Annotated in this window: 45 protein-coding genes and 1 pseudogene; 23 read left to right on the top strand and 23 right to left on the bottom strand. The window is 62.2% G+C overall.

Features of this window, described 5'->3' with window-relative positions; genetic code table 11:
* A pseudogene (locus CO675_RS40545) lies at positions 1 to 1,545 on the top strand (hypothetical protein); the annotation flags it as partial.
* Between the two features lie 76 nt (positions 1,546 to 1,621).
* Here the strand turns inward: CO675_RS40545 and CO675_RS14925 are convergent.
* The 6 genes from CO675_RS14925 to CO675_RS14900 all read right to left on the bottom strand — a co-directional run bounded on the left by CO675_RS14925 (position 1,622) and on the right by CO675_RS14900 (position 9,646).
* Entirely contained in the window at positions 1,622 to 2,623 is a 1,002-nt protein-coding gene (locus tag CO675_RS14925; protein WP_097672651.1) for a transglutaminase-like cysteine peptidase, read from the bottom strand.
* 221 nt (positions 2,624 to 2,844) lie between these two features.
* The gene (locus CO675_RS14920; RefSeq protein ID WP_097672650.1) at positions 2,845 to 4,095 is read right to left on the bottom strand and encodes an HlyD family type I secretion periplasmic adaptor subunit; all 1,251 of its coding nucleotides are present in this window, start codon (positions 4,093 to 4,095) and stop codon (positions 2,845 to 2,847) included.
* Between the two features lie 12 nt (positions 4,096 to 4,107).
* Entirely contained in the window at positions 4,108 to 6,234 is a 2,127-nt protein-coding gene (locus CO675_RS14915) for a type I secretion system permease/ATPase (RefSeq protein WP_245452764.1), read from the bottom strand.
* Between the two features lie 293 nt (positions 6,235 to 6,527).
* Positions 6,528 to 8,243, bottom strand: a complete 1,716-nt coding sequence (locus CO675_RS14910; RefSeq protein WP_097672649.1) for a TolC family outer membrane protein — start codon at positions 8,241 to 8,243, stop codon at positions 6,528 to 6,530.
* A gap of 249 nt (positions 8,244 to 8,492) precedes the next feature.
* The gene (locus tag CO675_RS39945) at positions 8,493 to 8,963 is read right to left on the bottom strand and encodes a hypothetical protein (RefSeq protein ID WP_143279015.1); all 471 of its coding nucleotides are present in this window, start codon (positions 8,961 to 8,963) and stop codon (positions 8,493 to 8,495) included.
* A gap of 146 nt (positions 8,964 to 9,109) precedes the next feature.
* Positions 9,110 to 9,646: a LabA-like NYN domain-containing protein gene (locus CO675_RS14900; protein WP_097672684.1), complete on the bottom strand. Its 537-nt coding sequence runs from the start codon at positions 9,644 to 9,646 to the stop codon at positions 9,110 to 9,112.
* Positions 9,647 to 10,206: 560 nt separating this feature from the next.
* Between CO675_RS14900 and CO675_RS14895 the strand changes: the two genes are divergently transcribed.
* From CO675_RS14895 to CO675_RS14815, 17 genes are all read left to right on the top strand, one after another.
* The gene (locus CO675_RS14895; protein WP_097672647.1) at positions 10,207 to 10,809 is read left to right on the top strand and encodes a hypothetical protein; all 603 of its coding nucleotides are present in this window, start codon (positions 10,207 to 10,209) and stop codon (positions 10,807 to 10,809) included.
* 373 nt (positions 10,810 to 11,182) lie between these two features.
* Positions 11,183 to 11,398: a hypothetical protein gene (locus tag CO675_RS14890; protein ID WP_097672646.1), complete on the top strand. Its 216-nt coding sequence runs from the start codon at positions 11,183 to 11,185 to the stop codon at positions 11,396 to 11,398.
* Positions 11,399 to 11,488: 90 nt separating this feature from the next.
* Entirely contained in the window at positions 11,489 to 11,704 is a 216-nt protein-coding gene (locus CO675_RS14885) for a hypothetical protein (RefSeq protein ID WP_097672645.1), read from the top strand.
* A 70-nt stretch (positions 11,705 to 11,774) separates the two neighbouring features.
* Entirely contained in the window at positions 11,775 to 12,281 is a 507-nt protein-coding gene (locus CO675_RS14880) for an A24 family peptidase (protein ID WP_198964609.1), read from the top strand.
* A gap of 1 nt (position 12,282) precedes the next feature.
* Entirely contained in the window at positions 12,283 to 13,251 is a 969-nt protein-coding gene (cpaB, locus tag CO675_RS14875) for a Flp pilus assembly protein CpaB (protein WP_097672643.1), read from the top strand.
* Positions 13,251 to 14,453 carry a CpaE/TadZ family protein gene (locus CO675_RS14870; RefSeq protein WP_245452763.1) on the top strand — a complete coding sequence of 401 codons (1,203 nt, stop codon included), beginning with the start codon at positions 13,251 to 13,253 and terminating at the stop codon, positions 14,451 to 14,453. Before cpaB ends, CO675_RS14870 begins: the two co-directional genes overlap by 1 nt.
* Positions 14,450 to 15,892 carry a TadA family conjugal transfer-associated ATPase gene (locus tag CO675_RS14865; protein ID WP_097672642.1) on the top strand — a complete coding sequence of 481 codons (1,443 nt, stop codon included), beginning with the start codon at positions 14,450 to 14,452 and terminating at the stop codon, positions 15,890 to 15,892. The genes CO675_RS14870 and CO675_RS14865 overlap by 4 nt, the downstream gene beginning before the upstream one ends.
* Positions 15,892 to 16,818: a type II secretion system F family protein gene (locus tag CO675_RS14860; RefSeq protein WP_097672641.1), complete on the top strand. Its 927-nt coding sequence runs from the start codon at positions 15,892 to 15,894 to the stop codon at positions 16,816 to 16,818. The genes CO675_RS14865 and CO675_RS14860 overlap by 1 nt, the downstream gene beginning before the upstream one ends.
* Positions 16,815 to 17,723, top strand: a complete 909-nt coding sequence (locus CO675_RS14855; protein ID WP_097672640.1) for a type II secretion system F family protein — start codon at positions 16,815 to 16,817, stop codon at positions 17,721 to 17,723. Before CO675_RS14860 ends, CO675_RS14855 begins: the two co-directional genes overlap by 4 nt.
* A 3-nt stretch (positions 17,724 to 17,726) precedes the next feature.
* Positions 17,727 to 18,380 carry a methyltransferase family protein gene (locus tag CO675_RS14850; protein ID WP_097672639.1) on the top strand — a complete coding sequence of 218 codons (654 nt, stop codon included), beginning with the start codon at positions 17,727 to 17,729 and terminating at the stop codon, positions 18,378 to 18,380.
* A 27-nt stretch (positions 18,381 to 18,407) separates the two neighbouring features.
* A complete protein-coding gene (locus CO675_RS14845) occupies positions 18,408 to 18,860 on the top strand; it encodes a hypothetical protein (RefSeq protein ID WP_245452762.1) in 453 nt (150 codons plus the stop codon).
* Positions 18,861 to 18,868: 8 nt separating this feature from the next.
* Positions 18,869 to 20,227, top strand: a complete 1,359-nt coding sequence (locus CO675_RS14840) for a pilus assembly protein TadG-related protein (protein WP_158231251.1) — start codon at positions 18,869 to 18,871, stop codon at positions 20,225 to 20,227.
* Positions 20,227 to 20,646, top strand: coding sequence for a TadE/TadG family type IV pilus assembly protein (locus tag CO675_RS14835; protein WP_245452761.1), 420 nt, complete (start codon positions 20,227 to 20,229; stop codon positions 20,644 to 20,646). Before CO675_RS14840 ends, CO675_RS14835 begins: the two co-directional genes overlap by 1 nt.
* A gap of 414 nt (positions 20,647 to 21,060) precedes the next feature.
* Positions 21,061 to 22,719 (top strand): type II and III secretion system protein family protein, encoded by a 1,659-nt coding sequence (locus tag CO675_RS14830; RefSeq protein WP_097672636.1) that lies wholly within the window; start codon positions 21,061 to 21,063, stop codon positions 22,717 to 22,719.
* Between the two features lie 12 nt (positions 22,720 to 22,731).
* Positions 22,732 to 23,121: a hypothetical protein gene (locus tag CO675_RS14825; RefSeq protein WP_097672635.1), complete on the top strand. Its 390-nt coding sequence runs from the start codon at positions 22,732 to 22,734 to the stop codon at positions 23,119 to 23,121.
* A 150-nt stretch (positions 23,122 to 23,271) separates the two neighbouring features.
* On the top strand, positions 23,272 to 23,808 hold the full coding sequence (locus CO675_RS14820) for a tetratricopeptide repeat protein (RefSeq protein ID WP_502693383.1): 537 nt from the start codon (positions 23,272 to 23,274) through the stop codon (positions 23,806 to 23,808).
* A 393-nt stretch (positions 23,809 to 24,201) separates the two neighbouring features.
* Complete coding sequence (locus CO675_RS14815; protein WP_097672633.1) at positions 24,202 to 26,760, top strand: hypothetical protein; 2,559 nt, start codon at positions 24,202 to 24,204, stop codon at positions 26,758 to 26,760.
* 63 nt (positions 26,761 to 26,823) lie between these two features.
* Here the strand turns inward: CO675_RS14815 and CO675_RS14810 are convergent, their stop codons facing one another.
* Positions 26,824 to 28,077 carry a hypothetical protein gene (locus tag CO675_RS14810; protein WP_143279013.1) on the bottom strand — a complete coding sequence of 418 codons (1,254 nt, stop codon included), beginning with the start codon at positions 28,075 to 28,077 and terminating at the stop codon, positions 26,824 to 26,826.
* 140 nt (positions 28,078 to 28,217) lie between these two features.
* On the bottom strand, positions 28,218 to 28,484 hold the full coding sequence (locus tag CO675_RS14805; RefSeq protein WP_097672631.1) for a hypothetical protein: 267 nt from the start codon (positions 28,482 to 28,484) through the stop codon (positions 28,218 to 28,220).
* 347 nt (positions 28,485 to 28,831) lie between these two features.
* Here CO675_RS14805 and dinB point away from each other — a divergent pair, with 347 nt between their 5' ends.
* Positions 28,832 to 30,079, top strand: coding sequence for a DNA polymerase IV (dinB, locus tag CO675_RS14800; protein ID WP_097672630.1), 1,248 nt, complete (start codon positions 28,832 to 28,834; stop codon positions 30,077 to 30,079).
* Between the two features lie 115 nt (positions 30,080 to 30,194).
* A complete protein-coding gene (locus CO675_RS14795; RefSeq protein ID WP_097672629.1) occupies positions 30,195 to 30,404 on the top strand; it encodes a hypothetical protein in 210 nt (69 codons plus the stop codon).
* A 54-nt stretch (positions 30,405 to 30,458) separates the two neighbouring features.
* On the opposite strand, the gene CO675_RS14790 is transcribed toward CO675_RS14795, so the two are convergent.
* Positions 30,459 to 31,220 (bottom strand): SGNH/GDSL hydrolase family protein, encoded by a 762-nt coding sequence (locus CO675_RS14790; protein ID WP_158231250.1) that lies wholly within the window; start codon positions 31,218 to 31,220, stop codon positions 30,459 to 30,461.
* A gap of 31 nt (positions 31,221 to 31,251) precedes the next feature.
* Here CO675_RS14790 and CO675_RS14785 point away from each other — a divergent pair, with 31 nt between their 5' ends.
* Entirely contained in the window at positions 31,252 to 32,316 is a 1,065-nt protein-coding gene (locus CO675_RS14785) for a hypothetical protein (protein ID WP_158231249.1), read from the top strand.
* A 268-nt stretch (positions 32,317 to 32,584) separates the two neighbouring features.
* Here the strand turns inward: CO675_RS14785 and CO675_RS14780 are convergent, their stop codons facing one another.
* From CO675_RS14780 to CO675_RS14745, 8 genes are all read right to left on the bottom strand, one after another.
* Positions 32,585 to 33,910 carry an NAD(P)H-dependent oxidoreductase gene (locus CO675_RS14780; RefSeq protein ID WP_097672626.1) on the bottom strand — a complete coding sequence of 442 codons (1,326 nt, stop codon included), beginning with the start codon at positions 33,908 to 33,910 and terminating at the stop codon, positions 32,585 to 32,587.
* 5 nt (positions 33,911 to 33,915) lie between these two features.
* Complete coding sequence (locus CO675_RS14775) at positions 33,916 to 34,479, bottom strand: dTDP-4-dehydrorhamnose 3,5-epimerase family protein (RefSeq protein ID WP_097672681.1); 564 nt, start codon at positions 34,477 to 34,479, stop codon at positions 33,916 to 33,918.
* A 20-nt stretch (positions 34,480 to 34,499) separates the two neighbouring features.
* A complete protein-coding gene (locus CO675_RS14770; RefSeq protein WP_097672625.1) occupies positions 34,500 to 35,480 on the bottom strand; it encodes a GHMP family kinase ATP-binding protein in 981 nt (326 codons plus the stop codon).
* Positions 35,481 to 35,610: 130 nt separating this feature from the next.
* Entirely contained in the window at positions 35,611 to 36,678 is a 1,068-nt protein-coding gene (locus CO675_RS14765) for an NAD-dependent epimerase/dehydratase family protein (RefSeq protein ID WP_097672624.1), read from the bottom strand.
* On the bottom strand, positions 36,671 to 37,924 hold the full coding sequence (locus CO675_RS14760) for an HAD-IIIA family hydrolase (protein WP_097672623.1): 1,254 nt from the start codon (positions 37,922 to 37,924) through the stop codon (positions 36,671 to 36,673). The genes CO675_RS14765 and CO675_RS14760 overlap by 8 nt, the downstream gene beginning before the upstream one ends.
* Positions 37,924 to 38,559: a D-sedoheptulose-7-phosphate isomerase gene (locus tag CO675_RS14755; RefSeq protein WP_158231248.1), complete on the bottom strand. Its 636-nt coding sequence runs from the start codon at positions 38,557 to 38,559 to the stop codon at positions 37,924 to 37,926. Before CO675_RS14755 ends, CO675_RS14760 begins: the two co-directional genes overlap by 1 nt.
* 180 nt (positions 38,560 to 38,739) lie before the next feature.
* The gene (locus tag CO675_RS14750; protein ID WP_097672621.1) at positions 38,740 to 39,906 is read right to left on the bottom strand and encodes a glycosyltransferase family protein; all 1,167 of its coding nucleotides are present in this window, start codon (positions 39,904 to 39,906) and stop codon (positions 38,740 to 38,742) included.
* A 50-nt stretch (positions 39,907 to 39,956) separates the two neighbouring features.
* A complete protein-coding gene (locus tag CO675_RS14745) occupies positions 39,957 to 41,621 on the bottom strand; it encodes a GMC family oxidoreductase (RefSeq protein ID WP_097672620.1) in 1,665 nt (554 codons plus the stop codon).
* 192 nt (positions 41,622 to 41,813) lie between these two features.
* Here CO675_RS14745 and CO675_RS14740 point away from each other — a divergent pair, with 192 nt between their 5' ends.
* Entirely contained in the window at positions 41,814 to 43,142 is a 1,329-nt protein-coding gene (locus CO675_RS14740) for a lipopolysaccharide biosynthesis protein (RefSeq protein WP_097672619.1), read from the top strand.
* Between the two features lie 177 nt (positions 43,143 to 43,319).
* Here the strand turns inward: CO675_RS14740 and CO675_RS14735 are convergent, their stop codons facing one another.
* Positions 43,320 to 44,621 (bottom strand): O-antigen ligase family protein, encoded by a 1,302-nt coding sequence (locus CO675_RS14735; RefSeq protein ID WP_158231247.1) that lies wholly within the window; start codon positions 44,619 to 44,621, stop codon positions 43,320 to 43,322.
* A 116-nt stretch (positions 44,622 to 44,737) separates the two neighbouring features.
* On the bottom strand, positions 44,738 to 45,478 hold the full coding sequence (locus CO675_RS14730) for a class I SAM-dependent methyltransferase (protein ID WP_158231246.1): 741 nt from the start codon (positions 45,476 to 45,478) through the stop codon (positions 44,738 to 44,740).
* 358 nt (positions 45,479 to 45,836) lie between these two features.
* Here CO675_RS14730 and CO675_RS14725 point away from each other — a divergent pair, with 358 nt between their 5' ends.
* Positions 45,837 to 46,997, top strand: coding sequence for a glycosyltransferase family 4 protein (locus CO675_RS14725; RefSeq protein ID WP_097672616.1), 1,161 nt, complete (start codon positions 45,837 to 45,839; stop codon positions 46,995 to 46,997).
* 96 nt (positions 46,998 to 47,093) lie between these two features.
* Here CO675_RS14725 and CO675_RS14720 read toward each other — a convergent pair whose 3' ends face one another.
* The 4 genes from CO675_RS14720 to CO675_RS14705 form a co-directional block, all read right to left on the bottom strand.
* On the bottom strand, positions 47,094 to 47,498 hold the full coding sequence (locus CO675_RS14720) for a recombinase family protein (RefSeq protein WP_158231245.1): 405 nt from the start codon (positions 47,496 to 47,498) through the stop codon (positions 47,094 to 47,096).
* A gap of 132 nt (positions 47,499 to 47,630) precedes the next feature.
* Positions 47,631 to 48,788, bottom strand: a complete 1,158-nt coding sequence (locus tag CO675_RS14715) for a sugar transferase (protein WP_097672614.1) — start codon at positions 48,786 to 48,788, stop codon at positions 47,631 to 47,633.
* 69 nt (positions 48,789 to 48,857) lie between these two features.
* Positions 48,858 to 49,850, bottom strand: coding sequence for an NAD-dependent epimerase/dehydratase family protein (locus CO675_RS14710; protein WP_097672613.1), 993 nt, complete (start codon positions 49,848 to 49,850; stop codon positions 48,858 to 48,860).
* A gap of 196 nt (positions 49,851 to 50,046) precedes the next feature.
* Positions 50,047 to 51,555 carry a right-handed parallel beta-helix repeat-containing protein gene (locus CO675_RS14705; protein ID WP_245452759.1) on the bottom strand — a complete coding sequence of 503 codons (1,509 nt, stop codon included), beginning with the start codon at positions 51,553 to 51,555 and terminating at the stop codon, positions 50,047 to 50,049.
* Positions 51,556 to 51,784 lie beyond the last annotated feature (229 nt).

Here is a 51,784-nt window from a genome sequence, read left to right as displayed (position 1 = left end):
GGTGCCTACACCTTCACGCTGGATGCGCATCTTGATCATGCGCCGCCGCCGGCGGGTACGGCGGTGGAGAACACGCTGGCGATCGACTTCGGTTCGATGATCCTGGCGACCGACTCCGACGGCGACACGGTCGCGGCTGCGGCGGCGACGTCGCTGGCGATCACCGTGATCGATGACGTGCCGCAATTCGGCACGATCGACCATGGTATCATTGCGGACGTCGGAGGACTTTCCGTCACTGGCAACATGCCAGTGTACTCCGGGGCCGACGGCTTCGGCGCCTATACGGTAACCCTGACCGGGGACACGGCGCCGGCTGGCCTGACGTTCGACGGCCAAGCGGTGCATTACTCCGTCGATGCATCGGGACTGATACTGACTGCCTATGTAGGTGCGGCTCCGTCGCCAGCGAACGACATCTTCACGCTGACGCTCGATCCCGCGACCGATCACTACACGTTCGACTTGCTGCAGCCGTTCACGGCGACAACGATCGAAAATGTCGGCGGTTCAACGTCCTTCGGCGCGGGACCCGCCCAGGAGCAGATTCTCGCGTCTGGAGCCGATCAATTGGCAGTTATTTCGGGTACGGCCACCGGCGGGGGACAAGGCGGTGTGAACGGATCTACCAACGGTTGGGGTGTCGACAACAACAACTTCGATCCCAATGAAAAGCTGCTATTCGATTTCACGACCGGCGCATCGGCCAGCCCAGTCCACAACGCAACGTTCGTTCCTCCGGGACCCGAATCGGTCGCGAACTACACGTTCTCTAACTACAAGGGTGGGGACGACATCCACTACGTCGTTTCCTATTGGGACGGGGTGCACACGGCGTCCATCGTAACGCTGTCTGGTGATTTCGATCCTTCCACGCACACCTCAGTGGCTACCGAATGGTCGACTCCGGCAGCGCCAGGCGGTCTGCAGCTCTACACTGTCCAGTTCACGGACGTGACGGGCAGCGGCAAGGTCGACCTGGTCAGCGTCGGAGTTGAATCGACCCAGAATCTCTCCCAGAATCTGAGCTTCAATGTATCGACGATTGACGGTGACGGTGACGTGGCGTCGGGAACCATCAACATCAACATCAATGGCAACACGACCCTTCAGGGAACGTCAGGCAATGATGCGATCCAGGGCAGCTCCGCCAATGAGACCCTCGTAGGTGGAGGCGGCAACGATACCATGACAGGTGGTGGCGGCAACGACATCTTCGTTCTGCCGGGCTCAGGAGGCGGACACGACACGATCACTGACTTCTCCGCCTTGGCCGACAAGATTTTCGTCGATGTCGCCAGTCAGAATCTAACGATCGGAACATCGACGGCCATCACGGCAGGCCAGTTCACGTCGTCGGCCACCACCGGTGGGACTGAGAGTGCCGCGACCGCTTGGAACGAAAGTGCCAGCGCCAACAAGTTCTTCTTCAACAATACGACGGGAGAGCTCTGGTATTCGGCCAACGGCACGGGCAGCGATAAGGTGGATCTTGCCCACGTGAGCACCGGTGTGCCGGCAGCGGCGAACATCCACACGTTCTAGGCCACATCAGCCACGAAGGCGAAAATCCGCGGAGATCAACTCCGCGGATTTTTTATTTGCCCTTGCCCGCGCGCCGTTACATCAGCACGGGCAGGAAGCCGGGCAGTGGGCTTGCGGCTTCAGGCGCCTCGACGCCGGTCCATTCGGCGTCCGCGGTATTGGCGGCCGCTGGTGCGGCGTCGAGCTCGTCGCCGAGCGGAAGCCGCTTGGCGTAGGGGGCAGCAAACAGCTGGACGCCGCGCTCGTTGATCGCAAACATCGGCGTGAAGTTGTCGAGCTCGCCGTCGTCGATCAGCTCCGAGCGGCGGCTGTCCAGGATCAGCCAATGGCCGTCCAGCCGTGCCGCCAACACGGCATGATCCTGGCGGATGGCGCGATCGCGGCCGAGCACCAGGCGCAGCTCCTCGCGCGGGAAGCCGGCTTCGCTCAGCGCGATGTATTTCGCGATCGCGTAGTCCTCGCAATCGCCCTTGCCGGTCGCGAAGGTAGCGAGCGGAGCCGTCCAGCGGTCGGCCTCGCCGTGCTGGGCGAAGTCGCTGACATAGCGGATCGCCTGGTTGACGGCGTGGTTGGCCTCATCCAGCCGATCGCGTCCGGATTTGGATTTGACCGCGTTGATCAGCCGGAGGAATTGCGCGGCATTGGGCGGGCAGCCGGCGGCGTTCTCCCGGCAATGCGCGAGGACGGCCTGCTCCCTCGCAAGATCGGATTCGAGGCCGCGCCATTTGCGCCACAGGCCGTTCTCCGGTGCGCGGAAGGTGAACAGGCCGAACGGCTCGGTGCCGACAGGCGGCAGCGGCTTCGCGGCGGGAAGTGCGTTCAGTGGCGTCAGCGAGGCGGTGCGAATGGCGTTCGGACCACGGCCGCGCTGCCGGTCGAGCTTGGCCAGCACGTCGGTGATGGTGAAGAAGGTGGCGGGCGGGCGGTTCGCTGCGGCATCCGAGGCCGGCGCGAGCTCGCCGGCGGGATTGCCGAGAGAAAGCTCGTCCGCGGCAAACGCGGATGATGCTGCGCAAAGATTTATTGAAAATGCGGCCACGGCCACGACCGCCGACGAAGCAATCTTCAGCGACTTCATAATGACGTCCCCAATGTCGGGGACCGTCAACGTCTGTGCGTCGATCTGCGTCCCCGCTGTTATCGGGACGCAGACTGGCGCCTTGGCGGCTTAAGCGGAGTTAAGTAGAGGGGGCTGCTGCCTGGATTGTCGGGAAGGCGGTCAATCCAGGGTTTGCCGGTTCGTTCGAAATTGAACGACCGCAGGTCATGATCGGTTAACCACGCACTCCGTGGTTCCGATCAGCGTTCGCGCAGGGCCTCGTCACGCAGCAGGCGAGCGGGCTTGACGATGTAGTCCAGCACGGACTTCTCGCCGGTCAGGACTTCGACCGTGGTCACCATTCCCGGAATGATCGGCAGCGGATGCTGCTCGCTGCCGAGATGGTTCTTATCGGTGCGCACCATGACCCGATAGAAGGTCTCTTGACGTTCGGTCCTTTCCGCCTTGTCGTCGACGATCGTATCGGCGCTGATGCGTTCGACCTTGCCCTTCAGCGATCCATAGACCGAAGAATCATAGGCGCTGATCTTCACCACCGCGTCCTGGTTGGGACGGATAAAGGCGATGTCCTGGGGACGGATCCGGCCTTCGACCAGCAGCGTGTCGTCCAGAGGCACGATATCCATGAGGTTGGCGCCGGGCGCCACCACGGCGCCGATGGTGCTGACGTTCAGTTTGTTGACGATGCCGTGGACCGGCGCCTTCAAGTCCGTGCGGCGCACGCGGTCCTGGGCGGACTTGATGTTCTCGTCGAGGACGGCGAGGTCGCCGCGCGATTTGGCGAGGTCCTCGTCGGCCTGCGAGCGGAAGGACGCGGTGATGTTCGCGATCTTGGATTGCGCCTCGGCCAGCTGTCCCTTCATGTCGGTAGCCTGCCGGTCAAGCCGCAGCATCTCGATCTCGGGCACGACCTTCTGCTCATAGAGCTTGCGGGTCAGGGTCTGCTCGCGTTCCAACAGCTTCAGGGAGCCGGTGAGGCGAGTGACCTGCTGATTGAGGACGTCGATGTCCTGCGCGACCTTCTGGGCCCGCATCTTGAACACGCTGGCCTCGGTCGCGACGGCAGCGGGAACCACCTTGTCGACCTCGTCGGGAAAGGTGATCTCACTTCGTCCGCGCGCCTCGGCCTCGAGGCGGGCTACCCGCGCCGCCGCCGCCGCGCGGCGCTCGCGGATTTCGCCGAACTCGGAGGCGAACTTCGTGTCTTCGATGCGCATCAGGGACTGGCCCTGCTGAACGATATCGCCTTCCCGCACCAGGATGTCGCCGACGATTCCACCTTCGAGCGATTGCACCACCTGCATCTGCCGCGACGGCACGACGCGCCCGCTGCCGCGCTTGACCTCGTCGAGCACGGCAAAATGCGCCCACGTCACGAACGTCGCGAGCAGCGCGCAGGACGTCCACAGCAGCATGCGAGAGGTGCGGGGCGTGCGTAGCAGCGCCGCGGACCGGATATCATTTGCAAACGCAAAATCGGAAGACGCCATAATATTTGCTCGTTATGCAGATTTCGGCTGGATCGTATTCTCGGGCGCCGGAGCCGTGGACGCGGGCTTTCCTTGCAGAAGGGCAAGCACCTTGTCGCGCGGGCCGTCGGCAACCAGGCGGCCGTTGTCGAACAGCAGCAGGCGATCGACCATGTTCAGCAGCGACAGACGATGGGTCGAAATGATGATGGTCATCCGCTCGTCGCGGAATCCCTTGAGCCGCTCGAGGAACTCCTGCTCGCTGCGGATATCGAAGTGCGCGGTCGGCTCATCAAGGAAGAGCACGCGCGGCTTGCGGATCAAGACGCGCGCGAGCCCGATCGCCTGCTTCTGGCCGCCCGACAGGCTACGGCCGCCCTCCGAGATGGGCATGTCATATCCCATCGGGTGGCCGGCGATGAAGCTCTCGACGCCGGAGAGCCGCGCGGCAAGCAGGATTTCCTCGTCGGTCGCCTCTGGCTTGCCGAGCGCGATGTTGTCGCGCAGCTTGCCGTAGAACAGGTCGGTGTCCTGCATCGCAAAGCCGATGCCGGCGCGCAGATCCGAAGGATCGTATTGGCGCGAGTCGACGCCATCGACCAGGATGCGGCCTTCCTTCGGCTCGTAGAACCCGAGCAGCAACCGCCCGACCGTGGTCTTGCCAGATCCCACCCTGCCGATGATGCCGACCCTTTCTCCGCCTTCGATCTTGAAGCTGACCTTTTCGAGCGCGTTGCCCGGCGCGTTGGGGTAGGCGAACGAGACGTTCTCGAAGGCGACCTTGCCATCGTCGATCCGTCTTGCGACGTAGGATCGGGTCGGCGATCGTTCCCGCTCGATCGACATGATGCGGTCGATTGCCTTGAGGGACGTTAGCGTCTGCGTTCCCTTGGTGATCACGGAGGCGATGCCGGCGATCGGCGCCAGAATGCGGCCGGCGAGCATATTTGCGGCGACCAGCGCGCCGACGCTCAGCTTGCCGTCGAGGATCAGGAAAATGCCGACGACGACAAGGAGCAGGCTCGTGATCTGCTGGGCCGTGCTCGCGCTCGTCAGCGACATCGACGACCAGAAGTGAACGTCCTCGCCCGAGCGGGCGGTCGCCGCGACCGAGCGTTCCCACAAGGTCTGCATGCGGGCCTCAGCGCCGGTCGCGCGGACAGTTTCCAGACTGGACAGGGATTCGACCAACACGCCGTGCCGGGCCGCGGATTCGGCCTGCAAGCGCTTCATGGCGCGATCGAGCGGGCGCTGCAGCAGGAAGCCGATCAGCATGACGAGAGGCAGCATGATCAGCGGGATCCAGGCCAGCGGTCCTGCGATCATGAACAGCACGCCGACAAACAGGATGGCAAACAGCAGGTCCGTCGCCGAAACCACGCTTCCGGACGTGAAGAATTCGCGCACCGAGTCGAAGTCCCGGAGCTGATTGGCGATGATGCCGACGGAGGTCGGGCGCTGCGCCAACTTCACTGACATCACATGCTCGAAGATGTTGGCGGCGAGCACGACGTCGATGGTCTTGCCGGTCACGTCGATCATGCGGCTGCGGACCATGCGGAAGACGAAATCGAAGACGATGCCGAGCCCCATGCCGATCGAGAGCGCGATCAGCGAAGGAATCGCTCCGTTTGGGATGACGCGGTCATAGACGCTCATCGTGAACAGCGGCGTTGCCAGCGCGAGGATGTTGGTCAGAAAGGCGGCGATCGCGATGTGGCCGTAACTGCGCCAGTGCGTCTTCACCACCGACCAGAACCAGTGGTTCTTGGGAATGTCTCCTGCGGCGACGGCGCGCGCATCGGCCTGCGCGGCGCTTCTCACCAGGAATGCGTAGCCGGTATAGTCCGCAGCGATCGAAGCAACTTCAGCGACGCGCGGGGCGTTCGGCGTGGCCGGATCAACGAACTTGATGGTCTTGTTCCCTGTGTCCACACCGAGGAGGATGAGCGCGGAGCCGTTCTTCATGATGAGGACGGCCGGCAAGACCATCGCGGGAATGTCCGTAATGTCGCGCTTGACGGCCTCGGTCTCCAGACCCGCGCGTCTGGCAGCACGGTCATAGAGCGAAACGGACAGGCGACCATCCGTGATCGGAAGTCCGCCGAGCAGCGCTTCGCGGCTGACGGCGCGGCCGTGATAAGCCGCGAGATAAGTCAACGTTGCGGTGAGGGGATCGTCGCCGAGTGCGCGCGGCCGACTTGTCGCGGCAGGCTTTGAAGTTGAGTCATCCGACGGGGGGCGGACGGCGTCAGCCGCCGCGCTGGGGGTTCGAAACAACAACTGAAACCTCGACAACCAAAATGGAAATGCAGAAATCGCGTGCGATGATTTGGTGCACGCTACAACAAATGGCGAACAAAATCAGCGAAACTTGCTTTAAGTATTAATACGGGAATGGAAAGGGCCCCTTTTGGGGCCCTTTCTGAAGTCCTGATCTTGGTTGGCGGCTCCTATCGAGCGGAACCACTCGGGAAGGCCGACAGCAGCCAGTGGGGCTTTGTCGACGCATAGGAACTCGCATTCGCCGTGACCGACGGATCCGCGTAGATGACATTCGGGCCGTCCGCAGCGCTCTTTTGCTGCTGCATCCATTCCGCAGAACCGGGCACAGATGCGGTCGTGGTCGCACCGGTGAACCGGTCAGCAAAACCGGTGTCCTTCGGCTGAGCTGCCGAAGCCGCGGCATAGCCCTTGGCGGGGCGGACCGTGGCGGCGGCAGCCGGGACGGCGACATGCAGCGGTTCGGGGCCGGTTTGCGGCAGGTTCACGCGCAGGGTGGGGAACGAGTAGCGCGGCAGGCCAATCGAAAGCATGTCGGTGGGCGCTGCGTCGACCGGCGGCGGAGCCTTCAGATACTCGATCAAGGTCCCCATCGCAGCCAGCAGCTGATAGTCAGCGAAAACGACGACACCGCGGGCGGAGGTGAGCGAGACCGATGCGTTGAAGAATTGATTCTGCGCGTTCAGCAGATCGATGAGGGAACGCTGACCGAGCTCGTATTCCTTCTGGAAGGCGGCGATGGTCTTCCGGTCTGCTTCCAGCTGGCGTGCCAGAGCGGCAATGCGCGTGGCCGTAATCGTACGGGCATTCCACGCCTTGTCGATCGACTCATAAGCATCGCGCTGCAAGCGGGCGTGGCGCATGGTGGCTTCGGTATAGCGCTCGGCCTTCTCAGACCGATTCCAGGCATCCTGACCGCCGCGGAAGATGTCCCACGACATCACGACCTTGCCGCTGTAGTCTTCATGGGTAACGGCAGGATTTCCGGGGGCCGTCACGTACGGGAACGAGTTATCGTAATGGGTCGCCCGTCCCTCGAGATAGAATTTTGGGCCGAACGAGCCGTCGGTCGCCTTGAACGCATGCTTGGCGGCGTCGGCGTCGGACTGCGCCGCCGCAATCGTCGAATTGAAGCGCAGCGTGGTCGCCAGTGCCTCGTCGCGGCTGTGCGGCAGACCTGCGAGGGGGCTGGGGAAGCGAACATTGATCGGCTCGAGGCCAACTGTCTTGCGGTACTTCGCCCTGGCATCATCGAGGCTGCGCTGGAACTCGGCGAGTGCCGCACGCGCGCTCTCGACGCGCTCCCGCGCTTGCTCCAGGTCGCCTTCGCCGGCTCGGCCACCCGAGAAGCGGGAGTTCACGTTGGAAAAGATCTTCTCGTGATTGGCGACGTTTTGCTGGGCAAGGCTGACCAGCCGCATGTAGCGCACGACGTCGATGTAGCCCTCGGCGGCGTCGAGCGCCAGCAGCTCGGTTCGTTCCTTGACACGGGAAGCTGCGGCGTTCACGCGCGCGGTCTGGCGCCAGACGTCATAGATCGACGAGAAGCCATCCCAGAGCAGCTGGCGCACGACCACTGATTCCTGGCTGCCGTTGCGCCACGGTCCCGAACCGACGGTCGGTGTCTGAATGGACGGCGTGATGATGCCCGGCGGTTGGTCGAACTTTTCCGGGCCATAGCTAGCGTCGATGCGCACCTGCGGCAGCAGCGTGCTCTGAGTCTGACGCAGCTCGCTTTCGGTCGCCCGCCGGTTGGCGGAAGCCTCGCCGACGCCGGGGTTGGTCAGCATCGCCTGGCGCAATGCGTCGTTAATGGAAAAAACCTCGGCACATGCTGGCGTTGCCGCCAGGCAGAGGCACGCGATGACCGTGTATGCCGATTTCATAATCCCGCCCCTACACACAAAAATTATTACGTAGAATCTGACGAAGGCTAACAGCGGACGGTTCCGTAACCTATGACATTTCAGCCACACAGCCGGTCTAAGTGGGGCGGCGGGATGGGGGTGTCGGTGGCCGGAAATATTCGGATTTTTATTAAAATTCAAAGATTTGGCGGCGGTTCAGTGGTCGCTCGGGCTGGTGCCGTCTAGCAACACCGGCGACCGGAACAGAAAAGGTCAGTTAACTCCGTCTTAACGGCCGGCCGCCCCTTGCTGCTCGTGGCAGATCGCGAGGTAGGTCGCAACCAAGGGCGCGGGCTTGGCGTCGGGTGAGGGCCCCCCCAGCTGGCTCGTCAGCTTGTAGAGCGACTTGCTGGCAAAATAGAACCGGAAGATCTCGGCCGTGGTCTCGTCGATGCGGGTCGCAAAAATCGACGCAGCAGTGCGGTGGGCGGCCGCAAAGACATAGGTGGTGAGCTTGGCTCCCTTGCCTTCCGTCGCGACGGACGTCCCCCAGGTGACCGAGAAGGTCTCGCCGTCGATCACGACGGTTGGCCGGACCGTATCGAGATCGTCGTCAATCCACTGAACGTCATTGCCTTTGCCTGAGGCAACCTCAACCCGTTTGCCTCGAGGGGTGTCACAGGTGAACCTTGAAGGTTCAGCTGTCGCCGCGTTTGCCGTCGCCAGCAACAACAAGACGCAGCCGACCGACCTCCACATTGGCTTTCCCTCTGCAGTTGCGTTGGTTGGGGTCATACTGATGGCTGCGCGCGGCCAGCGCAACTCGGTGATGTACGGATGCAGTCGACCGAGCCGCGCGCGTCTGCAGCCGATTCCGTCGGCGATCTCGGAAGGCGCCCGCAACGTCACTCCGGCGCTATCGGATGCGCCGGCCGCTCGATCGACGGTCTGAGGCTCTCGAGTTCAACGAAGGCGTCGGCGTCTCTGCGAAGCTCATCGGCGATCATCGGCGGCTTCGTTCGAATGCTCGAAACGACAGTGACACGCACGCCCATCCGCCTGACAGCTTCGACAACGGCTCGCAAGTCGCCATCGCCGGAGAACAGGAACGCGTGGTCGATGCGGTGCGCGATTTCCATTGCATCGACCGCGAGCTCGATGCCGATGCTGCGCTTCATTCGCCGCCGTCCATCGCCGTCGTCGTGCTGCTTGGCTGCCTTTCGCCTGACTGCATATCCGTTGTAGTCGAGCCAATCCACCAGCGGCCGAAGGCTGCTGAATTCGTCGTCGTCCCTCACGACCGTGTAGAAATAGGCGCGGACGATTTGGCCATGCTTGCCGAACTCCGAGAGCAATCGCCGGAAGTCGACTTCAAAGCCGAGGCTCTTGACCGTGGTGTGCAGATTCGCACCATCGATGAAAAGTGCAATGCGATCGGTCATCTGAAGCCCCATGACGCCGGATCAGTCGCTCTACGCTTTGGTTCTGCAAATATCTCGAGCGCATGCTGGACGCTCAAATTGAAATGTCTGATCCTAGAGCAAGGACTCGGCGGTGATGAAGCGGAATTTTCGACACCGGCGGGTGCCATGATGATCGTGCGCCTGTTGATAAGGCAATGGTGCAGCGCGGGCTGCGGTGCCGACGAGCTGCCGCGCCGCTGCGTGAGAGGCGACTATTGCGTCACCAGCAAAACTACATCTAAAATCAATCGGGTGTACCGGCGCCGTTTGGTGCCGATGCGATATTTCGAGATACCACTTTTTTGCAGATACAGATTTTCGCCGATACCGGTTTCGCCGGAGGGGAGAGGACGGCGCCGCGCCTCCGCATTGCGCAGACAGTTTGTTGGTGCTGGCGGGCGTGGATGCGCGGCGGTGTGTCTTCTGCGCCGTCTCAACGAGTCTCTCGCCCTCATCGATGGCGCACCGTCGCGATCGACCGGCTGCTCGATGCGATCGTATCAGCAGGGAGCAGGTGAGGCTCGCGCTGGGGGCTTGCCGTGACTGACGCAACAATCGAGCGCTCGATCGAGGGGCGGGCCAGGGAGGATTGGCCAAGGCGCGCGAGATGCCTGGTTGCCCTTTCGCTGTGCATCCTGCTGTCCTGTTGCGGGGCCGCTCGCCAGGCCGTCGAAAAGGAGGCGGGACCTGCAACTGAGACCGCAACAGAGCCGGCGACGGAGACGACGACGGCGCCGGAAGCGGCACCGGCACCGGCGGCGGTAACGGTGAACCTGAGCGGCGCACTCGCGGAGTGCCGGAACGCCTTTCCTGATCAGATCGCGCAAGCGGTGGCACGGGCGTCGTGCGTGATCAAGGCGACCGAGCTCGTCCGGCCGCTGTTGCCGTTTCCTGAACTGCTCGATCGGGAGAATGCCCTGCGCAAAGCGTTGGCAGAGCAGGTTCAAGCGCGAGCCATGTCCCTGCTCGAGCGAAACGTCCAGATCCAGAGGCTCCATGCGCAGCTGCTTGACGAAGAGCGCAGCAGGCTGCCGGCCGCGCCGACCGAGGCGAGCAAGCCGCCGGCGGCGGTCACCCAGTGGCGACAGTCCAACCCGGAGAGCTGTGGCCGGCTCGGAGGGGATTCCGGAACCTGCTACTGAGGCGAGCGGTGCAGCCCGCGAATGACGGTCGGCGTAGCCGTGTGGAACCGGATTGTGACGCCGTCACGCCAGGCGTCGCTCGCGCGACAACTTGTCCGGTGCACCCTTTGGATGCCGTCACCGTATTCGCACGGAGCGGCTGGAATGAAATGTCGCGAAATGCAGGAAACCCTATAATTTAAGGTGTTTCGCGTATTGTCATCGAAGCGTCGCGCCTGCGGAGAGGCGTCAGCGGCTACACCGGTAGGGTTAATAAACGATTACCAATCGACAGATTTCTTGCGACGCATTATAAGAAAATCCTAGTTGGCATCCGGATTTTGCCCCCCGCCAACATATTGCGTAAATTTACTCGTAAAAGGGATATTTTCCTATGCTGAAGCTTTACATTCAGACCTCCGAATCCATCAAGCGTCTCGCCTCGGACAAGGACGGCGTCGTGTCGTTCGAATACGTGATCGTCGCCGCTTGCATCGTCGCCGCGGTCGCCGCTGCGTTCGGCACCACGACGTCCAGCGGGATCGGCAAGGCGCTGAGCACCGCGATCACCAGCATCACGACCGCTCTGACCACCGCCGTCTCCGCCTGAATCCGAGCATTGACGGCGCTGGCAGAATTTTTTCTGCCAGCAGCCGCCAACAGGATTGAGATGTCGGCAAGGTAGAAGGAGGCTCGCTCCATGTTGCGTTGTTACATCAAGGCCAGAGGCGCGTTGCTGCGTCTGCGCACGGACAAGGGCGGCGTCGTGTCGTTCGAGTACGTGATCGTTGCCGCCTGTATCGTCGCCGCAGTCGCCGCCGCGTTCGGCACCACGACTTCCAGTGGTATCGGCCAGGCGCTGAGCACCGCGATCACCGCGATCTCTACTGCGGTTACGACCGCGGTCTCCGCCTAGATTCGGAAGACCACGCTTCGGAGGGGGGCATCATTCCATGCCCCCCACCATTTCTGAGGCACATATTTTCATGAATTGGATTGCGTCCACGACCTCGTGTCTGGAAATCGCATTGTTGTTCTATGTCGCAACGATCGATATCGCGACACGGTTGATCCGAAACGAAATTTGCCTGGCGCTGGCGCTCCTCGGGATCGTCGGCCAATTGGCCGGCCCGATGCAGGTTGGCCAGTCGCTGATTGTCACCTCGATTCTATTTCTGCTGTTGTTCGTGATCTACCAGCGCGGACTGATCGGCGGCGGCGATGTCAAATTGCTGGTTGCCCTGGCAATCGGCCTGCCATTGGCCGGTGTGATTGAGCTGTTGACGGTAACCGCATTGGCCGGCGGCGTTCTGGCCGCGGTGCATCTGATGATGCGCCGCCTGCCGCATCCGAGGCTGGCGCCCGCAGGATCGTCGCTGGCGCGTCGGATCTACGCGGTCGAGCGCTGGCGTCATGTGCGACATGCGCCGCTGCCCTACGGCGTCGCCATCGCATGCGGCGGTATCTGGACCATTTTGAGCAAAGGATTTTGACATGTCGTCCGCTCTGCGCGTCTCGATCATCATGGTGCTGTTGCTTGCGGCTACGGCGCTCGGAATGATTGCCTATAGCGTGAACCTGCCGAAAGACCCGGCTGTCGCGGCGGCAGTCGCGGAAAAGCCGTCGGCCGCGCCTGCGACAGTCGGCTATTTTGTTACGACACGAGCGCTTTCGAAGGGAACGTTGGCGCGGGACGAGGATTTCGCGGTACGCCAGGCCGCACCGAACCGTGTCCCCGCGGGGGCAATCCTCGAAACGCCTGATTCCAAGGCCGGACTTCCGGGTTCTCTGGTTCGCAAGTTCGTCGAAGCCGGCAGCGCCATTACCTTGGAGGACATCCTGCGTCCGAAGGATCGCGGCTTCCTGGCCAGCGTCCTGGCGCCAGACAGCCGCGCGATCAGCATCAAGGTCGATGAGGAGACTGGCGTCTCGGGTCTGATCAGGCCGGGCGATAACGTTGACGTGGTCCTGACTCAGGTGTTCGAGAAGGCGAACAACGTGGTGCGGCGGGCCGTGAGCGAAACCGTTCTGTCCAATGTGCGCGTGATCGCAATCGACCAGGAGATCGCGCAGGGCGGGCGGCCCGTCAGCAATGTAGTCGTCGGCAAGACGGCGCAAACCGTGTCGCTGGAGCTCAAGCCGGATCAGGTCAAGAAGGTCTCCGTCGCAAAGCAGCTTGGAACGCTCTCCCTGGTCGTCCGAGCTGCCGCCGAGCAGTGGGACAAGGCCGACACGGGTGCGACATCCAGCTGCGATGTGTCGCCCGAGCTGGCGCGTCAAAGTGCCGTTGCCGGCCAGAGCACGATGGTCGCGATCTATACCGGCAACGAAGTCAAGCAGTACTCGGTCAGGAAGCAGGATCTCGACGACGACGCCAGTGCGAACTGCGACGGCGCGCCGGAGGCCGACCGTCAGACGACCGCGGTAGTGGGTGACGCGGGCAAGGGGGCGGAGAAACGTTGATGAGTGTGAACATGGCTGTGGTGGAATCACCCGAAGAAACGACGTCCGTTGTCACGCGTAACCGCATCGTCTGCTTTGTCAACGACGAGCTGAGCGCCGCAGCCCTGCGCAAGGGTCTCGACGGTTGCAACCTGGTGATCCGGCGTGGCACCATCCGTCACGCGACGCGCATGCTGGAGACCGACACCGATCTGTCCGCGTTGGTGACCGACATCAGCGGGATCGACGATCCCTTCACCGAACTCGAGCGTCTGGCCAGCGTCTGCCCGCCCGATGTCAAGGTGTGCCTGATCGGCGAGAACAGGGAGATCACCTTCTACCGTGAACTGATGGAGATCGGCCTCACCGAGTATCTTCCGACGCCGATCACAAGGGATATCGTGCTGGACCAGCTCCGGCCGAAGCTGCTTGGCGATGTCGCGCCCGCTCAGAATGACCGCGGCGGGCATGTGGTGTCGATCTGCGGCGCGCAGGGCGGCGCTGGAGCGACCAGCATCGCGATCAATCTCGCGCTACAGCTGGCCGAAACCACCAAGGCCAAGGTGGCGCTGCTCGACCTGCATCTGCAGGGCGGCGAGACCGCAGTGATGCTGGGTGTTCGCCCCGGACCCGGCCTCCGCATTGCCCTTGAAAATCCGATGCGGGCCGACACGCTGTTCCTCGAGCGGGCGGCGATCGAAGTGAACGATCGCGTTGTCCTGATTTCCGGCGATGAGGATCTCGATGCCAAGCTCGACATTACAGAAGCTGGCGTCCGCCACGTGCTGGGGCTGCTCAGGCAACGGTTCAATTACGTCGTTGTCGACGTGCCGGTGCCGTTCCCGGCATCGATCTATCCGGTCATTCAGATGTCCCGTCATGTGCTGGTGCTGCTGGAGGCCGAAGTGACCGGCCTGCGCAACGCCCACGCGCTCCGTAACGCCGTCACCAACATCGCGGGCAAGGACCGCGTCTTTACCTTGCTCAATCGTGCCGACCGCGCCGGCGGCCTGCCCAGGGCGACGATCGTCAAGGCCCTGGGCGCAGAGCCGGACATGGTGATCCCCGATCTCGGCAAGGGAATGACCCAGGCGGTCAACCTCGGCGTTCCCGCTCTCAAGCACGTATCCCGGCTGCGGCGACACCTTGCCCCGATCGTACGGGAGATCACCGGCGTCGGCTCAATGAAGAAGGCCGGGTGGAAGAGGTGGCTCGGGCTATGAAGAAGTTCGGCAGGCGCGCAGACGAAATGCCGGTGCGGATGCCCGGAGCGGTGCTGGTCGCGCCGCCGGCGGCACCAAGCGTGCAGCCGGGTCCTCCGGCTTTGCCCGCGTCGGAACCGGGCATGGCGCCGTCGGCGTCCAGCCTGTTCGCATCGGCGCCGAAGCATGAAGAGCACTCGCACCATCCGGTGATGCCGGCGTCGCTGCGCGAACGGGTGATCGAGCAGATCGAGCCGTCGGTGGCCACGACCGTCTCCCGCGATGTCCTGCGGCGCCAGATCGAGGAAATCATCCACGGCATCGCCAACCAGGATCGGCTGGAGCTGTCGGGCCGTGAGCAGCTGTTTCTGGCGGAGGAAATCGCTGATGACATGACCGGCTACGGGCCGCTTCGTCCGCTTCTGCTCGACGAGACGATCAACGACATCATGATCAACGGGCCGAGCAGCGTCTATGTCGAGCGGAGCGGCAGGCTCGAACGGGTCGCGGTCCGGTTTCGCGATAATGACCACATCGCCCAGGTCGCACAGAAGATTGCCGCGCAGGTCGGCCGGCGCGTCGACGAATCCAGTCCGATGGTCGATTGCCGCCTTCCGGACGGCAGTCGCGTCAACATCATCCTGCCGCCGCTCTCGGTCCATAGCCCCTGCATCTCGATCCGAAAATTCCCGAGCAGGCGCCTGAACATCGTCGGAATGATCGAGAACGGCTCGATGACGCCGGCGATCGGGCAGCTTCTGGAGATCGCGTCCCGCTGCCGGCTCAATGTCCTGGTCTCCGGCGGCACAGGCTCGGGCAAGACGACGCTGCTCAATGCGATGAGCCAGTTCATCGATCACAGCGAACGCGTGGTCACGATCGAGGACGCCGCGGAGTTGCAGCTGCAGCAGCCGCACGTGATCAGCCTCGAGACGCGGCCGCCGAGCCTCGAAGGCACGGGACAGGTGACGCAGCGCGACCTGCTGTGGAACGCGCTGCGCATGCGGCCCGACCGCATCGTCGTGGGCGAGGTGCGCGGCGCCGAGGCATTCGACATGCTGCAGGCGATGAACACCGGTCATGACGGATCGATCTCGACCGTGCACGCCAACAGCACGCGCGATGCGCTGACCCGCGTCGAGAACATGGTGCAGATGGGGCAGGTCAATCTGCCGACGCGCGCGATTCGCACTCAGATCGTCGCAGCCCTGGACCTCATCGTGCAGGTCGAGCGCATGCGGGACGGCCAGCGCCGTATCGTGCAAGTCAGCGAGGTGATCGGCCTCGAGGGCGAGGTGATCACCACCAATGACATTGCGCTGTTCGAGTACAAGGAAGAGGACGTTCACGGGCGGATCTCGGGTACCTACAGGTCGACCAACGCGGTCCCGAAGTTCAAAAGCCGCCTCGTTTATTATGGGCTTGAGCGAGCCTGGGCCGAGGCGATGAGGCAGATCTGATGTCGGCACCCCTGGTCATCGTTCTGCTGCTTCTGCTGTGTGCGACGGCAAATACGCTGTGGCTCGACTCGCGATACAGGCGGATGGACCGCCAGCTCGAGATCGCGCTGCCGACGGTCGAAGCGGCGGCCCTGGTGTCGATCCGGCGCGCGGCCAAGGCGTCTCGTTGGCGTATGCTGCATCGCCTTGCCAACTACCGCGCCGAGATGGTGTATGCCGTGCGCCCGGTCTATGTGCTGCTGGCAGGGGCATTGGCCGCGGCGGGAGTCCTCTACCTCAATGAGGTGCTCAAGTTCTCCGGCCTTAAGGCGGGTATTGCGGCCGGGGTGATCGCCATCCTGGTCGTGCGTGGCCTGTTCGGGTGGCAACAACGGAACTTCGCAAATAAGCTCTTCCAGCAACTTCCTGACACGATCCAGCTGGTGACGAGCACCGTGCGATCGGGGCTGCCGGTCAACGAAGCATTCCGCACCATCGCCCGCGAGATGCCGCAGCCGACATCGGGGCAGTTTGCCATCGTCTGTAGCGAATTGACTATGGGCAGGTCGCCTGAGGAAGCTGTGGAGGAGGTCTATCAACGAACCCTTGTGCCGGAATATGCGATGTTTGCGGTCACGCTTGCCGTGCAATTGAAGACCGGCGGCAGTCTTGCGGAAACGTTGCAGACGCTGGGCGAGACGGTGAGCCAGCGGGTCGCGCTGGCGTCCCGTGCGAAGGCGTTGGCGGGGGAGGTCATCTTCTCCTCGCGCGCCCTTACGTTCGCGCCGCTGATTATTGGCGGACTGCTCTACTGGATCAATCCACAGTCGATCGATCTGCTGTTGTTCGATTCTGAAGGAAACGTGCTCCTCGCTTATGCGGCATGTTCGGTCCTGATGGGACATTTCGTGATCCGTTGGATGGTCAGAAGGGAAACGGAGCTATGACGGCTGGTCTCGCCCTTGCATCCCTTGCCGTCGTGACCGCGGCTGCAACCTTCCTGTTGATCATCCGCGAGCTACACCTCCGCGCCTTGAACACGCGTGTTTCGAACGCCGTGCTGGGCATTCCCGATCGATCGACGTCGTCGACGGACTTGATCAGCTGGCTTTCGTCGCTCGGCACGCGCTACAGGCGCTTCTACGGTCAGGAAAACCTCGACCAGTTGCGGCTGGTCCTGCAATCGGCAGGGTTCAATCACTATCGAACGCTGCCAATCTGGATCGGCTTCAAGACGGTCAGCATGTTCATGTTTCCGATCGCAGCTTTCTCGTTCGCGCAGCTTCTGGGAAGCCCGTTCAGCGACGCGATGATCTATACGCTGCTTGGCGTGGCGATCGGAATCGTGGGCCCACGTCTGATCCTGTCGGTGCTGAAGCGGCGCTTCGATTCGGCGATCCGGCTGGGCACGCCCGACACCATCGACCTGCTTGTCGTCTGCAGTGAAGCGGGCATGGGCCTGGAGAGTGCGCTGGAACGCGTGGCGCACGAGATGCGGGAGACCAATCCTGCCATCACGCAGGTGCTGCACGGCCTGCTTGATGATCTCCGGATCCTGCCCAACCGGGCGGATGCGTTCGAGAAGCTTGCGACCACCTCGGAAGGTCTCCGTCGTTTCGGCACCATGGTCAGCCAAAGCCTGCAATACGGCACGCCACTGAGCCAGGCGCTGCGCAGCATCGCCGTCGACTTGCGCCGCGAGCGCATCACAAAGCTGGAAGAGAGGGCGCACAAACTGGGCGCCAAGCTCACCGTTCCGATGGTGCTGTTCCTGCTTCCGGCGATGTTCATCATTCTAGGCGCGAGCCCGTTCCTCCACCTCACGCGTACGTTCAGCAACATGGGTCACTAAGCCATGAGCGCAAGTACAATGACACTGCCGGCAAGCCTGGCCTACGATCGCATAATGCGATTGATGGGCAGCGCGTGGTTCCTGCTTCTGGGATTTACCGTAACATTCAAGCTCGGCGCATCGGCTGGCGAGCCGTGGCCATCGATCGTCTCGAGCCTTTGTCTCGCGGTGTTCTACCTGATGCTTGCCGTGCTGGTTCTGACCCGGGCGCCCGCCAAGGCGCAGGCCGAAGGCCTGCTGCCGAGGATAGCGGCGTTCGTCGGGACCTACTGGCCATGGACGATCACGTTTTTTGCCCGGACCGACGGGGCGGTGCCGAACCTTGCGTCCACGGTTTGCGTGCTGACCGGCATGATCATGATCCTCGTCACCATCCGGCATCTCGGGCGATCATTCAGTCTGGTGCCGCAGGCCCGCTCGGTGGTGCAGACCGGTCCATACCGGTGGATCAAGCATCCGCTCTATCTGTCGGAGGAAATCGTTTTCCTGGGCGTCGTGTTGCAGCACCTGAGCCTCGTGACCGTGACCTTGCTGATCCTGCACGTCGCAATTCAGGTTCGCCGAATTCTTTACGAGGAGGACGTGCTCCGGCGCAACCTTCCTGAATATTCCGGCTACGAGGCGTCGCGCTGGAGATTGATTCCCTATGTCTGGTGAGTGACCATGCCTTGCAGGCGAAGTCGTGTGAGCCTCAAGCGCTCCCTGATCGCGGATCAACGCGGCGCTGTCGCGTTCGAGATGCCGATCGTCTACATTTTCCTGCTCCTGGTCATTCTCCTGCCGCTTGCTGATCTCGCGATCGCAGGCTTCCAGTACATATCGGCGTTCGCGGCGTTGCGCGGGTTCGGGCAGGCCATCCTGTATTCCCCGCCACCCGACGTCACCAACGCGTCCAGTTGGGCGTCGGCCGCGCTCGCCAAGGCCGATAGCCGTTATCCGATCCCCAGCATTCAGCTCATTTGCGGCGACAACAATGCTGTCTGCGCTTCAGGAAATTCCGATCCTACGCTGGCCAAATGGTATGTGTACTCAACAACGGTCACGCTCTCGCCGATGGTGCTGAGGTCCGTGTTGTGCACGAGCGGCAACACCAATCCATGTTCGTTCACGTTGTTTTACTCCGAACGGTTTCAATAGGGTGTTTCATGCGTAACATACTCCATTGCCGTCGAGGCTCGGCCGCGTTCGCAACCGCGGTTGCGTTGGTGCCGTTGATCGGCGTGATGGCGCTCGGCGGAGAGGCCGGGACCTGGTACGTCACCCAGCAGCGCGCCCAGGGGGCGGCAGATGCGGCCGCCTATTCGGGCGCCTTGCGGTTGGCATGCGACATTTCGGGGCAGGCTGGCACAAGCTGCAATAGCACGCAGGCATACGACTATCGCGGCAAGCAGGTTGCAGCTCAGAACGCGTTCTGCAATTCGGGCGACACGTCCTATCCCGGCTCCAAATGCTCGACGCTGCCAAGCGGGATTTCACAGAGCGTCACGATCGCCCAGCTCACGGCCTGGAATGGCACCAGTTGCAATGGCGGTGCCAACTGCTTCGTGCAGGCCACGATTACCCAGCAGCAGCCGGCATATCTGGCCAGGATGCTTGGTATGTCGACGATCAATGTGGGCGCGACGGCGGTCGCCCAGGTTGACAATAGCTTAGCGCAACCTCCATGCGTGTTGGCCGTGACGGGCTCGGTCACCTTTCAGGGCAGCGCTACCGTGTCGTCGCCGACCTGCGGCATTTCGTCGAACAGCTCAGCGTCAAACGCGATCGGCTTCGTCGGCAATTCTGGCATCTCGGTAAATGCGCCGAGCTACACGGTCGGTGGCTGCTCCCAGACCGGCGGAAGCCAATGCACCGGCGTGAAAACCTATCAGCAGCCGATTCCCGATCCTTTGAGCACGGTGAGCACGGCGCTCACCGCGCTGAAGACATCGGCTTTTGCGAACAAGAATGGCACCACGACAGCCCAACCGTATGAGACGTGTTCGTGCTATAATAGCAACAACAATGTGTCGTTGACTTACCCGCCCGCATTGAGTGGGACGTATTATTTTACGGGGAACGTCACAATCAACGGGAGCCCGACCATTAAGGGTACGGCTACCCTGGTATTTTTCGCAGGAGCAACGCTTACCATCACCGGAAGCCCGACGATACAGCTTACGGGAATGGGCGCGCCTTCGGGCCCTCTTTCATCGACGGTATTGGCCAAGATGGCCAAGCTCGTCATCTATGATGGCGAGACGACGCGGGGCAACCAGTCCGTGAATATCAGCGGCAACTCGACCAGCTACTTCAACGGCATCGTCTATGCACCCAACGCTACCCTCAACTATTCCGGTAACAGCAGCTCATCTGCCCCGGCAACAGGTTGCTACGAGGTCATTGCCGCGGCGGTGAACTTTCAGGGCAACACGAAGCTGGACAACTCTCTATGCCCTAACTCGACGACCAATCCCGGCTCGGGAGCGGAGCCCAATGCTCAAACCGTGCGCTTGGTGCAGTGATGAGGAAGCTCGACCAGCGGGGAGTCGCGGCCATCGAGTTTTGCCTCGTTGCCGTCCCCCTGTTCACTCTGATCTTCGCCATTTTTGATTTCGGACGGTATGCGATCACGATGCAGTCGTTGCGCGCGCTTGCCGATGCCGGCGCCCGGGCGAACATCATCCAGTGCTACACGCCTGCTGTCATCGCTGGCACATCACCATCCGCTTGTACTACCGACTATCTGTCGGCCGCGCAGAAGCAAGCGATCGCTCCCTTCCTCTATAACACCAGCCTCGGTCTCACGCCGACGGTGACCACGACGGCGGGGACCTCCGCGCTGACGGTGACGGCACAATTGTCGGGCTTCAAGATGCTTATGCCGATCTGGAGCACCGCAACGTTCAACGCGCCGAGCGCGACCACCACGATTCCGTTCTGAGGAGCCTCGAATCGTGGGGCCCGATCCCGGTGCTCGTTCGGGGCAGGCAGCCGCCCGATCGGCGTTTCCCCATTGGATAGGCCGGCGGTTAGCCCAAGCGGCCTACGGAAGTGGTGCGCACTGGCAACATCGGGGAGTTTTCTCAAGGGTTGCTGCGGCTCGGCGGGGCTCTTTCCTTGCAATCGAGGCGCGTAGCGGGGGATGATCTTCAAGCCGCCATTTGCGGCCTGGCGTCTGGAGCGGGTTGCGTTTTTGCTTCGACTCAGCGCGCCGGGGAATGGGAATTCGCAAGTAACTATTTGTAGTCGGACAGACTGTAAGCTCTACGGCGTGGGTGCGCGAGCGGGAGTGATCGGGACGTCGAGGCCGTAGATTTACGGGAATCGTCGTGGAGACGCGGCGAGGGGGATTGGCATGATGGGAAGTCGCGTTTCGAATGATGCGGGACGTAGGCTCGTCGCCTTGAGCGCGCTGACGCTTGGCGTTGTGGCCGCCCTGTTTCATTCCTGCGATCCTGCAGCGGCCGCGGACAGGCGGGCTCCGCAGTCCGGCGGCGTCTTCGTCAGCGAGATGAGCGACGTCCAGCGCGTCCGGGTGACGATCAACAAGTCGCGCACCTTCAGGGTCGATACTGCGTTCTCGTCGATCGTTGCCGGCTCGCCTGATATCGCCGACGTCAAGTCGCTGAGCGACCATCTGATCTACGTCCAGGGCAAGCAGACCGGCACCACCAACGTCATCCTGTTCGACAGCTCGATGAAGCAGATCGGCATTCTCGATGTCGAAGTGACGCTGGATATCGGCAATCTGCAGCAGAATATCCAGGCCGGCACCGGCACGCGCGGCATTCGCGTGTCCGCGTCCGAAGGCCAGGTGGTGCTGAGCGGCATGGCCGCCGATGCGGTCGCCGCCGAGCGGGCGATGGCGATCGCCACAGGCAGTATTCCCAAGGGCAGCACCGTCGTTAATGCGATGAGCGTTGCGGCGCCGCAGCAGGTGATGCTCGAGGTGCGCTTCCTCGAGGTCAACCGCCAGGCGGGGCGTGACCTCGGCGTGAACCTCATGGCGGCCAACGCCAACGGCACCAATATTGCCAATTCGGGGCTGGGCGGCGTCGCAGCCGCTGGCCGAACTCCCATTGGCGGTATCAACACCAATCCCGGCACCTTCGGTGCCGGTGGGACTGCTGTCGGTGCTAATCCCACAGGGAGCCTTCCCGTGCTTGGAACGCTGGGGACGCTTGTCGGCTCTGCCGGCGGCGTATCCCCGGCTCCGTTCGGCAGCCTACTGACCAGCATCTTGCGAACCAGCAACGGCGCGTCGGTGGACCTTCTGATCACGGCATTGGAAACCAAGGGACTGGCGCGCCGGCTGGCGGAGCCGAATTTGACCACGCTTTCCGGTGATGCGGCGCGCTTCCTGGCCGGCGGCGAATTCCCGGTGCCGATCCCGACCCAATCGTCGAGCGGCTTCCCGACGGTGTCGATCGACTACAAGAAGTTCGGCGTCGAACTGGCCTTCGTGCCCACCGTGCTGTCGCGTGGCGTGATCAACCTTCGGGTCGAGCCTTCGGTCAGCGAACTTGATTTCTCCAATGCGGTGACGATTCAGGGAACAACGGTTCCGTCTCTGACCCGTCGCGACGCGCGCACCACGGTCGAGCTGCGCGACGGCCAGAGCTTTGCTATCGCCGGCTTGCTCCAGACCCGCAACCGGCAGGACGTCTCGCAACTGCCTTGGATCGGCTCAGTGCCCGTGCTCGGAAGCTTGTTCGGCAGCAAGTCGTACCAGCAGGAGGAAACCGACCTGGTCATTATCGTCACGCCGCGCTTGGTTGCGCCGGCGGCGCCCGGGCAGCAGCTGGCATCGCCGCTCGACTCCCGCCTGCCGGCCAACGACGTCGATTTCTTCCTCAATGGCCAGATGGAAGTTCGCAAGCGTTATGACGACTATGTCAATTCCGGCGGCGAGGTGAAGGGACCGTATGGCCACATCATCGCGCCCAACGCGGTTGCGCCTGTTCAGCGACCTGCTGCCGCCGCAGACCAGCCGGTCGTCAAAACCCTGAACTAGAGGAGGCGAGAGATGACTGTCCGATATCTGGCTCTGCTCGCACCCTTGCTGCTCGGCGGCTGCTACGGCGTGTACGGGCATGACGAGATGGACCGCTACGTCCAGCGCTCCGACACCATCACGATGAGTGCCGGCAACGCCAAGGAAGTCAACGCCGTCACCCACACGATCCACCCATGGCCGGCCTATGTCGGTGATCGCAGGATCGCGTACGACGCGCGGCGCGCGACCGGGACGGTGCAGCGCTATAGCACAAGCAGACGGCCGGTCGATCAGCTTCCCGATATGGGCGATCCGACGAAGGCGATGGGCCAACCGCCTCCTACCACCACACAGCAGATTATTACGACGGACCAGACCATCAATCAGAGCATCAACCAGACTAATAACGAAAAGAAATAATCCTGAGATGCTGAAGCAGAGGGCATTCGGATCGACGATATGACGTTAACTTCCGGCGGGGAACTTGGCAGTTGCCGGTTTGTAGGTAGTTTCACGATGATGTTTCTAGGGGTGCAAGAGATGCGCTGGAATTGGGGAACGGGGCGAGGATTGCATCGTCTCGCGCCAGCGTTGATCTGTTGCTGCTTGGCGACCGGCCTTGCCGGCTGTGACTACACCACGCGGGAAGCTGCGATCGTGGCGCCGGTGGATCCGCCTGGCGGCGATCCGGTGCAGGAGCCGACCGACGTCAAATACTATCCCTCCGATGAGCCGGTGCGGATGGGCCTGGAGCAATACAACCGCGGCAACTACGGAATCTCCCAGCGCTATTTCAAGGATGCGGTCGAGAAGGCGCCCAAGGACGTGACGGCCTGGGTCGGGCTCGCGGCGAGCTATGACAAGCTGCGCCGTTTCGATCTTGCCGATCAGGCCTATGCCCAGGCGATCCGGATCGGCGGCGAGACCGTCCAGATCCTGAACGATCAGGGCTATTCCCTGATGCTCCGCGGCAATCTGAGCGGCGCGCGGCGCAAGTTCGAGAAGGCGTATTCGCTCGATCCAGGCAACCCGGTCATCGCCAACAATCTCGAACTGCTCAACGGCAGCCGGAAATTCATCGAGCGGCCGCCGAACAATCAGCCTTAAGGACAGCCCTTCGCGACCGGCATTTTGATTCTGATGCCTCCAGGTGGCGAGCGCAGACGGCTGATCAGCACCCGAGCTTCGCATCGAGAACGGCGCCGAGAATATCAGCATAGTCATCGGTCCACCCGACCGTGAGCCTGGATCGAGGTGCGTTGGGCGCGGTCGCGTCAGCCAGCGCGGTCTGGGTGCTGATCATGTGGCGGCGCAATGTGGGCGTCGCCGTCAAGGCGGTCCGCGTCCTTCGTCACGCCGCCGTCATTGGCCAGGATACTTAAATCAAGCCGCGTTCCACTGCGCGCACCTAACCCGAAAGAGGTAGGCGAAGGGGCCCCTTGCGAGGGAATGGCATTCGAGCTCGCGTGCGCTATCGTGCCCCATCAGAGGAGGCCGAGGATGGGCCAAATCACCATGCGGCGGGTGATTGTGGACGGGTCGGAGAATTTAACAACCGGCGTCCTCCTCGATGAAGCGGGCGGCTGCGGCATCGCCGGCGGCTTGAACAATGGCCAGTTTGCTTGTCCATCGCCGCACCCATCCGGATCGAAGCGAGCCGCGCCCGTGTGCGTGATCGCGGCGTTGCTCGCGTCGGCATGGTTATCACAAGCATCGGGCGAAACCCTCCAGGTGCAGATGCGCCCAGGCAGCGACAGATCGGTACGACTGGCGCAAGCAACGAGCAGCGCGCCAAACGGATCGCGGTCGGCCGTCGAGCAGGAGCACCAGAGGGCGGAGACGCTGACGCGCGAACTCGCTGTCGCCAGGCGCGATCTCGAGACTCTGCAGGTGCGGCTGAAGGAGGCGGGCCAGGAGTCGGCTCGAGCCAGACAGGCAGCCGACAGCGAGATCGCGGAATTGCGCAAATCCCTGCAACGGGAGGGTGAGAGCGTCGACAGATCGGTGGCGGAGCGCAGTGCTGCCGAGCTGCGCAAATCGATGATGCGCGAACAATCCGAACGGATGGAGCGGGACGTTGCGAGAATGCGCGGCGATGCCGATCCGCGGGCTCCGGCGGCGGCTACGGCAAAAGACGGCGCAAGGCCGGCGACCGACAATGGCTTGGAGCTAGAAAGATCGCTGCGTCGGGAACGCGAGCGGGCCGGTCAGCTCGAGCAGGACCTTGCGGCGGCGCGGCGTGAGGTCGGGACGCAGACCGCACTGGCGACGAAGGCCCGGACCGAAGCGACTGAAGCAAGGCAGGCGGGAGAACGCGGCACGGCGGAGCTGCAGAAACGCCTGCAAGAGGAGCGCGCGCAACTGGAGCGGGATCTGGCGGCGGCGCGGCGCGAGGCCGAGACGCAGGCCGCACTGCTAGCGACGGCGCGCACCGAGGCAGCCGAAGCGAAGCAGAAGGAGGGCGGCACGACGGACCTGCAGAAGTCCGTGCAAGAGGAACGCGAGCGAGCTGCGCGACTGGAACAGGATCTTGCGGCAGCGCGGCGCGAGGTTGAGGCGAAGTCCGCGTTGGCGGCGAAGGCGTATGCTCAAGCCACCGCAGTAAGGCAGGAAGGAGAGAGGGGCACGGCGGATCTGCAAAAGTCGGTACAAGAGGAGAGCGCGAGAGCTGCGCGACTGGAACAGGATCTTGCGGCGGCGCGGCGCGAGGCCGAGACGCAGGCCGCATTGGTGACGACGGCGCGCGCGGAGGCGACCGAGGCCAGGCAGAAAGAGCGTGGCACGGCCGAACTGCAAAAGGCCGTGCAAGAGGAGCGGGAGCGAGCTACGCGACTGGAACAGGATCTTGCGGCGGCGCGGCGCGAGGTCGAGGCGAAGTCCGCATTGACGGCGAAGGCGTACGCTCAAGCCACCGCAGTAAAGCAGGAAGGAGAGGGCGGCACGGCGAATCTGCAAAAACTGGTGCAAGAAGAACGCGCGAAGGTCGGCCGGCTGGAGCAGGACCTGGCGGCGACGCAGCGCGAGGTCGAGACGCAGACCGCACTGGTCGCGAAGGTACGCTCCGAAGCGGCCGAACTGAAGCAGACTGGAGAGAAGGGCACGGAGAAGCTACAAAAGACCGCGCAAGAAGAGAGCGAGAGAGCGGCGCGGCTGGAGCAGGATCTCGCGGCAGCGCGGCGCGAGATCGAGACGCAGGCCGCAGTCGTCGTGAAGGTGCGCTCCGAAGCCGCTGAACTGAAGCAGGCAGGGGAGAGCGGAACGGCGGAGCTGCAAAAGTCCGTGCAAGAGGAGCGCGCGAGAGCCGCGCGGTTCGAACAGGATCTTGCGGCGGCACGGCGGGAAGTCGAGGCGAAGGCCGCGTTGGCGGCGAAGGCGTACGCCCAAGTCACTGCGGTAAAGCAAGAACGACAGAACGACGCGGCGGAACTGCAAAGCTCGGTGCAACAGGAGCGCGAAAAGGCCGGCCGGCTGGAGCAGGACCTGGCGGCGACGCGGCGCGAGGTCGAGGCGCAGACCGCGCTTGTAGCGAAGGTGCGGGCCGAAGCGGCCGAACTGAAGCAGGTGGGAGAGCGCGAAGCGGCGCAACTGCAAAAATCCCTGCAGCAAGCGAGCGAGAGGACCGGATGGCTGGAGCAGGAACTCGCCCTCGCGCGGAGCACGAAGGACACGCCTGTCGCCGGTCAGATTGCACAGGCCAAGCAGGTCGAGGCGGATGCGGCAGAGCCGGTCGCGGCGGAAACGGCGACAATCGCCAGCGGGCAGCGAGAATCTCCGGCGAATCCAGATGCCCAGGAGCTGGCAAGATTGGTGGCGCGCGCGAGCATGTTGCTTGGGCAGGGTGATATCGGTTCGGCGCGGATCGTGCTCGAGCGCGCCGCTGAGACTGGCAGTGCACAGGCGAGCTTCATGCTCGCTGAAACCTACGACCCACTGATCCTGCCCCAATGGGGAACTTATGGGACGCGCGGCGATGCAACGAAGGCGCGCGCTCTCTACGCGAAGGCTGAGGCCGGCGGAGTCAAGCAAGCGAAACAGCGGATCGATGCGTTGCGCCAATAGCACAGAAGGACCTGATCGACGAACAGGTTCTGCTTAGGCGGAAGCAAACCCGGGAGGAGGCCACTAGTTCGCCGTCAGCACGGCATCGACGCGACGGCTGCTTCGTGCGCTGATGATGATCGCGCCGTTGCGGATCGCAAATCTCGCGCCGACCAGTCGTGGCGCCTTCTCCGTCAGCGGCGACGGCAACGGAATCATTCCGCCGGTGACGGGATCGCCGACGTTGATCGGCGGCCCGCCGCCGGCCGCTGAAGGAGCCGCCTTGATGTATTCCCTGATCAGCTGAATCTCGTCTCGCGAGAGGTTGAGCGCAGTTTGCTCGCTGCCGGCATCGGAGGCCTTCTTGTCCGCCTCGAGCCTGTCCTGCGCCTCCTGTTGCGCGGCCTCGCGTTTTGCGGCGTCCTGCTCGAGCCGCACGAGACGTTCGCGCAACGGGACCAGCTCGCGCCGCAGCGCAGCGTTGTCCGACTTCAACGACGAGATCTGGCCGAGTGCAATTGCCGCCGCCACGCACGCAACGACCGAGATCAGGCTGAGGCATGCAACGGCCAGCCCCGTCATTCCGACGCCACTGACCGTTTTCCGATCCGGCACGTCGTCCTCGGAGCGCCGCCGCCGCGCCCGGGCAAATCGCGGCATACCGGCGCCGAGGCGTTTCACGAGGCGCGAGAGCCGGGAAGCGTTTCGGTCCGTCTCGTGAATGGAGCCAAATGCCGGCTCGGGGATGATCGGGGCAGGCGCTGTCGTTGCGCGGCTCGCGCCCAAGGCCGTGCGATCGGCAAGGCCTTGTTCCGTCACGCGAGGGACTTGCCGCTTAATCGCGTCGGGCCGTTCGACGGCAGCATCGCTGACCGCATCGCGCGGGTCGGCAGCGAGCGGCTCCACGTGCTCCGCTTGCCGCTCATCGAGCTCCTCCTCGACGGGTTCTTGCTCGTTGACTTCCTGTTCGCCGAACTCCTGCTCATTGCGTTCCTGCTCGACGCGGGACGCTTCGAGCTCGCGCCAGAGCGCGAGGCCGGAGTCCGTGATCTGAAGTCCGGCCTCGTTGATCGAAGCCCATCCGGATTGGAAGACGTCGGCGTCGCCAAGCTCTGACGATCGCTTCAACTTGGTGGCTGCATCGCCCGCCGCGATCATGCGCTTGACTTCGCGGCTGACCTCTTCGAGCGGGATCCGTTGCTCGGGTCTTGCGGCCAGTACGCTCAAGATCGCCAGATTGAACCTCATGTGGCGCCTCTCGATGCCCCGGCAACCGGTCGTGCGCTCCGCTCTCGTGCGAATGATGTACGAACCGCAAAACAGGCGGAAGCGGATCAATCATGCCGACGCGGACGAGTCAGTGAGTGAGGCGAGTGTAGCGGCTCCCTCAGAGGCAAACAATGCGCCTTCCGGTGCACGACAGATGGATAAGTCTGCCTGCGGACGAGACGCGTCGGGATGACGTCCGCCGAAGCGCCTCAGAGAAACTCGCGAAGCCTGGAGAGCTCGATCACGTGCTCGGGCGACAGCACATCCGGCACGAGGGGAGGCTGCGACTTGGTGCGGATCTCGTAGAGATGCCGGGTCTTCTCGGGCTTATCCATGAAGTCCCGGATGCATTGGTCGAGCGTTCCGTTGACGATCATATAGGGCGCGCGATCCTCTCGCCGGGCATTGCTCAGAGAGGGCCATTTGTAAAGGGACGCCGCGGCCTGGAAGTCCACCTGATGAGAGTGGTCGGTCATCCCTTGATGTCTACCTGAAAAAGCCTGTTCGTCAAACAACGCCGGCTCTCATGAGCAAGCCGGCGCAGCGGGACACGACGGCCGTGCGTCGTGATGCCCGTCTTCGGCAGAGACTGCCCGTGGACGTCGAGAGACCTGCCAACTGCCTCGCGGTGATTCCGTCGACCGAGCCGCCAACCGCCTCGAGCCTGGCACGGCGGCGACCCGCCCGACGTTCGCCGATAGATCGTCAGCGCATGCGGTCATTCCTGGTGAAGGGAGTTGAATATGTTCTTGTTTTGTTCTTTCGACTGCCGTAGCCTCCAGGAACGAGCAATCTTGGTCAGGTCAGGGATCAACGCCTTGAGATGGCAGCCGCAGCCACCATCCTTCACGCGGATCTGGATGCGTTTTACGCGTCGGTCGAGCAGCTGCTTGAGCCGTCGCTGCGAGGCAAGCCGATCGCCGTCGGAGGCGGGGTTGTGCTTGCCGCATCCTATGAGGCCAAGGCCTTCGGGGTGTATGGCGGCATGTCGGGACGGGAAGCGCGCCGGCTCTGCCCGCAACTCATTTTCGTCGGCGGCCACTTCAGCGATTACCAACGGCTGGGTGACGCAGCCATCAAGGTGATCGGCGACTTCACCCCGCTGGTCGAGCGAATTTCGATCGACGAGGCGTTTGCCGACGTTGCCGGCTGCACTCATCTGTTCGGGACGCCCGCCGAAATCGCCGCGGCGATCCGGCGCCGCGTGCGTACGGAGCTCGGCCTTGCGATCTCGGTGGGCGTCGCGCGCACCAAGCATCTGGCGAAGATCGCCTCGCAGGTCGCAAAGCCCGATGGGCTGGTCGTCGTCGATCCCGACGCCGAGCTCGGATTCCTGCACGAACTGCCGGTTGAACTGATGTGGGGAGTAGGGCCGGTCACCAGGACGCGGCTGGACGCGATCGGCGTCTCGACGATCGGTCAACTCGCCGGATTGTCGGAGCGGTCGCTGACGCGGTTGCTCGGTCCGGCGGCGGGCGAAAAACTCGCGGCGCTGGCCTGGAATCGAGATCCGCGTCAGCTCACGCCGCACCGGCGCGCGCGATCGGCAGGAGCACAGTCGGCGCTCGGCCGAAAGCCCGCGATCGAGCGAGTCATTCGGCCGACGCTGCTTCATCTCGCCGACCGCGTCGCCACGCGGCTTCGGGGGAAATCCCGCCCCGGACGAACCGTGACGGTGCGCGTTCGCTTCGCCGACCTGAAATCGGTGACACGCTCGATGACACTCGATGCGCCCGTATGCACCACGATCATCCTCGCCAGGCTCGCCGAGAAGCTGGTGCGCGCTACGCTTGCTGACCACCCGGGCGAGAAATTCATTTCGCTGCTGGCAATCTCGGTGTCGCATCTCGAGGAGCATTGGGATCTTGCGCTCGAGCTCCCGCTCGGACTGGCCGATCAGGCGCTTCGCCCTGGAAGTCCGATCGGGATGGCGCGTTGGGCCGCGGACTGTGCCATCGACAAGGTCCGCGATCGTTTTGGCTGGGATGCGATCGGGTATGGCTCGGCGGCGCTGGAGGTCGTTCGTTCGGTGCCCGACGACTTCCGCAAGTTGGCCGAGAAGGATCTCTAGCTCGTCGCCGGTTCACCGGCTTGTCATTGCATTAAGAAAACGCAATCTGGAATCGCGGGCTTGTGAGTGGTGGCCTGGCGCGCCCGGTCTATCCTGAGCACGCGGAGGGATAGCCATGAAATTCAGCTCCGAACTGATCCAGACGATGCGCGATGCGCTCGACACGGTGATGGCGAGCGTGCCGGCCGACCAACCCGTGTTCGGTCTCAAGGCGGCCGTTGCCGAATGCATCCTGCGGGCCGCGGCGCACGGCCAGACGTCGTTCGATGGACTCGTGGCGTCGGCATCCGATCAGCTGCAATCGATCATCTCGATGCTGAGCTAGCAGATCAGATCGCGCCGAGGCGTCACTGACGGCCCCAGCGCATCCGTTGAACGCCTACGATGAACCAATGCCTTGCTTTGCGATCCTGGTCAGGGCCTCGTATCCGGATGGCGTCAGGTGCAAGAGATCGCTCTTGTAATTGGCGCACGGCGTTGTGCGTCCGCATGCGATGTCGGAGGCGTCGATCGTTCTGATTCCGAGTTCCCGGCTTCTTCTGCTGAGTTCGGCATTGACGGATCCGATATTCTCGGCTGCACCCTTCATCTGCTCGCCTCGCGGAAGAATCTGGATGGAGAAAATCTTTCCGTTCGGCCAAAGCGACCTGATCTCGTCAAACAGCTTTTGATAGGATTCCATCACGCCGCACGGTTTGTCGAGATAGATGTTGTTGGTTCCGACCAGCACGACGATGGACTTCGGCTTGATTTTTCGCAGCCGCTCGCGCTCGTGTTCGATGAACCAGAGCGTGTTCTGAATCCTGTCGCGTCCGACGCCGAGGTTGGCCACCGGCCCGGCGCCGAGCGAGGCCGATAGTTCCCTCGGCCACGCCTCAACCAGCGAGTCGCCGAGCATTACCGTCGAGACATCGCCGGACAAGCCTGACACATTTCTCTCATATTTGCGCAGGGCATCGGCATTGTCCGGCATCGCGGCCGTTACGGCGAACTGCGTGTCGGTTTTGTCGCATGCAGCTCTCGAACTCTGCGCGCGTCCCGCCGATGGTAGACACAGCGCCGCGACAATTGATAACGTTGCCGCGACAAAGACGATTGACGCGGTGTTGCGGAGTTCTCCATCGTGCGTTTTCGATGTCATTGCGCGGTTCCATCTGAGGATAGTCAATCTGATGTCGCTGAGCATTTCGATCCTGGGACAGTCAAACAGCATCCTGAAGGCAGGCTTTTTCCAGAAGTTTCTGGACGCCGATGCCACAATCGAAGTGAAATCGGCAGGACGGATCGGTGCATCTCCGTCCTTGCTCGGTCCGTACTTCGCCCAGGACGACTTCTTCAAGGGTTCGGAGTTTTGCATCGTCGATACATGCGTGATCGATTTTTCGCTGCTTTCCGCTAATGCGATCGACTACTACGATGTGGTGAAGTGGCTCGAGTGGATTGGGCATTCCGCCAAACGCGCCAATTGCGAGCCGGTTTTCGTTTGCATACCGGTGAGCGACATCAACGCATCAAGGACCATCATCTCCGCCTGCATCTCCGTCTGCCAGAAGCAGGACTGGTACTACCTCGATGTCCGGGACGTCATTGCCGCCGTCGCCAAGTCCAAGAACGTGGACGCCAAGGAACTCTATGCAGACGGCAGTCACCCGGCCGAGTTCCTGTCGGGCGTGATAGCGACCCACCTTGGCAATTTCTTGACTAAGATAAGAACGGCTGAGACTGCAAAGTGCAAACGCACGTTTGCATTCACGGCTTACGAGCGCGTGCCTCTCAAGGATCAAATACTGGGCACGGCAGTCGAGTATTCGTCGAGGTTGATCGCGTTTTCGGGTGTCCGGCTGGAACTCGGCGAGACGCACCCGATCTACATCGGGTCGGATGCATCCATCCGCGGCCTCATGGTGAACTCGGCGGCCTGCAAAAGCGTGCTGTCGATCGAGGGAGACAGGACCTTCCACAAGAACTTGCGCCTCAAGCCCTATCATCCGACCAACTTCGAGGCGCGGCTCATTCCGATCTGCAGGCCAATTCGAGACCATCAGGGAATAGTCAGGCTATCGCTGACGAACCAGGATGTCTCCATGAGCGATGTTACGCTGCACAGCTCGAAAGAGGGGAATGACGAGGGCTTCATCGAAGTTGCCGATCTCGTCGTCGAGCGAGGATACGACCTGGTGACCTACACCACCACGCGACCCGCCGATCCGGCTTCGATCAGATGGATGCCCGATTAATGGATTCGTGTGATCCAATGGGGCGCCCGGCTGATTGAAACTGGCCATGGGCGTGTGCACTGCTAAGCGCACACCGGGCAGCGCTGTGCGATCGGGATCGGATTTTGACCGGCATGGCGCGTCCCTGCTGCGATACCGATTCCCGTCTTCTGCAACCGCATTGTAATGCTTTGAATCTACTTGACTATCTGTGATTCGGGTCCAGCCAGGCAGGCGGATTTCTGGAGCCTGGATCACGCGCGGCGGAGCCGCGCGGAACCGATCCGGTCTAGGCAGCCTCAGGACGTATGAATGACGGCCTGCCGAAGAAGAGGGTGTCTTGCTCCTGGCGCAGCGCATCGCACATTCGGCCCGCCGGAATCTCGACGTCGTCGTATCCGAGCACCTGGTCCCGCGCAACGTTCCGCCGGAGACGACAACCTTCGGCGAGACCGATCGGAAGAAGGTGCTCGGCGTGAGCGACCTGCGCGTTCTCGCACAAGCCGTAGGTCATGTAGTGCCCGAGCCCGTCGATGATCTCGCCAGCCCTGAGATCCCTCTTGGCGGCTGCAACCACGTCGACATACGGCGCGCCGAGTGGAGTGATGGCTGCATCCCGGAAGATCGCCGCGCGAGCAACCGTGAACGGGACTTCAAAGTGACAAAGATGATAGGGCCAGTAGAAGCAATAGAGCGGGCCTGCTCCCATTTTGTAGAGCGACAGGTAGTGCTTCTCGACCGTATCGTTCGTCGTCCCAAGTACGAATATGCCTGGGTTTGGCATGGCTCCCACACAGTAATCCACGATGCCGGGACCCTCGAGAAGCTCATCGAGCGGGTACCAATTGACCGCTTCCTGGATCGGGGTGCCGGCCTCGACGACCGGACCGTGCATTCCGCGCCTCGCGACCCGCATGCCTGTTGCATTGGCGACGATCGCGTTCTCGAACGATATCTTGGTGCCGTCTGCGAAGGACGTGACCATCGGGGCCTTCATCCCCCAACGTTTGGCAAACCCCTCCTGGGTCGTTGGATTGCGGTATGGGTCGTGCAGACCTTTGATGTTCCCGCAGAGCACGGGTCTAATACCCAATCCCTTCACCCACCGGTACAGATTCATGATGACGCCTGGCTGGTCACCTTCCGTGTTCGTGATGACGACTCCGGCGCGGTCGGCATAGGTCTTCAGAATTGGGCCGAGAGTGCCGTCGAGTTCGGCGTTCATCATGACGACGTGCTTGGTTCGGGCGATCGCCTGCATCACCACACCGGCCGCGAATTCGATCGTGCCGGTAACCTCGAGAATCACGTCGATCCCATCAGCGTTGCAAAGAAGCATCGGATCGTCGGTGATCGCGCGCCGGCCCCGGGCGATGCAGTCGTCCAGTTCGTCCACGCGGCGCACTTCTGTGACGTTGCTCTCGCCGGATTCGGCGTACGCCTTGCGGGCTTCCTCGAGGTGACGGTTGCAAATCGCAGCGAGTTCGATGCCCTTGGTGTACTGCAGCATCTGACGCGCGATGCCTTTGGCCATGAACCCGGCGCCCACCATTCCCACCCTGATCGGGGTGCCGGTCCGTTGCAGCCGCTCGAGCTCGCGGTCGACGATGAACATGCTATCTACCTCTCATCGGCGGCTGCGACGAGCCGGCGCTCGTCTACAAAATCAGGCCAGCTGCGGTCCTTTTCCGAGATGACGACGGGCTCGGCGGGCCACGCGATGCGAAACGCGGGATCATTCCAGCGCAGACCCCGCTCAGCGGTCGGCGTGTAGAATTCGGATACGAGATACGTGACCTCCGTCTCGTCCACGAGCGTCAAAAAGGCGTTCGCGCACCCTTTCGGGACGAGGAGCATGCGGTAGTTTTCGGCACTAAGCTCGACCGCGATGTGACGCATGAACGTTGGCGAGTCAGGCCGCAGATCGAGCATCACGTCGTGCACGGCGCCGCGAACGCAGCGCAGAAGCTTGGCTTCCTGATAGGGAGCAACCTGGTAGTGGAAGCCACGCAAGGTGTGCTTTTTGCGGTTGAAGGAGATATTCATCTGGGCGATCTGGCTGGGCAGGTCGTGATCGCCGAACTCCTGACTGCACCAGCCACGGGCAAAAAAGCCGCGGTCGTCGGCTCGCTTTTCGAGCTCTACCGTACAGGCGCCCGCAATTTCGGTGGTCTTGAAAATCATCGAATCCTCCAAGACCAGCGTCACCCGGCCGGGTAAAGCACCCGTGAGCCATGGACCTCGTACCCTAGCGACACCAGGGGAAGGTCCGAGAGCGCCTGACGCACCCGCTCGCGCTTCTCCGGCTTCACGATGAACATGAGGAAGCCGCCACCGCCAGCACCGCAGAGTTTGCCACCTTCGGCACCTGCCTCGAGGGCCCGCGTGTAATAGCGATCGATCTCGGAGGTGGTGATCTTGGAAGCAAGACCTCGTTTCAGCGTCCAGCCGCGGTGAAGAGCCTCGCCCACCTGCTCGAGCCCGATCTGTTGACCGGAGCAGAGCGAACGAAACTCAAAGGCGTCGTTGCGCATGTGGCGCAGAACGTCCAGGTTTCTCGACGTGTTGCTCCTCTGCTCGGTGAGTACCGAGGCGGCAGGGCGCTGATGACCGGTCCAAAACATCATGATGTTGCTGAACAGGTAAGCAACAGAGCCGCTTCGGGCTGGCTGCGGCTCGACCGTCACGCGGCCGCCGCGCCCGAAGCGGAGCAGATTCAGGCCGCCGAACGCTGCGGCGTATTGGTCCTGCTTGCCGATCGGCTCCTTGAGAAGTTCCATCTCGATATAGCAGGCCTCCTCAGCCAGTTGGCCGGCGGTGACGCGCTCGCCGCGGAAGGCATGGAGCGCGTGGAGCAATCCCACTGCAAAGGCGCTCGATCCGCCCATGCCGGTGGAGGCCGGCATGTCGGCGACGGTGCTGATGAAAATCGGAGGCTCGATGTTGAGAAACTTGAGGCACTCACGGGCAATATTGTTGTCGATCTCCTCGATCGTATTGACCTGCTCGGTGCGCGAGTAGTTGAGTCGGATCGGCTCGTTGAAGAGGTGGCTGTGACGCTTCACGGTGACGTAGACGTATTTATCAACGGCCGCGCTGAGCACGGCGCCTTCCTCGACCTCGTAGAATTCCGGTAAATCGGTGCCGCCTCCTGCAAAGCTGACGCGGAGCGGGGTCCGTGTCATGACGATATCGGTGGGACGCCAGCTGGCGTAAGTGGGGCGGAGCCGCTCCGTGTCCGGGACGACCGATGCATGCTCGAGTTCCCGCGTCGATAGAGTTTCCACTGCGCTCGGCCTCCCAGCCTGTCGAGCCTCAGGCCCGGTTTCGACTCACGTTGGCTGTGATCTCGGTCCACCTCAGCGACTCGTCGACCGATCCGCTGTCGAGCAGATGCCGCAACCAGCTCAGACGCGTAAAACGCTTGTCCCTGAATGCGTCATGCCTCAGGCCGATTCGTTGAAACGCGGTATAGAGCTCCCTCGCTCCGTCCGTGGCCGTCCATCGGAAGCTGAATCCCGGAAAGGTTCGCTTGAACTTGGCAAAATCCGCCTTGTAGGTGCGCTGATCGGCTCCGGGTTGCGGTACGCTCGCGAGTTCGCAGCCGGGAACGCTTTGCGCTGCAATCTGCCCGAGATCGCGGATCTGGTGGTTGAGTTTGTCGGCACCGACGTTGAAGGCCTGGTTGTGGACAGCCTCCAGCGGCGCCTCGAGCACCGCCTGAAACGCGCGCGCAACGTCCTGGACATGGACGACTGGCCGCCACGGCGTGCCGTCACTCTGGATCACAATGCGGCCAGTCGTGAAGGCGTTGCCCATGAAATCGTTGAGGACCGTGTCGAACCGCATCCGCGGCGATAGGCCGTAGACGGTCCCGTTGCGGCAAAACGTCGGAGAGAAACGATCGTCGGCGAGGGCGCGCAGCGCCGTCTCCGCTTCGACCTTGGAGCGAGCGTATTCGGTGCGCGGCGCGAGCGGTGCATTCTCGTCGACGACTGCCGCCTCAGAGGTCCCGTACATGATGCAGGACGATGAGAAAATGAAACGCGGGACACCCGCCAGCTTCGCCAGCTTCGCGAGCCGGATTGTTCCCTGCGAGTTGATCTCCCGCGTCCAGGCTTCGTTCAAATTGCCGATCGGATCGTTGCTAAGTGCCGCCAGATGAATCACCGCGTCGAAACCGGTGAGTTCCTTGGCGGTAACTTCGCGTAGGTCCTGATGGATCGTCGGGACCTCGGCGAGGTCGGGGACGAGTGTACAGGCAGAGAAATATCCGGTGTCGAGACCGACCACGTCGAAGCCCTGGCGCTGGAGCCAGGGCGCCATGACCGATCCGATATAGCCATTGTTGCCGGTGATCAGGATCCGCTTGTTGTCAGGCATATTCCGGGGTTCCGTTCAGCATTTGCCGGGTGAGGTCGAGGAGCGAATAGTCATCGGTCACGCGCTGGAAGGGACAGTCGGCCGCGGCCGCTGCCGCAGCGTCGCGCTCATCGTCGCCAACGAATGGCGTGCGCGTGAGGTCGAGCTGGAAGTCACGTTGCGCCTGGTAAAGGAGACCGGGTTTCGGCTTGCGGCACTCGCAGCCGTCTTCCCAACCGTGCGGACAGTAATATATCGCGTCGATCGAGCCTCCCGCCTGCGAGACGTCCCGCTTCATGCGGTCGTGTACGGCGTCGAGGTCGGCCTCGCTCATGACGCCACGGCCGATGCCGGGCTGGTTCGAGGCGATGATTGTGCGGTAGCCCCGGTCGTGCAGCAGCCGGAGTGCTTCGAGAGAGCCGGGGCACCACGCCCACTCATTCCAGTTCCGTACGTATTGCGCTTGCGGCGGCTTGCGGTTGAGCACGCCGTCGCGATCGAGGATTACGGTCGGCTTGCGGCGCATGAAGGCTTCCGTCGCCGGCAGGCGGTCCAGCGAGCCGACGCTGTAATAGCGGTGATCGCTGGAATAGGCCGTGAGCCGCCCTTGTCGAGCGAGTGGTGTATAGATCGCCTCCTCGAGCAGTGTGTCCTGCTCCGGTAGCAACGCGAGGGCGAGGTCTGTCAGGATCGCGTAACTGATTTCGACCTGCTCAAGCCCGGGCGTCACGCGCAAACGATCGAATACGCTCACATGACCGTCGTGGTCGAGCAGGGCGCTGCCCCGGGAGTAACGATCCTTGTTGCTATAGACGGTGATCAAGCCGGGCTTCCCGGCTTCGCAGAATCGCGCCCACAGCCGGTCCATCTGCATCGGCCAGTAGTTGTCGCAGTACAGCAGCAGGAAGCAGGGATCGATCATGTGCCGAGCAGTCGCTACCCGGCTGCTGGTCAGTTGGTCGGGTTCCGTTACCGAGTACTCGATGTGCACGCCCCAGTCGCGACCATCGCCGAAATGGTTCTGCACGACCTCGGGCAAATACCCGAGGAGGATCAGGACTCGTTCAAAACCCTGGTCGCGCAATTGCTCGATCTGGTACTCCAGGAAAGGGCGCCCGAGAACCGGCACCATCGGCTTCGGCCGATCGTTCGTGATCGGCCGCATACGCGTTCCGCGGCCGCCGGCAAGGATGACCGCCTGCGTCGGCCGATCATAGATCCGGCCTTCGATACGCGCTTGGCGGGACGTGCCGTCGAGGGCGGCCATCAGTTGAGACCTGGTCTGTCGGCAACGAGACACCTTGTGACCGCGTGACAGATCGCCGAATGGACGTCCTCGACGAGCTCGTACTTGCCCTTCTCGGTCTCGACGCACACCGGCTCATCGACGAGACCCCTCAGCGCGCCGCCGTCAAACCCGAGTAGCGCGGCGGTAGTGAGCTTCTGCCTCCGCGCCAGTTCGACCGCGCGAACCAGGTTCGGGGAGTTGCCGCTCGCGGATATGCAGGTCAACACATCTCCCTGGGTCGCGAAATTCTCGAGCTGGCCAGAGAATGCCCTCTCATAACCTTCGTCGTTCGATAGAGCGGAGAACCAGGACATGTTGTCAGACAGGCACATGACTTTTAACGGTCGGCAGCCCGAACGTTTGGTCGCCTTGCCGAGGTCATTGACCCAGTGCGAAGCGGTTGAAGAACTGCCGCCATTTCCGGCGATGTAAATGAACGCCCCTCGGTCGCGAGCCTCACGGAAAACATCGACAAGCCTCTGGACCGCGTGCACTTGAACTTCCGCCAGCACGCGCCGCACATTCTCAAAATGCGTTGAGATGACGTCTGATGTCTGCGATGGTGTTGAAATCACCGGTTGCACATGTGGTGATTCAGACCAAATCGTGCGCATACGCCCGGCTCTCCAAGGTGAACAACGGCTCAAACCTCTGGACGTATTAGACGCCAGTTCTTGCCGCGCGACATTCACTCTTTGGGGGTAGGCCGGATGGCGACCAAATATCATTGGTCGCGAGGAGGATGTTTCCACGCTTTCCTGGTGACGGAAGGCACGGGCACCTCAAGCTGTGCGTCACGCCGGCAAGGGCGACATCGCAGCGGCTGCGACTTCTCTGAGCCGGGACTTGCGATCGTGGAGTTGCGGGAGCGGCTCCATTCCGATAGCAGACAAGATGTGTTCCCAGCGATAGACCCAATCGTGCCGCAGCAAGCTACCCACGGCGTTCGTTCGCCGAATGCGCGCTATTCGCTCCGGCTGCGCATCCAGTTCGTCGATCACGGCAGCGATGTCGCCGGTCTCCGGAGAGACCTCAATCACGGCATCCGGCCAGTCGAAGTGCTCTTTGAACTCGGCGCATTGCGGCGCGTTTCCAAGGATGACGGCGCCCCCGGCGGCGCCCTCGAACAGACGTGACGGAAGGACCTGCTCACCCGCGATCTTGTGCGAGTTTAGACTCGCCACTGCCGCGGGATTGAAGCCCATGAAGTAACGGGTGCGCTTGATAGTATTGGCAAGAAGCAATCGATGTTCCCGCCAATCCTTGACCTGAGAGTTGCCGCTCGAGAGCGAGTCATACAGATAGAAGAGGTTGCGACGTTCAGCCAGCGCCAGCAACTGCCGATGTGGTCCCGACGCGCGATTGCCCATCGAATATACATCGACGACCCGCTCGGGGGACGACGGATACGGTGTGGCAATCAGGCAATCGACGCCGGTCGCCAGAAAGGAACAGGAAGCGGCCGTGTATTTGGAAAGGCGTGCAACGCTTGCGCTGTGAAGCAGAAACACGTGGTCGAACTGGTCCAACAGTCTCAGGTATTGGCGATCCTCTTCGAGTGTGCTGGACCAGAGCTCGATCAGATATGCGACGGCGATCTTGCAGCGACCGCGCCAATTTTGGATGCGCGAGAGCTCAACGAAGCTTTGCGGGCTCCAGGCCACAAAGAAGAAGACGTCGTAGTTCTGCTCGAGTTCGACCCGCTCAATCGTCGGCGCGTTCTTTAGTCCGAGCCCCTTGCGAACACCGTTGACCAGCCTGTTGAAGTCGCGCTGCACACTCTGGTTGTCGTGAGGTGGCAGGATGCCACTGAGATGTTTCGTCAGGTAGTTGTCGATGCCAGGTGCGACGAGGTCTGCATGATCGCACTCGGTGACGATACGGCAGAACTCGTAGGACGATGCGAAATGGGCCCGATCTTTCGCGTTGAAGTCGGAAGCAACGAGGATTCGTCTCTTCAAGGATCAGGTCCTCCATTTACCTTCTAGCCAGCTGGCCTCTGGATCGCGATCTAGGCCATCAAGGCGCGCTGAGGACGCTGGACTCGGTCGGAGGGATCGGAATGCATTGCGGGCAAAGGATGCCGTCCCAGAATCATGTCTGCGGCCTTTTCTGCGATCATGAAGACGGCCGCGGACGTGTTGGCGGAGGGCACGGTGGGCATGATCGAAGCATCCGCTATCCGCAGATTCTCCAGGCCGTGGACGCGCAACTGATCATCGACGACAGACGCCGGGTTGTCCTGCGGGCCCATCTGGCACGTCCCGCACGGATGATATGACGTCAGTCCGGCCTCCTGCGCAAACCCCAGGCACTCGGCATCGTTCGTGACTGAAGGACCGGGCAATTCCTCTCCGCAACAGTAAGGCTGGAGCTCGGGGGCGGCGAGCAGTCGCCGCATCATCCTGATGCCGTCGACAGCGACGCGCTGGTCTCTTTCGTCCACGAGAAAGTTGGGCTGGATGATTGGGGCACGGAAGGGATCCGGCGAGCTCGCGCGGACGAACCCGGTGCTGTGCGGCCGTAGCTGATAGAAGCCGGGCTTGAGGACGGGAAAGCGCTCCCGGAGATTGGAATAATTCCCGATGGCAACGTCTATTTGAACGTCCGGAGTGGAGGAGAGATCCCGCGAATTGGCGAAGCCGTATACGAGAGATGGACTGAGAGCGAGAATGCTCGGACGGCCGAGCAGCCATTTGGTGCCTTCCTGAAGCAGATTCAAGCCGCGCCCGCTGACCGTCTTGCCTTTCACCCGGACGATGAAATGGATCATGTAATGGTCTTGCAGGTTCTGGCCGACGCCAGGCAGCTGATGCAGGACCGGAACCCCAAGGTCTGCGAGCAATGCCGGTGAACCGACTCCTGAGACCTGCAGCAGCTTCGGCGTGTTCGCGGCCCCGGCGGTGAGGATCACCTCGCGGCGTGCTCTCACTTCACGAGCGGGCTGGCCAGGTCCTTGCGCGTACCGAACGCCGACCGCTCGCTTTCCCTCGAGCAGCACCGCGGTGGCCTGGGCTCTGGTCCGAATCTCCAGGTTCCTCTTCCCGGCAAGCGGTCGCAGAAATGCCCGCGCTGCACTGACGCGCCAGCCGTTCTCGATGTAGCGCTGATAGTATCCGAAACCCGCCTGCCTCGCGCCATTGTAGTCGGAACTGTGCGGGAGTCCGAGGTTTTGCGCAGCTTCGATGAAAGAATCGCAAAGCGGGTGCTTCCAATCGCAGTCGGTGATCGGCAGCGCTCCCTCGACGCCTCGGTACGTGGTGTCGCATGTCCCGATTCTTCGTTCGGTTTTCTTGAAGTAGGGTAGCACGTCGGCGTAGGCCCAGCCCCGGTTGCCGCGTCGGGCCCAGCCATCGAAATCGTCGTGATGGCCCCGGTTGTAGTTCATTCCGTTGATCGCAGTCGAACCACCGAGCGTCTTGCCTTGCGGGATCGGGATGGCACGGTTTGCGGTCGCCGGGTTCGGCTCCGTTTCGTACTGCCATGCGTATTTCGGAATTGATGCGGCCTTATAAACCCCGGCGGGGACACGCAGGAAGACGCTGTAGTCCGGCGGGCCCGCCTCGAGCAGGCAAACAGTGCAGTCTTCGGTGGCCGCAAGCCGATTGGCCACCACGCACCCCGCGGCCCCGGCGCCGACGATGATATAGTCGAAAACCTCTGTCTCCGGCGACATTGCTTCTACCCCACGGGTGCGACTGCATGGTGGATGTTAGCGGACAGGTCTTCGCGTCACTCGGTTCATCGGTGTTACCCCTTCGGAGAGCTTTTTGAGACTGTCATTCGCAGGCATGCTTCAGAGCTGCCGCGGCTCACCATGACAGAGGGCGCCAGAGACTTATGGGACCTCCCTCAGTGAGGACTTCTGATGAGCCTGCGTAGGCAAGCGGCCAGCTTAGCCATCATGCATGCGGTTGACGTCCTGCAACCCCTTCTCATTCTGCCGTATGCCGGCAGGATCCTGGGGCCCCTTCATTTCGGGCAATACGCATACGCCCTGAGCATCGGATGGTTCGCGACCACGGTCGTGGATTATGGTTTTCATTGGACTGCGCAACGTGCGGCGGCGTCCGCCCGGCATGAGCCGGCCGTGATCGCATCTCTCTTCGCTGAGGTCACCGCCACGAAAGCCGTACTGTGCTGCTTGGTGACGCTCGTCGGCTTCGCTGCGACGGACGGCATCCTCGCGATCGACAAGCTCATGTTTTTGTGCGCCATGCTGACCGCGGTGGGAGGCATCCTGTTTCCGGTCTGGCTGTTCATCGCTCTGGAACGCGCATGGCAAGCGACCGTCGCGGTGATCGTCAGCCGTTGTTTGGCCCTGGTGTGCTTCCTGATGATGGTGACCTCGTCTGCCAAGATCGAACTTGCAGTGGCGATTCAGAGCTCGATGGGCCTTGTCGCAGGGCTTGTCAGCCTGCCGTTGTTGATCGCTACCGTCGGCTTCAGCGGTTTCAGGGCCGTGTCACCGTTCGCCGTCGGAATGCAGCTTCGGAACGGCTGGCGAGGATTCCTCTTTACTCTTGTCGAGAGGGCGTTCGTGGCTTTGCCTGTTCCGTTTGTCGAGCATTTTTCGGGTTACGTTGCCGCCGGCAACTATTCGATTGCCGAGAAGTTCGTGAATGCCACACGGCCATTTTTCAGAGCCATGTGGGAAGCGCTCCTACCCAGAGTCGCATATTGCGCACGCCACGACCCGGAAGCAGGGCTCGCTCTGATTCGGCGTTCCTTGCTGACCCTCGTCGCTGGTGCGGCGTTCAGCCTATTCCTGTTCTTTATAGCCCCCAATGTCATCCTCTTGCTGTTCGGAGAGGGTTTTTCGGGTGCGATCCCGATCGTTCGGGTAATGTCTGTCATCCCGGTCCTGATCAACGCGAACACGTGCACGTCAAACCTCTATATGTTCAACTACGGCCACGAGCGTGCTTGGGCCACTCTCAACGTATCAAGCTTGTTGATATTCCTCGCTGTCGCATACCTGCTCTCCCAGCAACTCTCGAACGCGGCAATCGCCGTCGCGATCGCGCTCATAGGGAGGGAATGCTTCGTGCTGGCGGTCTCGGCAGGATTCTTCTTGAGGTTTGGCACTGCCAGAGCGCAGAGTCCCGCAACTCAAGGGGACGGCAAAGCGCACACAAGCGAAGTTGGAGCGGGTGCCGTGCTCGCGTCCCCCGGTCAACTTCGCTCCGAACGCTAACTCGACATGTTTGTTGCGGGTCCTGTACAACCCGCCCGATTTCGTCGGATGCCCTGGTCCAGCAGCATCATTCCGCGCTGGTCGCCATCGATGCGCCAGGTTCGATCGCCGGGCGTCGGAGGGGGGCAGGGCTCGTCGACAACGCCGGCACAGCTGCGAACCGCCATAAGAGCCCGGTCAGGCGGGCGGCGACGCTCCGCGTGCACCGGCCGGCAGCGGCGGGGTGGCTCCCGATGCTTCGGATTCATCCGTACCCAGCAGGTAGCGGTAGATCATCGTCGCGCCGATGCCGAAGCCGATCAGGCACCAGAACCAGATCCCCTGCATCGGCGCTTCGAGTGCGACGTCGAACGAAGCGTTGATGATGCAGGAGGAGACGTAGCAGGCGATAAACAGCATCAACGCGGTCCATTCGGTGTGCCCGCGTCTGTAGGCCAGCAACATAGCGCGAAGCAGTGTGCCAAACCAAGCGGCCAGAAAAGCAGCCCACAGCACAAGCCCCGGCACCCCGGCGCGCGCCAGGATCGTCATATGGGCGCTGTGCGGGCTGCGCAGGGGTCGCTCGCTGTTAGCCCTTGCAAGCCCGTCCTCGACAGCCAAGTTTACCCCAAATCCGCGGCCGGTCCAGAAATACGGTCCATGCACCGTTTTCTCGATGATGGTCCGCCACCAATTCGCGCGCCACTGCGTGGTGTCCTCGGTCTGGGCGCCTCCCTGGCCGGCGATGCTGGCGATATTCTCGACGATTTGCGCAACGGTGATCCGCCGTTCGGTCGAGACGCGGGCTTCCTGGTAGCTGGAGACGGTCATCTCAATCGCGTAGGAAGCAGCAAGGAGCACTGTACCGGTCGCGACGACGACGAGGAGCGGGCGCAGTTTGCCGAGCGCCAACGCCGCCAGAACGACTGGCACGGCAAATGCCAGAACGGCCGCACGGCTAACGGCGCCGACCATCACCACTCCCGTGATGAGACAGGCCGTCCAGATCGGAGTTGGCTTGCGCATGCCCGTGAGGATGAAAACGGTAGCGCCTGCAAGGTGTGTCGCGACCTCGCCGGCGCCGAGCCAGACAAGGCCGACGCTGGTGCCGGGTATATTCGGAATATAGTCTGCGAAATAGAAGCTGAGCGGAAACAGGATGGGGACGACAGGAACGTAGATATCCAGGAATTTCTGGTAGTAACTAATGATCGTATCGATGCGGCGATAGTCTTCGATCAGAAGGGCGGCGACGACGAAGGCGAAGACCCCGTATACGAGGATCACGCTGTCGCGCAATGCGTCGGAACCGTAGGTGTCAAGATAAGGAAAGGTGCGCAACAAGGCCCAGCCCATGGCCACCGCGAGAAGAAGGCTCGGTCCGGATGCGAATACGGCCACCAGACAACCTGAGCGCAACAGCACGAAGAGCCCCGCGACGAAGGCGATCTCGCCGACGAAAAGCGGCCGATAGCCCCAATAGGCGAAGCCCTTTCCCATCAACGCATATCCCGCCAGGGCGCAGCAGAGCGCGAGGGTGTAACGGTCGCCCAGGCTTGCAGAACGGGAAGGTGAGAGAGGGCTGGCCATGATATGTCAGGAATTCATCCCCTTGCTTACGGCCTGTAGGCGACCATGCGCAGACCTCCGTCGATAGCCAGCTTTTGCATACCGACGTGAAGAAGCGCACGTAACGGAGAGGCCTCAGGATACCGAACATGCCAGCGCTGACGCTGGACGCGGCTGAATCCATTCTTCTTCAGAATCCTGGCGAGCGCCGCGGGAGTGAAGAAAACGATATGGCCCGGCCTTGCTGCTTCACGCCAACGCTGACCCATCAGCCGTGCCGGGAAACCAGCTGCATTCGGAGTGGTGATCAGGAGCCAGCCGCCCGGTGACAGGCGCTCGTGCAAGCCTGCCAGCACGCGGCCGGGGTCACGAAGATGCTCAATGACTTCGAGGGACACGATCCCGTCGAAGCTCGATCCGTCGGGGAGGTCTGCAAGATCCCGGTAGACTGCAACGCCGCGTTCGGCAAGGAACTGATAGCCGAACGGTTCAACAGCGGCGAGCCTGGCGCCGCGCTTCATCAGTTCGAAAGTCATTGCGCCGCGGCCAGCACCGAAATCCAGGATACGCATGCCGGAAAGGCCACTTACGCCCAGCGTATTTGTCAGCGAATCCACGAGACATCGGGCGACAGCTTCGTCCGTAGCGCCGGTTTCGACGGTGTTTTGCTCAGGTTCTTTCCATCCTTCGCGGTAATAGTTCGCAAGCTCCGACTCTTCTGGATAGGGATCACGAAAGATCGTGCCGCATTCACGGCAGCGCAGGAAGCGGGGCGCTTGCCAGTGCACGCAAGCGTCTCCCTGGTACCTGCATTGAGGACAGATCGGAGTATCCATCTTGGTGGTTCACCCTTCGTATGCCCGTGGCGCCGCCGTTCCCGGGTCTAATCCGCTCTCCCCTCCGACGGCCCGAGACTAGTGGTTGCGTACGCCCTGTTGCCGAGAAACACGGGCTATCGGAATGCCTTTCGGAAGTACTTCGCTGGGGGTACCAGGTTCGCCGTTCCGAATTCCGTGCCCGCCCCGAGCGCCAGCGCGACGTGCTTCTCGCGGGGGCGGGCGCCGCGCACGTATGGAGTACACCTCTATTGATGATTGAACCCATGCCTTCTGTGATCCACAATCACAGTCGGAGAGGTCGATCGTAATGCGTATAGTCCTCACTCGGCGCGAGGCTCTCGACTGCCCCGACGGCGTCAATATTTTCATCGTATCGCTTGCTCAAGCTCTGTCCGATCTTGATCACGAGGTGACGATCGTTGTCGGAAGCCTCCAGAGCCGTGAAGAGTACCGGCGCCTGCTAGGTCCTCGTCTCGATCTACCGATTGTTGCCCTGAGCCCCACACCCTTGACCGGGCTTGCCTCCGCCGCGGCCTGGCTACGCGCGAAGCGGATTATTGATCGCATCAGGCCTGATCTTGTTGTTCATAGCGAAGCAGTGCCACTGCCGCTCCGCGGCACGATCGTCCAGGTTGTCCACGATCTGGAGCCTCGCAGTGGCCGGCTTGCTCCATTGTGGCGCAGCATTCGGCGGTTCAGTACCAAACGGTGCGATTACGTGGTCGCCACGACGACGGAGCTTCGCGATGAACTCGTCCGCGATCTTGACATGCCTCGGCACAAGCTTGCCGTGATCCCCAAATGCATTGAGCTCCAGGCTTACCACGGGGGCAACCTCGCAGCGCGTGAGCGAGCGATTCTTCATTCCGGAACCCCGCCCTACAAGGATCCCGCCGCCACGATCCGGGCATTCGGCGTGCTCGACGATCCGTCGGTTGCTCTCTACGTTGCAGGCGATATCACTCGACAGACGCAAGCGGCGGTGGATGCTCTCCCGGATCGGATTCGCGGGCGCGTTATCCTCCTTGGGTCCGCGGACGGGCAGACCGTGCGGATGCTGCATGGTCAGGTCAGGGTCGCCGCTTTCCCCACGCGCTATGCGATCCCCGTCGCGTCTGCAACTGTCATGGAGGCGATCGCCAGCGGAACGCCCATCGTCGGTTCCTCAAGGCTCAGCCGCGATGTGCTCATGAATGGCGTGAACGGGCTTGTAAGCGACACAAACCCGGATGCGATGGCGATCGCGCTCGGATCCATCCTGAACGATGACGCGTTGTGGCTGCGGCTGTCCGCCGGCGCCCGCCGAATGGCCCGACAGTTCGATGGTTTTCGCGTCGCACGGCAGTACATCGAGCTTGCGTCTCGAGGAGCCCGCAGCGGCTACCAGCTTGGTGACCGCGGAAACGGTTCCGGTGGTCATCTAGTCGGCCTCGGGCGCGAGAACCCGCATTCGCCGAGCAACGCTTAGTGTCTCGAGAATCCGATATACCGAGCACGTTGTCAGAGTAGATGTCCAGCGCTTCGGTGACGTGCCTGGCGTGCCGTCGCGCGCCGGACGCGGCCGTCACCGTCCTCGCCACCAACCGATGCTCAGATCCCATAGCACAGACCGCAGCGGGGATGCGCCAAGCGACCAGAGGGGTGCCGATCCGAGGACCATTCGTCCGGTCGTGGTACTCGTGTCAATCGGCGTACCGAGGATGCGAAGGCCGACGCCCTTGCGGCCCAGCCGCTCGATGAGCGCCAGCACGCCCCGGGTCGAATGCGCCACGCGATAGGGTTTCGTGATCGCGATCACGTCCCCTTTCTGAGTGACTTCGATCGCGCGCTCCAACTCCGGCATCTTTCCGAATACGCTGGCCTTCTCGCAAAAATGGTCTTGCGCCCCGAGCGCGGCCAGATCGCGCTTCTGGGCGTCAAGTCGCTCGATGGGTTCGAGTGGACCAACGCGACAATAGCCCACGATCACGGATCTTTCCCCCTGGTTGTCACCTACACAAGAAACAGGCCTGAAACACATGCCCTTTGGATGGTGGTTCATGGCGGCGCCCTGAACGCGCGCCTCGGGTCCGAGGCCGGTTCAAGCGCACGGGATGGCCCACTAACGGGCTCCCTTCGCTCCCAGCACGGCTGGCAGCGTTTGCAGCATGATGTACACGTCCAGCCAGAATGACGAATTGCGGATGTAAGAGAGATCCTGCTCTTTCAGAACCTGCAGGTCGCCATCGCTGCGGGACGAAACCTGCCACAGTCCGGTGAGTCCCGGCAGAACGCTGGCGCGCACTGACCGGAAATCTTCATCGAGCTGTTCGATATGGTAAGTGGGGAGGGGGCGCGGGCCGACCAGACTCATGTCACCGCGGATGACGTTCCAGAGCTGCGGCAGTTCATCGATGCTGGAGCGGCGCAGGAAGTTGCCGACAATCGGTAGAATACGCGGGTCGTTCCGCAGCTTGAAGAACTGTTGCCACTCGGCGCGCGCATGCGGGTTACCATTGAGATGCTCTTCCAGCAGACGACTGCTGTCGGCATACATGGTCCGCAACTTGTGCATCTTCACCAGCTTGCCGCGGTATCCCACGCGCTCCTGGACGAAGAAAGCCGCGCCTGGGTCGATCAGCTTGATCGACATCGCGCCCAGCGCCACGACGGGCAGCGCGAGCAACCCCAGCGGAACAGCGAATGCGACATCCAGCATCCGTTTGAGGAGCCAGTTCTGCCGGGAGTATCGTGCAAGGTCGCGGTCTTGGCTGGCCGGACCAACCAGGACGGTTGAGCCATCCCACAGGTCGAAATGTGTCAGCAGAGTTCGCAGCGCGACCTCTACGTAATGGCCGATCAGTAGGAGGCAAGCCACATAGGCGGTCTGGACGTAGATGACATGAACGATATTCCCGCCGCTGGCGTTCGCCATCGTGACAATGCTCCACAGCGCCATGACAATGCCGACGCCAAGGGCGCGCTGCCGGAAACGCTGGTAGGGTTCCGGACCTGGACTGTTGTAGAGTCCGGTTACGAAGAATGCGAGAACGGCGAGGAGCACTGCGACCCCGAGATGCTCCGGCGTCGGTAGCCCGACCGCTCGCGCGAGTGAGCCGGTACAGGCACCTGCGTCCAACGCGGCGGCGAGATCGCCGCTGACCAGCAAAGCCGTCACGATCGACTTGCGATGCCGACGGACGAATGCAGAGCCACGTTGGCTGCCAGAGGGCAGGTTCGCGCGGCTCGCTTGGCGCAGGTTCAGCCCCTGGTCTGTCATGCCTGTACTTGCTTCCGTTCGATTCAATGGAGAACGTCCCCCGGCTGCGATGTCGGAGGACGTCTGCGGCTAGGCGGCCGCGATGTTGGAGAGATCGGGCTTGCCGAGAACTTGCCCTTCGATCCAGCGGTAGGTGGGAACGAGGCCTTGCCGCAGCGTCGTCCCGGGCTCCCAGCCGAGGATCGTCCTTAGTCGCGAATTGTCGCTATTGCGGCCGCGCACGCCCTGCGGCTTCGAAGTGTCGTGACGCTTGATCACGGACTTGCCGGCGATGGCGGCAATGATGTCGACCAGTTCGTCGACCGTCACCAATTCGTCCGTGCCAAGGTTCAGCGGCAGGGAATAGTCGGACTGCATGATGCGATGAATGCCCTCGACGCAATCATCGATGTACATGAACGAGCGTGTCTGCTTGCCGTCTCCCCAGATCTGCAGTTCGTCTCCGCTGTGGAGACCGGCGATCTTGCGCGAAAGGGCTGCGGGTGCCTTTTCACGACCGCCGTCATAGGTACCGAGCGGACCGTAGACGTTGTGGAAGCGGACGACGCGCGTGGGCAGGTGCCAGTCCTCGGTGAAGTACTGGCAGAGCTTTTCCGTATAGAGCTTTTCGAGCCCATACCCTTCTTCCGGATCGGCCGGAAACGCGTCGTCCTCGCGCAGCGGAACGACGTCCGGATTTCGCTGCAGATGTTGCGGGTAGACGCAGGCGGACGAGGAGAACAGGAATCGCTTGACGTCGTTGCACTGTGCGGCCTGCAGCATGTGCGCATCGATCAGGGTGTTGTTGAGCGTGATCTCAGCGTGCTGCGTGCTGATATAGCCGATGCCGCCCATGTCGGCGGCAAGATGATAAACCTCGTCGATATTCTTCGTGACACGCTGGCACTCCGCACGGTCACGCAGGTCAGCAATCATGAACTCGTCGGCGGCGGTCTCTTCGTATTCGGGAGACTTGATGTCGGCGCCACGGACGAAGTATCCAAGCCCGACCAGATACTTGACCAAATGGTGGCCGATGAACCCACCGGCACCCGTGACGAGCGCCGTTTTCCTGCCTCGCATTTTCGCGCCTCCATGTTCTCTCGGTAGTTGCCTGAGCTGCATCAGTCGCAGAAGGGATTTGAGCAACTTCGATTGCCGACCTTAACCGGACCGTTTCAAAGTCCCGATTGAAACGAGGTGGTAGTCCGAAATCGCAACAACCGTCGAGAATATCGGTCGATGCGCGCGGTTTACGCGCGTCGTGGCTCGAGCGCAGTCAATGGACGAGGAGACTACCGTTCTGTTCGAGCCCGGCGTGCTGCAAGCGGTCCCAATCGAGGACGGTACGTCCCCACGCGAATCTGACCGGCGTGCTTCCACGAGAGATACGATAGATGTTGTGATCGAACCGGTTGTTACCGGTCTCGATGACATCGGCGTTAGCGTTGTCAGGTCCGACGTCGGAGGCGGCGCCGGCACAAACTGCACCCTCGAATATCATGTCGTTGTCGTGGATGTGGTTGTTGCGGGTCTTGTAAAGCGCACCCGATTTGGTGCGGCGGCCCTGGTCGACAAGGATGACGCCGCACTTTCCGGCGCTAACGATCAGTTCGTTGCCATAGACATCGACGTCCTGCGATGCGGCAATCAGGAGGTTGTTGCCCCAGAACCCGCCCTTGCCGAGGCCGTTGTGTCGAAGCTTGTTGTTGCGGATCACCGCCGCGAACGAGATCTCGTGAAATATTCCGGCTTCGCTGTTTCCTTCGGCGATATTGCCCTCGTAGAGAACGTCGCGGCATTCGATGTCGCACCACAGCCCTGGGCCGCGATTGTCGTAGACGCGATTGTCGCGCATGACGACGTTTGAGCTGACCGCAAGTTTGACGCCCCCGGCCTCCCAGTTGGGATTGAACTCGCGGGTGTTATTCTCGAATACGCGGTTGCGCTCGATCACAACGTCGTGGCCGACTCCCGTGATCCCGATCTGGCCGTTGTGGTGAATGTCGCAGTCGCGGATCCGGGTGCCGGATCCTACCGCGATCCCCGCCGCGCTGTTCAGCCGAAGTTCGCAATTCTCGACCACCCAGCCGTTGGCATCCTGCGCTTGGACAGCGCCCTTCTGGCCGACGCTGGCATATTTCTCGATGGTGAGATTCTTGATCAAGATGCCGGGTGCGGTGCTCTCGAATGCGAACGCTGCGACGGTGACTTCGACCTTATGGGCCGATGGGTCATTGGCGAGGAATATCTTTCCAGCCGAATGATCGAAGTAAAAGCGATCGGAAGTGACGTCGTCCTTCGTCAGCACCTGGGTGAGGGGAACGTCGTCAACGAAGACGGCCTCCGGCAGGTTGCAAGCCGGCGCCGACCTGACACATGATCCGACCCGCCGTCCTTGCTGGTTCTGGCCACCGGCAACCCAGTAGGTGCCTTCCCGGCTGAAGTCGGTGAGGATGCGGCTGCCGTTCAGAATCGTCCGGCCTTCCCCATAAAACCGCTGGTTCTTGCGTGGCCGGACGGCTTGGCTGCGATGGATGCCATTCTTCAGACAGAACGCGGCGCCCGCTTCGGCACGATCGACGGCCGGCTGGATCGGTTCGTCCGGCAGAATCGAAATGGCATCGGCCGGGCACGGCTCCTCGACGGGGCCAGACAGCGCCGGCTGCGCCGGGAGCCAGATCAACGCCGCGAGCCAGGCCGCGAGCTTGATCGTGCGCCGGATGGCGAGGGCTCGCGGCAGGTTGGTGCGTCGAAGGCACGGAGCCGACGCGGACAGGGCGATCAAGCAGCCTGATCGAAGCAGCGCAAGCCGGCCCGCGATAAAGGTGAATGCGCCGATCGGAATCGTTCGGTCGGTAAAATGGGCAAAGCCGTTTCTGAGCAGCGCATATCCCATGAGAACGCAAGATAGCGGGAAGACGTAGCGGTCCGGCCGAGGCAAGGTGCGCGCGGTTGAGGGGGGTATTGTCATGGCTCCCGAAGAGCGCAATCTTGGTTCATGGGCGGCAGTTCGT

Source organism: Bradyrhizobium sp. C9, from assembly GCF_002532045.1.
Lineage (GTDB): Bacteria > Pseudomonadota > Alphaproteobacteria > Rhizobiales > Xanthobacteraceae > Bradyrhizobium.
The sequence above is the reverse complement of the archived record's forward strand: the minus strand, read 5'-3'. Positions and strand labels throughout refer to the sequence as shown.

Bases quoted from the DNA above. Each gene is read 5' to 3' on its own strand.
- CO675_RS14925 (WP_097672651.1), bottom strand. From the start codon at position 2,623: ATGAAGTCGCTGAAGATTGCTTCGTCGGCGGTCGTGGCCGTGGCCGCA.
- CO675_RS14920 (WP_097672650.1), bottom strand. From the start codon at position 4,095: ATGGCGTCTTCCGATTTTGCGTTTGCAAATGATATCCGGTCCGCGGCG.
- CO675_RS14910 (WP_097672649.1), bottom strand. From the start codon at position 8,243: ATGAAATCGGCATACACGGTCATCGCGTGCCTCTGCCTGGCGGCAACG.
- CO675_RS39945 (WP_143279015.1), bottom strand. From the start codon at position 8,963: ATGTGGAGGTCGGTCGGCTGCGTCTTGTTGTTGCTGGCGACGGCAAAC.
- CO675_RS14900 (WP_097672684.1), bottom strand. From the start codon at position 9,646: ATGACCGATCGCATTGCACTTTTCATCGATGGTGCGAATCTGCACACC.
- CO675_RS14890 (WP_097672646.1), top strand. From the start codon at position 11,183: ATGCTGAAGCTTTACATTCAGACCTCCGAATCCATCAAGCGTCTCGCC.
- CO675_RS14885 (WP_097672645.1), top strand. From the start codon at position 11,489: ATGTTGCGTTGTTACATCAAGGCCAGAGGCGCGTTGCTGCGTCTGCGC.
- CO675_RS14880 (WP_198964609.1), top strand. From the start codon at position 11,775: ATGAATTGGATTGCGTCCACGACCTCGTGTCTGGAAATCGCATTGTTG.
- cpaB (WP_097672643.1), top strand. From the start codon at position 12,283: ATGTCGTCCGCTCTGCGCGTCTCGATCATCATGGTGCTGTTGCTTGCG.
- CO675_RS14870 (WP_245452763.1), top strand. From the start codon at position 13,251: ATGAGTGTGAACATGGCTGTGGTGGAATCACCCGAAGAAACGACGTCC.
- CO675_RS14865 (WP_097672642.1), top strand. From the start codon at position 14,450: ATGAAGAAGTTCGGCAGGCGCGCAGACGAAATGCCGGTGCGGATGCCC.
- CO675_RS14860 (WP_097672641.1), top strand. From the start codon at position 15,892: ATGTCGGCACCCCTGGTCATCGTTCTGCTGCTTCTGCTGTGTGCGACG.
- CO675_RS14855 (WP_097672640.1), top strand. From the start codon at position 16,815: ATGACGGCTGGTCTCGCCCTTGCATCCCTTGCCGTCGTGACCGCGGCT.
- CO675_RS14850 (WP_097672639.1), top strand. From the start codon at position 17,727: ATGAGCGCAAGTACAATGACACTGCCGGCAAGCCTGGCCTACGATCGC.
- CO675_RS14840 (WP_158231251.1), top strand. From the start codon at position 18,869: ATGCGTAACATACTCCATTGCCGTCGAGGCTCGGCCGCGTTCGCAACC.
- CO675_RS14835 (WP_245452761.1), top strand. From the start codon at position 20,227: ATGAGGAAGCTCGACCAGCGGGGAGTCGCGGCCATCGAGTTTTGCCTC.
- CO675_RS14830 (WP_097672636.1), top strand. From the start codon at position 21,061: ATGATGGGAAGTCGCGTTTCGAATGATGCGGGACGTAGGCTCGTCGCC.
- CO675_RS14825 (WP_097672635.1), top strand. From the start codon at position 22,732: ATGACTGTCCGATATCTGGCTCTGCTCGCACCCTTGCTGCTCGGCGGC.
- CO675_RS14815 (WP_097672633.1), top strand. From the start codon at position 24,202: ATGGGCCAAATCACCATGCGGCGGGTGATTGTGGACGGGTCGGAGAAT.
- CO675_RS14805 (WP_097672631.1), bottom strand. From the start codon at position 28,484: ATGACCGACCACTCTCATCAGGTGGACTTCCAGGCCGCGGCGTCCCTT.
- dinB (WP_097672630.1), top strand. From the start codon at position 28,832: ATGGCAGCCGCAGCCACCATCCTTCACGCGGATCTGGATGCGTTTTAC.
- CO675_RS14795 (WP_097672629.1), top strand. From the start codon at position 30,195: ATGAAATTCAGCTCCGAACTGATCCAGACGATGCGCGATGCGCTCGAC.
- CO675_RS14790 (WP_158231250.1), bottom strand. From the start codon at position 31,220: ATGACATCGAAAACGCACGATGGAGAACTCCGCAACACCGCGTCAATC.
- CO675_RS14785 (WP_158231249.1), top strand. From the start codon at position 31,252: ATGTCGCTGAGCATTTCGATCCTGGGACAGTCAAACAGCATCCTGAAG.
- CO675_RS14780 (WP_097672626.1), bottom strand. From the start codon at position 33,910: ATGTTCATCGTCGACCGCGAGCTCGAGCGGCTGCAACGGACCGGCACC.
- CO675_RS14775 (WP_097672681.1), bottom strand. From the start codon at position 34,479: ATGATTTTCAAGACCACCGAAATTGCGGGCGCCTGTACGGTAGAGCTC.
- CO675_RS14770 (WP_097672625.1), bottom strand. From the start codon at position 35,480: ATGACACGGACCCCGCTCCGCGTCAGCTTTGCAGGAGGCGGCACCGAT.
- CO675_RS14765 (WP_097672624.1), bottom strand. From the start codon at position 36,678: ATGCCTGACAACAAGCGGATCCTGATCACCGGCAACAATGGCTATATC.
- CO675_RS14760 (WP_097672623.1), bottom strand. From the start codon at position 37,924: ATGGCCGCCCTCGACGGCACGTCCCGCCAAGCGCGTATCGAAGGCCGG.
- CO675_RS14755 (WP_158231248.1), bottom strand. From the start codon at position 38,559: ATGCGCACGATTTGGTCTGAATCACCACATGTGCAACCGGTGATTTCA.
- CO675_RS14745 (WP_097672620.1), bottom strand. From the start codon at position 41,621: ATGTCGCCGGAGACAGAGGTTTTCGACTATATCATCGTCGGCGCCGGG.
- CO675_RS14740 (WP_097672619.1), top strand. From the start codon at position 41,814: ATGAGCCTGCGTAGGCAAGCGGCCAGCTTAGCCATCATGCATGCGGTT.
- CO675_RS14735 (WP_158231247.1), bottom strand. From the start codon at position 44,621: ATGGGAAAGGGCTTCGCCTATTGGGGCTATCGGCCGCTTTTCGTCGGC.
- CO675_RS14725 (WP_097672616.1), top strand. From the start codon at position 45,837: ATGCGTATAGTCCTCACTCGGCGCGAGGCTCTCGACTGCCCCGACGGC.
- CO675_RS14715 (WP_097672614.1), bottom strand. From the start codon at position 48,788: ATGACAGACCAGGGGCTGAACCTGCGCCAAGCGAGCCGCGCGAACCTG.
- CO675_RS14710 (WP_097672613.1), bottom strand. From the start codon at position 49,850: ATGCGAGGCAGGAAAACGGCGCTCGTCACGGGTGCCGGTGGGTTCATC.